Source organism: Actinopolymorpha alba DSM 45243 (assembly GCF_000373925.1).
GTDB lineage: Bacteria > Actinomycetota > Actinomycetes > Propionibacteriales > Actinopolymorphaceae > Actinopolymorpha > Actinopolymorpha alba.
Genome location: NZ_KB892792.1, coordinates 1 through 41,301, shown reverse-complemented (window position 1 = coordinate 41,301; position 41,301 = coordinate 1). Strand labels below are relative to the sequence as shown.

38 protein-coding genes and 2 pseudogenes are annotated in these 41,301 nt (G+C 67.0%); 20 read left to right on the top strand and 20 right to left on the bottom strand.

Translation table 11 applies throughout. The features are described 5' to 3' along the window. Window positions 1-203: pseudogene (locus tag B141_RS51850) on the bottom strand (hypothetical protein); the annotation flags it as partial. Window positions 204-478: 275 nt separating this feature from the next. On the opposite strand from B141_RS51850, the gene B141_RS43795 reads away from it, so the two are divergent. Next, a complete protein-coding gene (locus B141_RS43795; RefSeq protein ID WP_020579118.1) occupies window positions 479-1,387 on the top strand; it encodes an aminoglycoside phosphotransferase family protein in 909 nt (302 codons plus the stop codon). A 531-nt stretch (window positions 1,388-1,918) separates the two neighbouring features. Here B141_RS43795 and B141_RS0131170 read toward each other — a convergent pair. From B141_RS0131170 to B141_RS0131160, 3 genes are read right to left on the bottom strand one after another with little or no spacing between them, the layout of a single operon-like run. Continuing rightward, window positions 1,919-2,752 (bottom strand): phosphotransferase, encoded by an 834-nt coding sequence (locus B141_RS0131170; RefSeq protein WP_020579117.1) that lies wholly within the window; start codon window positions 2,750-2,752, stop codon window positions 1,919-1,921. Next, entirely contained in the window at window positions 2,749-3,426 is a 678-nt protein-coding gene (locus B141_RS0131165) for an HAD family hydrolase (RefSeq protein WP_020579116.1), read from the bottom strand. Before B141_RS0131165 ends, B141_RS0131170 begins: the two co-directional genes overlap by 4 nt. Continuing rightward, window positions 3,423-3,689: a hypothetical protein gene (locus B141_RS0131160; protein ID WP_020579115.1), complete on the bottom strand. Its 267-nt coding sequence runs from the start codon at window positions 3,687-3,689 to the stop codon at window positions 3,423-3,425. Before B141_RS0131160 ends, B141_RS0131165 begins: the two co-directional genes overlap by 4 nt. Before the next feature lie 44 nt (window positions 3,690-3,733). Between B141_RS0131160 and B141_RS0131155 the strand changes: the two genes are divergently transcribed. The 6 genes from B141_RS0131155 (at window position 3,734) to B141_RS0131130 (ending at window position 9,180) form a co-directional block, all read left to right on the top strand. Next, window positions 3,734-3,931 (top strand): PNPOx family protein, encoded by a 198-nt coding sequence (locus B141_RS0131155; protein ID WP_026257714.1) that lies wholly within the window; start codon window positions 3,734-3,736, stop codon window positions 3,929-3,931. Window positions 3,932-4,113: 182 nt separating this feature from the next. Then, window positions 4,114-4,653, top strand: coding sequence for a kinase (locus tag B141_RS0131150; RefSeq protein ID WP_026257713.1), 540 nt, complete (start codon window positions 4,114-4,116; stop codon window positions 4,651-4,653). Between the two features lie 98 nt (window positions 4,654-4,751). After that, complete coding sequence (locus tag B141_RS0131145; protein ID WP_020579113.1) at window positions 4,752-5,399, top strand: PadR family transcriptional regulator; 648 nt, start codon at window positions 4,752-4,754, stop codon at window positions 5,397-5,399. Further along, complete coding sequence (locus B141_RS43790; protein WP_020579112.1) at window positions 5,396-6,637, top strand: FAD-dependent oxidoreductase; 1,242 nt, start codon at window positions 5,396-5,398, stop codon at window positions 6,635-6,637. Before B141_RS0131145 ends, B141_RS43790 begins: the two co-directional genes overlap by 4 nt. Window positions 6,638-6,977: 340 nt before the next feature. Next, on the top strand, window positions 6,978-8,261 hold the full coding sequence (locus tag B141_RS46425) for an HNH endonuclease signature motif containing protein (protein WP_084678640.1): 1,284 nt from the start codon (window positions 6,978-6,980) through the stop codon (window positions 8,259-8,261). Window positions 8,262-8,556: 295 nt separating this feature from the next. Beyond that, window positions 8,557-9,180, top strand: coding sequence for a maleylpyruvate isomerase family mycothiol-dependent enzyme (locus tag B141_RS0131130; protein WP_020579110.1), 624 nt, complete (start codon window positions 8,557-8,559; stop codon window positions 9,178-9,180). A 15-nt stretch (window positions 9,181-9,195) separates the two neighbouring features. Here the strand turns inward: B141_RS0131130 and B141_RS43780 are convergent, their stop codons facing one another. Continuing rightward, entirely contained in the window at window positions 9,196-9,867 is a 672-nt protein-coding gene (locus B141_RS43780) for a winged helix-turn-helix transcriptional regulator (RefSeq protein WP_051114231.1), read from the bottom strand. A 109-nt stretch (window positions 9,868-9,976) separates the two neighbouring features. On the opposite strand from B141_RS43780, the gene B141_RS0131120 reads away from it, so the two are divergent. Next, entirely contained in the window at window positions 9,977-10,771 is a 795-nt protein-coding gene (locus B141_RS0131120; protein ID WP_020579108.1) for an alpha/beta fold hydrolase, read from the top strand. A gap of 361 nt (window positions 10,772-11,132) precedes the next feature. Here the strand turns inward: B141_RS0131120 and B141_RS0131115 are convergent, their stop codons facing one another. Further along, window positions 11,133-11,573, bottom strand: a complete 441-nt coding sequence (locus B141_RS0131115; RefSeq protein ID WP_020579107.1) for a hypothetical protein — start codon at window positions 11,571-11,573, stop codon at window positions 11,133-11,135. A 119-nt stretch (window positions 11,574-11,692) separates the two neighbouring features. On the opposite strand from B141_RS0131115, the gene B141_RS0131110 reads away from it, so the two are divergent. From B141_RS0131110 to sthA, 4 genes are all read left to right on the top strand, one after another. After that, the gene (locus B141_RS0131110) at window positions 11,693-12,394 is read left to right on the top strand and encodes a PadR family transcriptional regulator (RefSeq protein ID WP_020579106.1); all 702 of its coding nucleotides are present in this window, start codon (window positions 11,693-11,695) and stop codon (window positions 12,392-12,394) included. Between the two features lie 320 nt (window positions 12,395-12,714). Continuing rightward, window positions 12,715-13,689 carry an ATP-binding cassette domain-containing protein gene (locus B141_RS0131105; protein ID WP_020579105.1) on the top strand — a complete coding sequence of 325 codons (975 nt, stop codon included), beginning with the start codon at window positions 12,715-12,717 and terminating at the stop codon, window positions 13,687-13,689. Then, complete coding sequence (locus tag B141_RS0131100) at window positions 13,682-14,485, top strand: ABC transporter permease (RefSeq protein WP_020579104.1); 804 nt, start codon at window positions 13,682-13,684, stop codon at window positions 14,483-14,485. Before B141_RS0131105 ends, B141_RS0131100 begins: the two co-directional genes overlap by 8 nt. 82 nt (window positions 14,486-14,567) lie before the next feature. Beyond that, entirely contained in the window at window positions 14,568-16,004 is a 1,437-nt protein-coding gene (sthA, locus tag B141_RS0131090) for a Si-specific NAD(P)(+) transhydrogenase (RefSeq protein WP_020579103.1), read from the top strand. Here sthA and B141_RS0131085 read toward each other — a convergent pair. Genes B141_RS0131085 through B141_RS0131065 form a run of 5 tightly spaced genes read right to left on the bottom strand, consistent with a single transcriptional unit; the run spans window position 15,988 to window position 21,313 of the window. Continuing rightward, on the bottom strand, window positions 15,988-17,007 hold the full coding sequence (locus B141_RS0131085; protein WP_020579102.1) for a LacI family DNA-binding transcriptional regulator: 1,020 nt from the start codon (window positions 17,005-17,007) through the stop codon (window positions 15,988-15,990). The two genes, sthA and B141_RS0131085, sit on opposite strands and share 17 nt — an antisense overlap. Before the next feature lie 58 nt (window positions 17,008-17,065). After that, the gene (locus tag B141_RS43775; protein ID WP_020579101.1) at window positions 17,066-18,328 is read right to left on the bottom strand and encodes a glycoside hydrolase family 32 protein; all 1,263 of its coding nucleotides are present in this window, start codon (window positions 18,326-18,328) and stop codon (window positions 17,066-17,068) included. Next, the gene (locus B141_RS0131075) at window positions 18,325-18,978 is read right to left on the bottom strand and encodes a carbohydrate ABC transporter permease (protein ID WP_020579100.1); all 654 of its coding nucleotides are present in this window, start codon (window positions 18,976-18,978) and stop codon (window positions 18,325-18,327) included. The genes B141_RS43775 and B141_RS0131075 overlap by 4 nt, the downstream gene beginning before the upstream one ends. A gap of 8 nt (window positions 18,979-18,986) precedes the next feature. Beyond that, window positions 18,987-19,934, bottom strand: a complete 948-nt coding sequence (locus B141_RS0131070; RefSeq protein ID WP_020579099.1) for a carbohydrate ABC transporter permease — start codon at window positions 19,932-19,934, stop codon at window positions 18,987-18,989. Next, window positions 19,931-21,313 (bottom strand): extracellular solute-binding protein, encoded by a 1,383-nt coding sequence (locus B141_RS0131065; RefSeq protein ID WP_020579098.1) that lies wholly within the window; start codon window positions 21,311-21,313, stop codon window positions 19,931-19,933. Before B141_RS0131065 ends, B141_RS0131070 begins: the two co-directional genes overlap by 4 nt. Window positions 21,314-21,661: 348 nt before the next feature. Here B141_RS0131065 and B141_RS46420 point away from each other — a divergent pair, with 348 nt between their 5' ends. Together B141_RS46420 and B141_RS43765 are read left to right on the top strand one after the other, a co-directional pair. Further along, entirely contained in the window at window positions 21,662-23,038 is a 1,377-nt protein-coding gene (locus B141_RS46420) for an alpha/beta hydrolase (RefSeq protein ID WP_020579097.1), read from the top strand. 64 nt (window positions 23,039-23,102) lie between these two features. Next, a complete protein-coding gene (locus tag B141_RS43765) occupies window positions 23,103-25,427 on the top strand; it encodes a multicopper oxidase family protein (protein ID WP_020579096.1) in 2,325 nt (774 codons plus the stop codon). On the opposite strand, the gene B141_RS48125 is transcribed toward B141_RS43765, so the two are convergent. The 3 genes from B141_RS48125 to B141_RS0131040 form a co-directional block, all read right to left on the bottom strand. Beyond that, window positions 25,396-25,713 (bottom strand): hypothetical protein, encoded by a 318-nt coding sequence (locus tag B141_RS48125; protein WP_169512990.1) that lies wholly within the window; start codon window positions 25,711-25,713, stop codon window positions 25,396-25,398. The two genes, B141_RS43765 and B141_RS48125, sit on opposite strands and share 32 nt — an antisense overlap. A gap of 165 nt (window positions 25,714-25,878) precedes the next feature. Continuing rightward, complete coding sequence (locus B141_RS0131045) at window positions 25,879-26,223, bottom strand: DUF1330 domain-containing protein (RefSeq protein ID WP_020579094.1); 345 nt, start codon at window positions 26,221-26,223, stop codon at window positions 25,879-25,881. A 125-nt stretch (window positions 26,224-26,348) separates the two neighbouring features. Further along, entirely contained in the window at window positions 26,349-26,717 is a 369-nt protein-coding gene (locus B141_RS0131040; protein WP_020579093.1) for a nuclear transport factor 2 family protein, read from the bottom strand. 146 nt (window positions 26,718-26,863) lie between these two features. Here B141_RS0131040 and B141_RS0131035 point away from each other — a divergent pair, with 146 nt between their 5' ends. Beyond that, the gene (locus tag B141_RS0131035; RefSeq protein ID WP_085944494.1) at window positions 26,864-27,658 is read left to right on the top strand and encodes a helix-turn-helix domain-containing protein; all 795 of its coding nucleotides are present in this window, start codon (window positions 26,864-26,866) and stop codon (window positions 27,656-27,658) included. A 265-nt stretch (window positions 27,659-27,923) separates the two neighbouring features. Here B141_RS0131035 and B141_RS0131025 read toward each other — a convergent pair whose 3' ends face one another. After that, window positions 27,924-28,958: a Gfo/Idh/MocA family protein gene (locus tag B141_RS0131025; protein WP_020579090.1), complete on the bottom strand. Its 1,035-nt coding sequence runs from the start codon at window positions 28,956-28,958 to the stop codon at window positions 27,924-27,926. 266 nt (window positions 28,959-29,224) lie between these two features. Between B141_RS0131025 and gdhA the strand changes: the two genes are divergently transcribed. After that, window positions 29,225-30,574, top strand: coding sequence for an NADP-specific glutamate dehydrogenase (gdhA, locus tag B141_RS0131020; RefSeq protein ID WP_020579089.1), 1,350 nt, complete (start codon window positions 29,225-29,227; stop codon window positions 30,572-30,574). A 96-nt stretch (window positions 30,575-30,670) separates the two neighbouring features. Here the strand turns inward: gdhA and B141_RS0131015 are convergent, their stop codons facing one another. Next, the gene (locus tag B141_RS0131015) at window positions 30,671-31,357 is read right to left on the bottom strand and encodes a DUF899 domain-containing protein (protein ID WP_020579088.1); all 687 of its coding nucleotides are present in this window, start codon (window positions 31,355-31,357) and stop codon (window positions 30,671-30,673) included. 350 nt (window positions 31,358-31,707) lie between these two features. Here B141_RS0131015 and B141_RS43760 point away from each other — a divergent pair, with 350 nt between their 5' ends. The 3 genes and pseudogenes from B141_RS43760 (at window position 31,708) to B141_RS0131000 (ending at window position 33,543) form a co-directional block, all read left to right on the top strand. After that, a complete protein-coding gene (locus tag B141_RS43760) occupies window positions 31,708-32,505 on the top strand; it encodes a lytic polysaccharide monooxygenase auxiliary activity family 9 protein (RefSeq protein WP_020579087.1) in 798 nt (265 codons plus the stop codon). Window positions 32,506-33,120: 615 nt separating this feature from the next. Beyond that, a pseudogene (locus tag B141_RS53250) lies at window positions 33,121-33,204 on the top strand (WYL domain-containing protein); the annotation flags it as partial. Further along, window positions 33,205-33,543 (top strand): WCX domain-containing protein, encoded by a 339-nt coding sequence (locus tag B141_RS0131000; RefSeq protein WP_020579085.1) that lies wholly within the window; start codon window positions 33,205-33,207, stop codon window positions 33,541-33,543. It abuts the pseudogene before it with no gap. A gap of 140 nt (window positions 33,544-33,683) precedes the next feature. Here B141_RS0131000 and B141_RS46415 read toward each other — a convergent pair whose 3' ends face one another. The 4 genes from B141_RS46415 to B141_RS0130980 all read right to left on the bottom strand — a co-directional run bounded on the left by B141_RS46415 (window position 33,684) and on the right by B141_RS0130980 (window position 39,258). After that, the gene (locus B141_RS46415; protein ID WP_084678634.1) at window positions 33,684-34,745 is read right to left on the bottom strand and encodes a ChaN family lipoprotein; all 1,062 of its coding nucleotides are present in this window, start codon (window positions 34,743-34,745) and stop codon (window positions 33,684-33,686) included. A gap of 167 nt (window positions 34,746-34,912) precedes the next feature. Then, window positions 34,913-36,112: an acetate/propionate family kinase gene (locus B141_RS0130990; RefSeq protein ID WP_020579083.1), complete on the bottom strand. Its 1,200-nt coding sequence runs from the start codon at window positions 36,110-36,112 to the stop codon at window positions 34,913-34,915. Next, window positions 36,109-38,193, bottom strand: coding sequence for a phosphate acetyltransferase (pta, locus tag B141_RS43750; protein WP_020579082.1), 2,085 nt, complete (start codon window positions 38,191-38,193; stop codon window positions 36,109-36,111). Before pta ends, B141_RS0130990 begins: the two co-directional genes overlap by 4 nt. Window positions 38,194-38,196: 3 nt before the next feature. After that, window positions 38,197-39,258: a GNAT family N-acetyltransferase gene (locus B141_RS0130980; RefSeq protein WP_020579081.1), complete on the bottom strand. Its 1,062-nt coding sequence runs from the start codon at window positions 39,256-39,258 to the stop codon at window positions 38,197-38,199. Between the two features lie 206 nt (window positions 39,259-39,464). Between B141_RS0130980 and B141_RS0130975 the strand changes: the two genes are divergently transcribed. Further along, window positions 39,465-40,415, top strand: a complete 951-nt coding sequence (locus tag B141_RS0130975) for an endonuclease/exonuclease/phosphatase family protein (protein WP_020579080.1) — start codon at window positions 39,465-39,467, stop codon at window positions 40,413-40,415. The last annotated feature ends 886 nt before the right edge of the window (window positions 40,416-41,301 follow it).

The following is a 41,301-nucleotide window of genomic DNA, read 5'->3' as shown; positions in this document are numbered from 1 at the left end:
AGGTGCCCGAGCCGGCCGTAGCAGGCGCGCAGCCAGTGATGCTGGGACGGGTAACCCAACAGAACCTGGGCAACCGCCAAACAGACCAGCTCGGCATCAGTCAGTCTCTTCGGCCGACCCGGCGTCCGCTGGTGCGCCTCCACCACGTGATCATCGATGTACACATACAGTGCGGTCAGGAGGGTATCGAGGTTGTTCGTCACAAAACGACATCGATACCCTCCGCCGCGTCAAGATCCCAGCAGCCACACCGAACAGAGTTAGGAATCACTCGTCTAGTCGTTTCCATACTCGTCTTCGAAGTAGTCGCTGGTGTCCCCGAAAGTGGCTGGCAGTCCAGCTTCCCATGAGGGGTCAGGGGGAGAACGACACGGCGCCGTCAGCCCATCGCGAACCCCAATTGGCTGGCGCGGGTGGCTTCCTGGCTTGTAGCGTGCCGTTTCGCCGCATTGTCCACCGAGCTGGAAGGGGCATTGACGTGGCCGACGCCAAGCCAGGGGACGTGGACAGCCTCATCCCGCCGGATCTCGCGGACAGGATCCGGTCGTATTACTCCGATGGCGCAGCCTGGCTGCAGGAACTGCCCGACCTGATCGCGACCTGTGTCACCAGGTGGGACCTTACGTTGCTTCCCGCGTTCGCCTCAGGCGGTGATTCGAGCTGGACCGCTCCGGTGAAGCTGAGCTCTGGTGAGATGGCGGTACTCCAGATCACCGTGCCGATGCCCGTAACCCATGATCACGTCACTGCCCTGCGGGCCTGGGGAGGCCGGGGCGCGGTGAGGCTCTTCGCTCATGACCCGGCGATCCGGGCCACGTTGATGGAGCTGTGTATCCCGGGCACCGACGCCGCGGACCTGTCTCCGGCCGACGCGGATGACGTCGCCGCCGAGGTCCTCCCGCAGTTGTGGGCGGCCGAGGTTCCTGCTTCGGATAGCGTGGAAACCCTCGCCAGGAACTGTGTCACCCATGCGCAGCTCATGGAGGAGCGTGCCGACCAGTTTGGTGACGTTGTTGATCCCGGGCCATTTCGCGAGGCCGCCCAGCTGTACACCTCCCTACCTGCCGCATCGGGTCGCACTGTCCTGCTTCATGGCGACTTCCATCGGCGCAACGTTCTGCTGTCCCAGCGCGGTTGGCTGGCCATCGACCCCTCCTCGATGGCGGGCGACCCATCGTCCGATGCCGCGAGGTTCCTCCAACACGACTGGCACGAGGCTGAAACCACCGCGCGAGTTGATGCCCTGGCGGACCGGCTCGGACTCGAGCGACATCGGACTCGGGCCTGGCTGTTCGCCCAAGCAACCCAGGCGGGGTCCTGGTTCCTGTCAATCGGAGACAAGGCGATGCACGACGCGTTCATACGCGCCGCATCCATCCTGCTGTGATCCGGACTCTGTACGGTCGCCTTCGGCCGCCCGGTGAACCCGAGGACGGCGCCCCGGCGCCGCCCGCAAGGGCGGTAGCCGGGCGGTGCGCCGCGTCAGCGGCGCCTTGAATCTGCACAGGTCAGTTCAGCAGACACGAGTGATGGTTGACGCTGCCCTACTCCCCGCGCGACGGCGATGGCAAAGTGAACCGCTGAGGGTCGCCTGATGTCCCTGCCCAAGGTTCGTCCAATTACGACCCTCAGCGGAGACTCACCGTAGCGTGGCAGCGCTGATCAACTCAAACGTCTGTTCGATCAGGCATAGCTGCTGCTGAGCCTGTGGACAGCGCAGGCAGGCGCCAGCCAAGATCAGGCATCCTGGTCCACCTACCGGGCGAAGCCACCCTCGCCGCGGCCGGCCGCACCTACGGGAGGTGGGGCGGAACGTCGGAAGGCCCCCGGACTTCGAGCGCCCCGACCGCGATGCGGCGGGGCGCTCAAGCTTGCGGCGGGTCTCTGTCCGTGCCGACGGCCGGACCAACTGTGTGGATCAGACTCGGGCGGCGCGGGCAACGATGAGCCATGCATAGACGCGATCGAGGTCAAGGCCGGCCCGGTCGGTGAGGTGCTTGGCGACGTCGGTTGGCGGTGCAAGCCTGGCGGCTTTCAGCGCGAGGACGGCTGCGTCGTAGGCGACATCGCCGAGCATGCCTCGCGGGTCGATGAGGTAGAGCCGGCCTCCGCGAGCCTGGAGGACGTTTCCCCAGGAGGTGTCGCCGTGGCAGATGCCTGTGTCCGCTGGATTGCTAGTCAGGCTGTCGAGGATCCGCAGCGCTTCCCGCCGCGCTTCGGGCGAGACGGGCCCAAGGCTCGCTGCTGTGTCGCTGAGGTGGTCGGCATGAAGTCGTTTACGCAGCCAGGTGGAGAGCCGGGGCACGTCAGGAATCGGTACGTCACACACGATCATCGGACGGATGACTGCGGCTAGGGCATCAACCGGTGGCGCCGCGAGCTCGAGGTCGGTCAGTGCCGTACCGGGAAGCACCTGGTCCATGACCGTCCACGTGCCGGCCCTGGTGACCCTCACCTCGTGAAGCCTTGGTGCGATCCCGAGGTCGGCCAGCGTGCTCGCCACCATTGCCTGGTTCGGCCCAGCCGGGTCGGGGCTCGCGCGAATGATGAGCGCCTGCCCCGAAGCGTCTGCTGCGACTACGAAGCCGTACCTGGCAGGAAGGACGCGGATAGGTCTTGCGCGGTGCCGCCCGCACACATCGTGCAGTTCCTCCAGGACTTGCTCTGCCCAATCGTTCCCAGCATCTGGCCACTCTTCGCGGACGGCGACCGCGACGTTCGCCGGGACGGCGATGGGTTCGGCGCTCGTCACGTCTGCTCCAGAGCGGCTTCGACGGTGCCCATGTCGTCAATGACCGCTTCGGCGCCGGCCTCGGTAAGCGCCGGCCCTCGGAAGTCGCCTTTGGAGAAACCAATGGCGCGTACGCCTGCCACGCGGGATGCCTGCATGTCGGCCACGGAGTCGCCGATCAGAACGCAATCATCGGCCCGAACGTCTAGCCCCTGTACTGCCTGTTCGACTGCCCAGGGGTGCGGTTTCAGCCGCCCGGGGTCGGCATATGCCCGCCCAACGATCAGAGCTATCTCGTCTGCCAGTCCGTGCAGTGCGAGGTAGCGGCTGATGGCCGCTCCTGAGTTGTTGCTGACGATCGCGACGGGGCGTCCCGTGCGAACCGCGGCTTTGATCACCACGTCGGCGTGCGCTGTGGGCTTGGCCGATTCCACGGCTCTCGTCTCTTCAGCCGTTAGGGCGTCGTCGACGGCTCCGGCATGCTGGGGATGGTGTTCCCCAATCCAGCTCAAAAGCTTCAACGGGTCCCGGTTCGGAGCGAACTCGGCCATCGGGCCGAGGCCACGGTCAGCCAACAGGCGACGCAGCTGCGAGGCGACGGCTGAAGCCGGGCGACCCGCGAAGACCCCGCACACGGGCCCGTCGAAATCGAGGAGGATCGCCTTGCTGGCCCGAACCAACTCGGCGGCCGTCATAGCTTGTAGACCTGGGCGAGTGTCGTCCACACCGACTCGAACCATGCCCGCGCCTCCTGTACGTAGCGCGGACCGTTGGATGTGTCGTCTTCGCTGGTGGTGAAGTGGAAGAGCGATGCATCCTTTCCGAGCACGTCGTAGATGGGTACCGACTCGCCATCAAGCGTCACCGGGTGTTCGGTGATGGAGTAGAAGCCGAAGAAGGCTTCCTCGTTGTTGAGGACGTACAGCTTGAAGAGTGGCGGAAGCTGATGGGCTCGCACTTCAGCTGAGGCGGACTTGACTAGGCCGAGGTCCGCAAGGCCGCATGCACGGCTACGCGGGTTTCCGCGAACTCGACCGGCAGGAGTGCCTGCGCCTACCCGCCCTCGTCCCGATCGGGCGGCTCGTCTACACCGACCGGGCGCTGCCGGCCGTCCTCCCGGTCATTCACCCTGGACCACGACTTCGCCGTACTCGTGCGGACGTCCGCCACCTCCCGCATCGCCGTGACCGCGGCGGGTAACACCTGGGGTCTGGGCCGGATCTGGGCGCGGCTGCCCATCGTCCGCCAGCAGCGGTGGCTGATCTGACACCCGACCGAATGCGCCGGCGGCCTTGCCCGCCGGCGCATTCACGCGTTCTGACCACTCGCTGCCGCGGTGCCAGAACCGCGAGCCGTCGGCGCGGGCCGCTAGCCTGCGCGAGGTGCGGGTGGGTACTGACGAAACCAGACTGATCGTTGTCCGCGGCAACTCCGGATCGGGGAAGAGCACGATCGCCCGGGCGATCCGCTCGGCGTACGGCAGAGGCGTCGCCTGGGTGAGCCAGGACATCCTTCGCCGGGTCGTTCTCAGGGTCCATGACACGCCGGGCAACCCGGCGATCGGACTCATCGACCTCGCTGCTCGGCACGCCCTCGACCACGGCTACCACGTGGTGCTCGACGGCATCCTGAGCGCCGAGCGGTACGGCACGATGCTCGCCGGACTCCATGCCGACCACCGTGGCGTCTCGCTCTTCTACTACCTCGACGTCTCGTTCGACGAGACCGCCCGCCGCCACGCCACCCGACCGGAGGCCAGCGAATTCACCGTCACCCAGATGCGGGAGTGGTACGAACGCCGTGACCTGCTGCCGTCGGTCGCCGAGCGGGTGGTCGACGAGTCCACCTCGCTCGCTGACACGGTCGCCCTGATCCTCGCCGAGTCGGCGCTGCTGGACCTGCGAGCGGCCGCCGAACGCTGATGGTGATCCGCATGAGCATCTCCTCTGACCATAGTTGACACTGGCCAGTCGACCCTGGATAGTCAGTTCTAACTAAACGACTATCGGGGAGGTGCCGGATGGCGCGGCGGAAGGTCGGCAACCTGCTGGCGCTGGCGGTGTTGACGTACCTGAGTCAGCGTCCGATGCATCCGTACGAGCTGAGCCGGACGTTGCGCGACAACCGGGATGTACGCAGCATCAAGTTCAACCACGGCTCGCTGTACATGGTGGTGCAGCAACTCGAACGGGCGGGATTCGTCGCCGCGCAGGAGACGACCCGCGAGGGACAGCGCCCTGAGCGCACCGTCTACGCACTCACGGACGCGGGCCGGGCGGAGCTGCACGACTGGTTGCGCGAGCTCGTCGAGCAGCCGCGGTATGAGTTCCCGAGTTTTGTCGCCGCGTTGTCCGTCATCGGCGTGCTGGCACCCGATGAGGTTGTCGACCTGCTTCATCGGCGAAGCGCGCGGCTCGCGGACCAGCGCAAGGAGATCCTCGCCGAGATTGATCAGGCGCATGCCGCCGATGTCCACCCGCTGTTTGTGATCGAGGAGGACTACCGGCTTGCGATCGTCGACACGGAGATCGCGTTCGTCGAGCGGTTCGTCGACCGCATCACCAATCCTCAGGACGGTTGGGGTCCGTTGTGGGCCGAGTTCCACCGCCAGCGCAAAGCCCACACCGAGAGCACTGAGAACACCTGGACTAATGAAGGGGAGTCATGACACACGTGCGTACCGCACTGATTGTCGGCGGTGGCGTCGCCGGGCCGGTCACCGCGATCGCCCTGCAGAAGGCAGGCATCGAGCCGGTGATCTACGAGGCCCGCTCCACAGCGCCGACCACCGGAGCCTTTCTTACCCTCGGCTCCAACGGCATCGACGCGCTGCGCGTCCTCGGCGCGGACACCGCCGCCTTGGCCGCGGGGTTCCCGACGCCGCGAATCGTGCTACGTAGCGGCACTGGCAAGCGGCTGGGCGAGACCCGCACCGGGCTCACCCCGCCAGACGGAACCACAAGCCACACTCTGACCCGTGCCGACCTGTACCGCGCGCTGCACGAGCAGGCAGAGGCCCGCGGAGTGCGGGTCGAGTTCGACCGACGCATGGTCGCGGCCGAGGAGACAAGCGACGGTGTCCGAGTGAAGTTCGCCGACGGCAGCGAGGCATTTGGCGACCTCCTCGTCGGCTGCGACGGCGTACACTCCACGACCCGCAGAATCATCGACCCTGATGCCCCCGCCCCTACCTACGCCGGCCTGCTCAACGCCGGCGGCTACGTGCGTGGCGCGCGAATGGATGCCGAGCCCGGCAGCTACGAGATGATCTTCGGCAAGCGCGCCTTCTTCGGCCACGTCGTGGCGCCTGGCGGTGACGTGTGGTGGTTCGCCAACCTGCCGCGCCGCGACGAGCCCGCCCGCAGCGAGCTCGAGGCGATCAGCGAAGGCCAGCTGCGGCGGCAGTTGGCCGCGGCCTTCGCCGACGATGAGGGTCCCGCACTCCGGCTCATCGACGCCACGTCCGAAATCACCCCGCTGACCGCCGTACACACCCTCCCACGCCTACCCCGGTGGCACACCGACCGGATCGTCGTCCTCGGCGACGCCGCGCACGCCCCATCGCCAAGCTCAGGGCAGGGCGCTTCGCTGAGCATCGAGGACGCGATCGTGCTGGCCAAATGCCTGCGCGACGCACCCACCCCGCGCGAAGCGCTGGCCAGCTTCGAGGCTGTTCGCAGGCCGCGCGCCGAGGCGATCATCAAATGGGCAGCCCGAGTCAACAACGCCAAGGCAGCCGGGCCAGTCGGCCGAGTCATCCGCGACGCGATGACCCCCTTGTTCCTCAGTCTCACCGCCAACAGCAAGTCACACCAGCAGACCTACAACTTCCACATCGACTGGGACACCGTGGCTGTGGGAGCCAGTTCGCCGTCCTTGAAGTCGGCGGGCTCAGACGGACCATAGTGCGGAGAGAGGCGCGGGGAGGCAATCGATGGCATCTCGTACGTACACGTTCTAGCAGAAGCGGCGACACAACGCGTTCTGACGTGTGCTGCGAAACGGGACAGTGGAGACTTTTCCGTGTCCTGACCCGGAAAAGTCTCCACTGCCTACCTCGGTTGTTGGTTTGGGTATCAGTCAACCTGGGCGGCGGCCTATTCAATGGGACCGTGGATCGTTTAGTGAACCTTTACAAGGGGTTACGGAAAGCAATTCATGGCTACACAAAATTACATTCATGGGAGCCTTCGAATGGGCTCTTTCGGGCGGGGTTTTGTCGGTGGTCGCCGATAGCTTTCTACCTATGGATGTCACGACTGGCGCCCCACCCACGCAGCCACTGCGTGGGTTGCTGGATATGGTCCAGGACGGGCTTGCTCAGGCGTTGAACTCCCCTGTCTGGTCACGTACGGACGCCGAGTCTGCTGACGGGCTGGAGCAGGTGCACCAGATCGTCGCTATGGCTGAGGCCTTGCGGCTGCGGCTCATCCACGACGCTGACACGCGCGAACTCGCCTCCCAGGCGGGTGCCACATCGACGGCGGCGTGGCTGCGGCACAAGCTGAAGCTGCACCCCTCCGCTGTCGGCGCGGATGTGAAGCTGGCCAAAGCATTGGAGACCAACCTTCAGGCCACCGGCCAGGCCCTTGCCGCGGGCCGGATCTCGGCGCTTCACGCCAAGATCATCCGCGAGTCGATCAACCTGCTCCCCAAGGACATCAGCGACGACCAGAAACGCGAGGGCGAAGCGCGTCTACTGCAGTTGGCGACCCAGCACGACCCGAAAGAGCTACGGCAGCTGGGGATCCACCTGTACGAGACGATCGACCCCGAAGATGCCGAACGGCGGCTGGGCGAGCAACTGGAACGAGAGCGGAAGCGGGCGGAGCAGAAGCGATCGATCACGTTCTCCCACTCCGGCCCAGGTTTGCAGTCCGCCCGCGTTCAACTGCCGGTTGATGAGATGGCACGGCTCAAAGCACTGCTCGACCCACTGGCGCGGCCACGGAAGACCGACGCGAACGGACCCGACACCCGCACCGCCTCCCGCCGACTGGGCGACGCCTTCGTCGAACTCCTCGACCTCACATTGGCGGCGGGAGAGGCACCCACCCGGGGTGGGACGAAGCCACAGATCATCATCACCATGACACTGGCCCAACTCGTCACCGGGATCGGCTACGCCACCCTCGACAGCGGCGAGCAAATCTCGGCTGAAACCGCGAGACTCCTGGCCTGCGATGCCGACGTCATTCCCGCCGTTCTCGACGGCAAAGGTCAGGTGCTGGACCTGGGACGTACGACCCGCTTCTTCACCGCCGCCCAACGCCACGCCCTAGGCATCCGCGACAGCATGGAATGCAACTTCCCGGCGCGCGACCGCCCCGCCAAATGGTGCGATGCCCACCACATAACCCATTGGGCAGACGGAGGCCTCACCGATCTCAACAACGACGTCCTCCTCTGCGGAGCCCACCACAACCTCATCCACAACAGCGACTGGCAAGCCCGCACGGGACCAAACGGCAGACCCGAATACATACCCCCACCCTGGATCGACATCAACCAACACCCCATCCGCACCTAATAACTACAGCCGCAGATCGTGATACTGGTGTCGCCGGTATCGGCTCCAGCGTTCGGTGTGCCACTGGTCCCAGACCGCCACATCATGCACCTCGCGCGGCCCATCAGCGCGCCCAACATTCTCTCCCACCAACCCCCACCCACCAACCCGCCACGCCCCAGAACCCTTAGCAACAAGGGAACTCAGCCAAGGTCACGATCTACGGCTGCAGTACTATGCATGCGGACGATCGCGTGATTATGTGTAGTGCCCGTCTGGGAACAGTTGTCGCCGTTACCTGAAGGGAATCCGCAGCATGAACCCGATGGACATGGCCCGAGCCGAACGCACAGATCTGGCAACGTTCCTGAAGACGCTCACCCCGGATCAGTGGGATAGTCCGACCTTGTGCAGCCGCTGGTCGGTCCGCGATGTCGTCTCCCACATGATCAGCTACGAGGAACACAACATGGCCGACCTCATTCGCCGACTGCGGACGGCGAAGTTTCGACTCGGCCGCCTCAACGATGTGGCGATGGCCGAGTACAGGCATCTTCAGCCAGCTGAACTGATTGGCTTTCTCCATGGCCATCTGACACCCACTGGCAGCACAGCCGGGTTCAGCGGTGGCGTCGGTCTGGTAGACGCATTGATCCATCACCAGGACATTCGACGGCCACTCGGCCTGCAGCGCACGATCCCCGCCGAACGTCTCCGCTATGCACTGCCCTTCGCGACGAAGGCGCCACCACTCCGCGGGTTCTGGCACGCCCGAGGCACTCGACTCATCGCCACCGATCTCGACTGGAGCTACGGCCGGGGTCCTGAGGCTCGTGGCACCGCCGAAGCGGTCCTCATGGTGCTTGCCGGGCGCCCGACCGTAGCTCAGGAACTGACCGGACCGGGTGCCGCAGTCCTCCAACGACGACTTGATCGGTGATTCGTTCGGGCGCCGTCACGGCGACCCTTGGCACGCTGTGGCCGGTGGCCCGACGCAACCGATGAGACGTTCGACGATGTGCTGGTCACCGTCGAGGTGCACGGCGCCTGCGTGAAGGGCGTCGGCGAGGGGTAGCCGGTCGAAGATCAGTGCCGCCCAGACCTCGCGGCTGGTGCGAATCACGGCCGACGGCTGGTTCGGTGCTCCCCGGCTCAGGCCCATCCGGCCTTCATGAACATGGATGTGGAAGACGTCTGCCCCCAGCTGCAGCTCCGCGTCCAGGGCGAGGTCCCCTGCCGCGTCCGGGTCGAACAGGGACTTGAGGGCGAGGACCTGCGAGTCGACGCTCATGGGTGCGCCAATCGGCAAAACCGGTGAACGGCTACCCCAGCGGCCGAGGTGGACAAGGAGCGGCTCAAGCTGCCTGCCCCATTCGGTCAGCTCGTACACCTGGGCGCCGACCGGCGGCGGCATCGTTCGTCGCCGCAGCACCCCGGCGTTTTCGAGCTCACGCAGGCGCTGCGCCAACAGATTGCCGCTGATCCGGTGGATCCCGACTCGCAAATCCGCGAAGCGCTTCGGGCCGAGCAGCAGCTCACGCACGACCAGCAACGCCCAACGCTCGCCAACAAGATCCAACGCGTGCGCCGCAGCGCACCCTTCGCCATAACTACGCCGAGCTTCCACACAACGCAGGCTACCCCATTAGTTAGACAACATGACTTCATGGTTGTGAAACCTAACCGCGATGGTCTACGGTCAACGACTATGAGCCACACCGAGGAGGGACTGCCACATGAGCAACGTTGCGTCCGCTGATGGCACGCTCATCGACTACACCTGTCAGGGAGCCGGCCCGGCGGTCATCCTGGTCGCCGGTGGCCTGGACGACGGGTCAGAGAACGCGCCCCTGGCCGTGGAACTGTCCAAGGACTTCACCGTCTACAACTACGCCCGGCGTGGCACGGGCAAGAGCGGTGACACACCGCCGTGGTCGATGGAGCGCGAGCTGGAGGATCTCGACGCAGTCATCGCGCTGGCCGGAGGGTCCGCGCACGTGTACGGCGTGTCGGCAGGCGGAGGACTGGCATTGGAAGCGGCTGCCGCTGGAGCATCGATCACCCGGCTCGCTGTCTACGAGGTGCCGTACAACACCGCCGATGACGCGCCGCAACGCCAGAAGGCCTACTTCGACGAGCTGGACGCGCTGCTCGCGGACGGCCGTCGAGGTGACGCGCTTCGCCTGTTCATGCGTACCGCAGGCGGATCCGAGGAGGACATCGCAGGTGCCGCGGCATCGCCGATGTGGCCCGCTCTCGAAGACCTCGCGCACACGCTGTCGCGCGGCTTCGGTACCTTAGGGCCGCCGCCAGTCGCTCGACTCGCCACCATCACCCAGCCGACCCTCGTCGCCATCGGCGGAGGGTACGACCCGCACACCAGTGGGCTCGGGTCAGACTTCTTCCCCCGGGCCGCGGACGCTATCACCGCGAGCATCCCGCACGCCCACCAACTCGTCGTCGAGGGCCAGACACACATGGTAGACGCGAAAGCGATGGCACCAATCCTGACGAGCTTCTTCAGCGGTTGAACCAGCCTGGGTTGTCTGGATGCTCGACCTGGATCCAGACCAGCTCGCCGTCTGGTCCGGGCGGCGGGCGCGCTCATAGGCGTCTTCGTCGGGCCGATAGCGGGAGTCGAATTGGCGACGCAGAGCGTCAGGGTTTGGGTCGTCAGCCCACAGAGCGTCCCGGATGACCATGCGTTCGCGTCGAAGGTTTGTAGCGGCGTACACCCAGATCCGCAGATCCCAGAGACCGTCCAGTTCCGGCTCGGCGAGCAGCATGGCACCGTCGACCACTGCGACCGAGCGGTCCGGTACGGCAAGCCGCGGCCGGTCAAGCAGCGAGCGGCGAGTCCACCCATCCCAAGAGCCTGTGCGCACCAGTCGGTCACCGCCTGGGCCGAGCGGATGCAGAAGTTCCCGCCGCAACGCGGCCCGATCCCAGACCGCTCCGATCCCGCCTACACCTCAGGAGTTCCATCACCCGGTCGGCCAGATCGCAGATGACGGTCTGCCGGGCGGCCGTGGGGCTACCTTCTGACCGAGGCGGCACGGCCTCCCGATCACCCGCCGAACGAACTCCCATCGGAGTGATCCACGACCCGACCGGTAGCCCGCGGCCGAGCGCCACCGCGTCGTGGGCGACCCACTCCTCCGGCGTTGCCGGATCCGACAGCAGCCGGGTCAGCCCAGCCGCGAGTTCGGCTCGCTCGGCGGCCGACCAGCCGAGGTGATCCAGTAGTGGCTCAGCCGCGGCAATGTCTGGACCGAATGGTTGGAGGCAGGCCAGGGCCCAGATCAGATCCCAGCGCGACGCTACCAGGCTCAACGGGTGGATCGGGTTGACAAGTTATATCCACACTCGAATACTCGACGTAGAGTATTCGAGTCAAGAACGGTCGTTGAACCGGGGAACCACCCCTTCGAGCCGGAACGTGGAGCGGAAGCATGACGCGACGCAAGGTCTCCAACCCTCTGGCGCTCGCGGTGCTCTCGCTCCTCCGCGAGCGGCCGATGCATCCCTACGAGATGTCCCGGACACTGCGGCAGCGCAACAAGGAGGGCAGCATCAGGCTCAACTACGGTTCCCTCTATTCGGTCGTCGACAAGCTCATGACCCATGGCCTGATCGAGAGCCAGGAGACGGTTCGCGAAGGGCAGCGGCCTGAACGCACGATCTACCGCGCGACCCCCGCCGGCCAGGCGGAGTTCGAGGACTGGCTCGCCGAACTTCTGAGTACGCCGGTCAAGGAGTACACGCAGTTCGAGGCCGGACTCTCCCTGCTGCCGGGTCTGCCGCCAGACGAGGTGGCGAACCTTCTGGAGCGGCGCTGCGAGCACCTCGAGGAGACGCTCGCCGCCTCCGACGCGGTCCTTGGTCCCGGCGGGGCGGACCTCCCCCGGCTGTACTGGATCGAATGGGACTACGTCCGCGCCCACCTCGAGACTGACCTGGCGTGGACCCGCCGACTTGTCCGCGACATCCGGGACGGTTCGCTGGAGGGCATCGGGGAGTGGCGAAGGTTCCATACGACCGACGCCGACTCCGATGCTCGGCTTACCAGCGGCGAAAACCCTGCACCAGAAGGCGATCCAGCCTCCCAGACGCCCCGACCGCCCAGGAAGGCGAACGCAAGGAAAGCCACGTAGGCGTACGACATACAAAGAGGCCTCGGCCGGGTGCGGCAACACCCAGCCGAGGCCAGGATCCCCAGATCGGTCCGCTCCCCGCAAAAGGAACCTCGCGACCCGAAGAACGCACTGTCACTGTAGAACGCCCGGCACCCGGTTGGCATCGGCGCCACCTTCGCGGCCGGACGCTTCACCGGCGAGGCCGCCGATGCGCGGGACGGACCATCCCTACCGAAACCACGGGAAGGTTCACCCACCATGTCCAACCACCCGGGTCTCCTGGCGTCCCCGCGCGACGCGGCGCCAGGCTCCCGCCCGCCATCCACCTCCGCGACCTCGTGAAAACCTACGCCGGCAAGGTCCGGGCTCTGGCCGGCATCAGCTTCACGGTCGAGACCGGCACGATCTTCGGCCTGCTCGGCCCGAACGGCGCCGGAAAGTCCACCACCGTCAAGATCCTCACCACGCTCTCCCGCCCCGACAGCGGGTCAGCCGAGGTGGCCGGCATCGACGTACTCCAACAACCCGACCAGGTCCGCCGGCTGATCGGTTACGTTTCCCAGAAGCCGCAGTTCGACCCCGAGGCGACCGCACGGGAGAACCTCCACCTGCAAGGCCGCCTTTACGGCGTACCCCATCGCGAGCTCAGGTCCCGAAGCCAAGCCCTGCTTGACCATTTCGGGTTGGGCAAGGTCGCCAGCCGGCAGGCCCGCGGCTACTCCGGCGGGATGCAACGCAAGCTTGACGTGGCGCTCGGACTGATCCATCGGCCGAAGGTGTTGTTCCTGGACGAGCCAACCACCGGGCTGGACCCTGAGGCACGCGCAAGCATGTGGAGCGAGATCTCACGGCTGGCCGCCGACGAGGACGTCACCATCCTGCTCACCACCCACTACCTCGACGAGGCCGACCAACTCGCAAGCCAACTGGCGATCATCGACCACGGCCGGTTGGTCGCGCAGGGAAGCCCCAACGATCTCAAGAGTGAGCTCCGCGGTGACGCGATCCAGGTCGAGCTCACGCAAGCCGGGGTTGACGATCACGTTCGTACGACACTCGTGCGGCTCGGCGGGGTCCGCGAGATCGTGGTGGAGGGTACGACCGTGCGCGCCCGGGTCGACCATGGCGCGAGTGCCGTGCCCGGCGTGCTCGCCGCTCTGGAGTCCGCCGGCGTGGCAGTCACGTCGGTGACGATCTCCCGCCCCTCCCTCGATGACGTCTATCTACGGTACGCCGGACGACCGTTCGGCGACGACAGCCACCACCAGGCACAGGCCAGCGCGACAACGGAGATGGAGGTTCCCGGTGAGTGAACGCAGCATCCAACACAACGCGAGCGCGGCGCTTGTCCAGGCGGGCAACCTCACCTTGCGGGAGGTCCGCGCGCTGATGCGGCAGCCTTTCTACATCGCGGTGACGCTCGTCCAGCCCATGGTGTGGCTCCTGCTGTTCGGGCAGCTTTTCAAGCGGGTGGTGGAGATTCCGGGTTTCGGAGGAGGCTCCTACATCGGCTTCATGACACCCGGCATCGTCGTCATGACCGCGCTTTTCGCCAGCGCCTGGACCGGCATGGGCCTGATCGACGACATGGAACGCGGCGTCATGAATCGCCTGCTCGTGTCACCGACCAAGCGGGGCGCGATCCTGACAGGCAAGCTGGCCCACATCGCGGTCAGTCTCGCTGTCCAGGCGCTCATCGTCGTTCTCGTCGGCGTCGCATTGGGTGCGAGATACGACGGCGGAGTTATCGGTGTGCTCATGACGATCGTCGCCGCGGTCCTGCTCGCCATCGGGTTCGGGTCGTTCTCCTGCACGGTCGCGCTGCTGGTACGGCAACGCGAATCCCTGATCGCGGTCGCGCAGTTCTTCACCCTGCCGTTGTCCTTCCTGTCCTCGGCCCTCGTGGCAGAAAGCGTCGCACCGGGCTGGATCCGAAGCGTCGCGAGGTTCAATCCGGTCGACTGGGCGGTGTCGGTCAGCCGGGGCGCACTGTCGGCCGACCCCGACTGGGGCGACGTCCTCGCTCATTGCGGCTACCTGGTGATCATGGCGGGCGTCCTCGCCTGGCTCGCCACCCGCGCGTTCACCGCCTACCGACGATCGGTCTGAAGGGTGTGCGCGGCGGCCCTGCCGATCGCTCGCTGCTGATCGGCACCTTCCGCACCGCGAACCGCTCTGTCACCCTGGGCGGGTGAACCAGGGCTACGACTTCGACCTCGCGGTGATCGGCTCCGGGCCTGGCGGCCAGAAGGCGGCGATCATGGCCGCCAAGCTCGGCAAGCGGGTGTGCGTGATCGAGCGCACCCAGATGATCGGCGGGGTGTGCCTGCAGACCGGCACCATCCCGTCCAAGACGATGCGCGAGGCTGTGGTCTATCTCACCGGGTTGCAGATGCGCGAGCTGTACGGCGCGTCGTACCGAGTGAAGAGCGACATCGCGATCACCGACCTCACCAGCCGACTGCAGCACGTAGTCGGGCGCGAGATCGAGGTGATCCGGTCCCAACTGATGCGCAACCACATCGAGCTGATCGCCGGCACCGGACGGTTCGTCGACCCGCACACCCTCGCCGTCCAGGGCGAAGGCAGCACCGGTGATCGTACGGTCACCGCCGACATCATCGTCGTCGCGACCGGCACCACCCCGGCGCGTCCGCCCCACATCGAGTTCGACGGCGTCCGGGTGCTCGACTCCGACCAGATCCTCACCCTGGAAAGGGTTCCCGACTCGCTGGTGGTGGTCGGGGCCGGCGTGATCGGGGTGGAGTACGCCTCCATCTTCGCCGCCCTCGGCACCCGGGTGACGCTGGTGGAGAAGCGGCCGCAGATTCTCGACTTCTGCGACCCCGAGATTGTCGAATCGCTCAAGTTCCACCTGCGCGACCTGGGCATGTCGTTCCGGTTCGGCGAGGAGGTCGCGTCGGTCGCCAGCTCCGGGCGCGGCACGATCACCACCCTCGCCTCCGGCAAGCGGATCGCCGCCGAGGTGGTGATGTACTCCGCCGGCCGGCAGGGGAACACCGCCGCGCTCGGGCTGGACCAGGCCGGCCTGACCGCGGACCAGCGCGGGCGTCTGCGGGTCGACGGCGACTACCGTACGACGGTCCCGCACATCTACGCCGTCGGCGACGTCATCGGTTTCCCGGCGCTGGCAGCGACCTCGATGGACCAGGGTCGGCTCGCCGCCGCGCACGCCTTCGGTGAGCCGGCCAACGAGCTGCACCACCTGCAGCCGATCGGCATCTACACCATCCCGGAGATCTCCTACTGCGGCCGGACCGAGTTACAACTCACCGACGAAGCGGTGCCGTTCGAGGTCGGCATCTCGCGCTATCGGGAACTCGCCCGCGGGCAGATCGTCGGCGATTCGTACGGCATGCTGAAACTGATCGTGCACACCGAAACTCGGGAGATCCTCGGCGTGCACGTGTTCGGCACCGCCGCCACCGAACTTGTGCACATCGGCCAGGCGATCATGGGCTGCGGCGGCACCGTCGACTACCTGGTCGACACCGTCCTCAACTACCCGACGCTGTCCGAGGCCTACAAGGTCGCCGCCCTCGACGTGGCCAACAAACTGCGCGCCGTCGAGCGACTGACGGTCGAGGGCGTCATCGGGGCGTGCTGACCGATCCACGCTTGATCAGTCGGCACGGCAGTTCCACCACGGTGTCGACCGGGGCGGGGTCGTCTTCCTCGACGGCCCGGAGCAGCAACCGCACGGCCTGCTCGCCGATCTCCCGGTGTGGCAGGGCGAGGGTGGTGATGCCGGGGACGGATACGGGGGCGACGTTCGGGTCGTCGTCGTACCCGACGACCGACACGTCGTCGGGCACCTGCAGCCCGAGCCGGTACGCCGCCATGATCACCCCGAGCGCCACCCGGTCGTTGGCACACAGGATCCCGGTGGGCCGGTCGGGTGCGTCCAGCACCTGGGTTCCGGCCTGGTAGCCGGCGGTGATGTCCCAACCGGCGGGGATCATCCTGCACTCGACCCCGGTGGTGTCGACCACCGAGCGCAGGCCCCGGTTACGCAGGTCCACCGCGATCCCGTCGGTGCCGGTGAGCGCGGCGATCCGGCGATGGCCGTGATCGACCAGCACCTGGGCCGCGGCGCCGCCGCCGGACACCTCGTCGGCGACGACCGCGGCCACCTGGCGGCCGGTGGGCAGCGCGTTCGCCAGCAGCCCCGGCATCGTCGTGAACTGATCCGGTACCGGATAACTCGTCATGGACATCGCGGCGAAGAGCCATCCGTCGACCTGGCGGTCGGCCAGGGTGGCGTACGAGGTGCGCTCCCGGTCCGAATCGTTCTGGGTGTCGATGATCAACAGCACGTACCCGGCCGCCATCGCGGCGTCCGTGGCCCCGGCGAGCAGCGCGCCCGCGTGTGCAGAGGTCGCGATCCAGTCGGTGACCACCCCGAGGGTGTGCGTCTGCCGGTTACGCAGCGAACGCGCAACCCGGTCCGGCGCGTAGTGCAACTCGGCGGCAGCGCTTCGGATGGCGTCCTGCTTCTCCGCGGAGATCATCTTGTCCCCGTGTCCGTTGAGCACCATCGACACCGCGCTGCGGGATACTCCCGCCAGCCGCGCCACATCCCTGGCGGTCGCCTTGTGCCGCTTGGCCACCTTCTCCCCGTCCGGTCGGTGGGAGCGCCGTGCCGGCCCGCAGCGTCCCCAAGGGGTCTCAGGGCTGCCGGAGTTCGCGGATCTCGGTCGCTCCGTGGATCGCGAATTCGACGCCGTGCTCAGGGTACGCGCGGGTCGTCCAGCTCTGGGCGTCGTCCGTGAACGCCTCGACCAGACTGCCATCGACCAGCACCCGCGTGACCGAGAGGTCGGCAGGCCAACACGGCGCGCCGCCCAGCGTGAGACGCAGCGCGCTCCCAACCGCCTCGAAAGCGGCCGGGAGTGGGGCGCCGGCGGCGACTTCGGCGTGGCGCAGCGCGGCGAGCTCCCGAGCAGGGGCCAGCCGGGGGGCCTCCCCCGCCCAGGACACCTCGCGCGGGAAGGTCAGCACGCCCTGCCAGCCGGCCGCGGCCACCTGCTCGGCGGTCCGCTCGAGTTCCCACGACCAGCCCCAGCACAGCACCCGGCCGTCGACCGCGACCAGCTGCGGGGCATAGAAGGCCGGGCCTGCGTCGAGGACCCCCGCGTGCCGCGGCGTGAACGTCAGCGAATCGCCGGCGGTGATGAGGTCGCCGTGGATCCAGGCCACGTTCGCCGCCCGCAGCTGTCCTTCCCCCTCGGGCCGCAGCGGCGAGACGACGAGCAGCCAGCCGTCGTCGAGCGGGACGAGATTGGGACACTCCCAGATGACGGCCCCCGCCGCCTCGGCGACGATCGGATGGTCTGCCCGCAGCAGGCTGCCAAGCTCGGTCCAGCGGGTCAGATCGTCGCAGGCATAGAGCAGGATCTCGCCTACGCCGCCGCGGGCGCCGGCGCCTTGGACCGCGAAGCGCCGCTCGCCGACGGTGAAGACGTACGGGTCGCGCACGTCGGTGATCGCCGGATCGGCGGGCATGCCCATGACCGCGGTCGCCTCGGGCGTGATCCGCTCGAGGGCGCGGTCGCCGCGGGCCAGCACGACCTGCGCGCCGGACCGATCGGCGACGGCCGTATAGACCAGGGTCGGGGTGCCATGGTCGTCGACCAGACACCCAGACCAGCAGCCCGCCGCGTCGATGCCGCCCGGCCGGGGCGCGAGCGCCACGGGCCGGGTCGTCCACCGCACCAGGTCGGGAGAGGTCATGTGGCCCCAGTGCACGTTGGCGTGCACCGGCTCGTCTGGGTTGTATTGATAGAAGACGTGCCACGTCCCGTCGATCCGGCCGACCCCGTTGGGATCGTTGAGCCAGCCCGACGCCGGACGGCCGTGCAGCCGCGGGAAAATCCGGTCGTCATCGGGCACGGCCGATGCCGGCGCCGAGCCGGCGGTCAGATCCGTCACTTGCCACTCCCTGCTGTAAGTCCCTCGCGCAGCGGCCGGTTACCGATGATGAAGACCGCGAGGGCAGGCAGCATGGAGAGGACGACACCAGCGAGCACGGTGGCGACGCTCCCAGTACCAAGATTGCCCTGCAGGGTCACCAGACCGAGCGGAAGGGTGAAGTTCTCCTCGCTGATCTCCATGATCAGCGGCCGGAAGAACTCGTTCCAGTGATAGTTGAACGCCAAGATCCCGACGATCGCGAGACCGGGGGCGGAAAGCGGAGCGAAGATCGAGAAGAACGTCCGCACCGGCCCGGCGCCGTCGATCGCGGCCGCCTCACTGAGCTCGGTGGGCAGGCCGAGGAAATACTGCCGCATCAGGAAGGCGCCGAACGCGGTCGGCAGCGTGACGAGCGCGCTGTTCCACACCAGCAGCCACATGTTGACCTGCTTGAACACGTCGCCGTACGCGCCGACCGACAGGAAGCGGGTGTTCGTGGCCTCGTCCAGCGGGGTGATCGAGGTCCACAGGGTCCAGATCACCGGGCCGAGGGTAAGGGCGGCAGCACCGATCAGGAAGGCGTAGCGAGCGACGGTGCGGACGCCACCGGAGGTCCGGACGCGGGGCCGAGGCGGGACATGGCCGGCCCCGACGGTTGCGGTGGTCATGATGCTCCTCAGCCGTAGAAGACGAAGCGACGGGACAGCCGGAACTGCACGGCGGTGACGGCGACGATGATCAGGGTCAGCACGATGCCGATCGCCGACGCCCGGCCGAACTGCAGCTGCTGGAAGGCGGACTCGAAGATCACCATCACCGCGGTGCGGGTGGAGTCACCAGGGCCACCGCGGGTGAGCACGTACGGCTGGTCGAAGATCTGCAGCGCGGAGATCACCGCCATCACCGAGGCAACCAGGATGGTCGGGCTGAGCAACGGCAACGTGATCATGCGGAACTTTCGCCAGCCAGTCGCGCCGTCGATCGAGCACGCCTCGTACACCTCCTTCGGGACGGCCGCCAGGCCGCCGACGAAGAGCAGGAAGGTGAAACCGAAGTTCTGCCACACGTACACCACCAGCACGGTTACCGCGGCAGCCGGAAACCCCGAGGTCAGCCAGCCCACGGCCGGCAGCCCGAGGGTGGTGAGCACCTGGTTGATCAGGCCGAAGTCGCCGTTGAACAGGTAGGCCATGACGAGCGACACCGATGCGGCACTGAGGATCAGCGGGAAGAAGTACGCCGAGCGCAGGATGGTGCGCAACCAGGTCGGCATCGCCGACTGCACCCCGAGGGCGAGCACCAAGGCGATCCCGAGCTGCAGGGTGACGGTCACGATCACGAACCCGAACGTGTTGAGGAACGAGACCCGGACCATCGGGTCGGCCACCAGGTCGACGAAGTTGGCCAGGCCGACAAACTCGGGGGCAGTGATGATGTCCCACCGGAAGAATGCCAGCAGCAGCGAGCCGACGATCGGTACGAAGGTGAACAGCCCCAGACCGATCAGTGTGGGAGCCAGGAAGCCCCAGGTCATCAAGGCCGGGGCACGGGAGCCGCCGCGAGTCGCGGCCGAGGACGCCGTGGCACCGCGCGCCCGGGTGGGGGTGGTACCGGTCGCTGTCACGAATTCCTCCTCAGGGCGAGCGCGAGGTCGCGGTTCAGGATGCTCATCTGGGTCTTGACGTTGGCCGCGCTGCCCGTGACGGCGCCGACGACGTTCTTGATCAAGGCGGACTCGACGGCCGCCTGCTGTGGCGGCGCCGGGATGGGACCGGTGGTGGGGAACCGGTCGAGGGTGTCGTAGAAGACCCGCCAGTGCTTGGGGCCCTTGCCCGCATAGAAGGCGTCGGTCAGCATGGACCGGCGCACCGGGGTCGTGCTGGGCTTGGGGAACGCGAACTTCATGCCCTCCCGCGAGACGCAGAACTTCACCCACTCCCAGGCGGCGTCCTTGCGCTGCGAGGTCCTCATGATCGCGTAACCAGCGGCGCCGAACTGATGCCGTTGGGTCTTCCACTTCGGGAAGAAGGACACGTCGTACGACTCCTGCGACATGCCACCCTCGGACAGGCCCTCCACCCAGAAGCCACCGGCCGGGGTGAGACCGATCTGGCCCTGAGCGAACCGCGCGACCAGCTCGCCGCCACCGCCCTGGGCAGGGGACGACCCGATGCCCTCGGCCACCATCGCGCGGAGGAACTCGAACGTCTCCGCGACCTTGGGGTCCTCTGCGTTGGGCTCGGTCCACTCATAGCCGCCGCCGCGGCCGGTCTCGTGCGGATAGAACCGCGACCAGAACCACTCGCCACCAGAGGCCTTGCGCTCGGTGAGAAAGGAGGTGTCGTTGATGTACAGCCACGGCACCACCCCGCCCCACAGCCGGTTCGTCCAGAAGAACGGGCGGAACGCGCCGGGGTTGGACCTGCCCATCGCCCGCGCGACCGACAAGAAGTCGTCGGTCGTCCAGTCGTCAGCGGGCCGGTCCAGGTTCGCTTTCCGCAATGCACTGGCGTTGTAGTAGAGATTCGCGGCGTTGAAGTCGATCGGCAGCTGGAACAAGCTGCCCTGATACATGAACGCCTCGATCAACGAGGGGTGCACATCGTCGAAGTACTCCCGCAGCACCGCCGCATCGCGCCTGACGTAGGCGTCCAGCGGCTCGGCCAGCCGATCCGCGAACAGTTGAGCACCCTCGGTCGCCACCACGACCACGTCCGGTGGGGTGCCGGCCGCGACCAGGGTGAGGATCTTGGCGAAGAAGTTGCTCCAGTCCTGGCCCTGGACCGGCATGATCCGCACCCGGATGTCCGGGTGGACCTTGTTGAAGGCTGCGACCAGATCGGCGCGAGCAGCCGCGTCCTGGGCCGTACCCAGGATCGCGACCGTGAGCGCGTCCGACCCGCGCCCGGGGATGTCGGCCCCGACCAGTCGTCCGGCCGACAGTGCCGTTCCCACCGCGCCGGCACCGGCCAGCGCGATCAACGCCCGACGGGAAAGTTCCATGTCCACATCCTTGGGTACATGCCTGACACGTGTCAGGTAGTGTGCTCGTGCGCGGCGATTCGGTCAACAGGCTGGCGTCGACGAGCCGGCTGATTCCTGTACGAGTTCCGGGCGCGTCGCCCCAGGGGCCTACTCATTCGGCGCCCACTCCCCTCGCGCCTACTCCTCCGGTGCCTACTCCTCCGGGAGTACGCCGCGGTAGTAGCCGGGGCGGCAGGTGTCTGCGTGCGGAGGACGCTTTGCCTACCCCGAGCCGGCGAGTATCGCCGTATGTCTGGCATCCCCTCTCCGCCTCAGGTTTCCTCCGCCCGATCGGTCTCCCCCACAGCACAGGACGTGCAGCGGCCGATGCCGCGGCGAAGTCTGCTGCTGATCACCGCGCTGGTCTCCTCGATGGGTGGGGCCGCGGTCTATCTGGCTCCGTTGCCCGCGCTCTGGCGTACGTCGTGGTCGTACGGCCTGCTGTTCGCCGGGCTCGGGGCAGCGCAACTCGTCGTGGGCGGGTGCGTACTGGCCCGCCCCACCCGGCGGCGGGTCCTGCTGGCCGCCGGCTCCGCTCTCGCCGTGGTCACCCTGTGGGTGCTGACCGGGCTCACCGGGATCCTGCCCGGGCCCGACCCGTGGACTTCCGTGAACACCGCGGTCGGATTCATCGACGTCATCTGCGTTGCCCTCCAGATCGTCGCCGTTGCCGGGCTCACTCTGGCGTCGGCATTCGGGCACCGCACCAGCCGGTCACGCCTCTCGCGGGTGCTTGCCACCGCGGCGGTCATACCGCTGACACTGATCGTGCTGGGGGGCGCCCTGCTCGGGGTTACGGCGTCCAGCGACGGGTTCAGCGGGGCCGGGTTTCCGGGTGGCACCGCCCAGCCACGGAATCTGCCCGCCGGGCAGCGAAGCACCGTGGAGTACTGCCGTCCGGACGGCGTACCCCTTGCCATGGACATCTACACCCCAACCTCCTCCGCGCGAAAAGGGGATCTGGCGCCGGCAGTGGTGTACGTCCACGGCGGCGGACCAGGCGTCCTCGGTAGCCGCAAACTCACCGGATTTAGCGCGACACTCGTCAACCCCAGGGACGCCCTTTTCGTGCCACTACTGCGGCAGCTGAACGCTCGCGGATTCGTGGTCGCCTCGATCGACTTCCGACTCACCCCCGGCACGCCCTGGCCGGCACCCGTCCAGGACGCCAAATGCGCCGTGCGGTTCCTGCGTGCACACGCCGCCGACCTCGGCATCGACGCCGGACGGATCGGCGCGTGGGGCAGCAGCGGCGGTGGGCACCTCTCAGCCATGCTCGGCCTCGCCGGGCCAGAAGCCGGATTCGACCAGGGCCAGTACCTCGAACAATCCAGCGCCGTCCAAGCCGTCGTCGACATGTTCGGCCCCTACAACCTGGCTGACTTCGACGACACCTCACCCTTTGGCCACTTCATCGTCCAGGTCGGCCTCGGGAGCTCACCCGCCATACGGCGAGCGGCCAGCACCAGCAGCTACGTCAAAGCGACCAGCACGTCTTTCCTGATCCTCCACGGCGCCGAGGACACCGACGTCACTCCCCGCAACTCAATCCAATTCGCCGAAAAGCTACGGAGTGCCGGTGTCGCAACCACTTTTATCGAAGTCCAGGGCACCGGCCACACGATGGCGACCCCAGGCCAACACCCATCTGCCGAACAACTCACCGACCTGGTGGCGGACTTCTTCGCCAGGACCCTGAGCTGACGATTCAACGGCCCTACTCGCGCGTCATCCCAGTCCTCCGCCTGTCCACATCGGGAGCTAGTCCGTGTTCAACATCTTTCTCAGCCTCAGCGAAGTCATTCCGTTACTGACGTTCATCTTCGGCTCCTTCGCCGGGCACCGTGCGGGGCAGCTCGTCTACCGCCAGGGCTCGGTAAAACTACGCCGGTCGCTCGGAGTCACGCTTACGTTGCTTGCCCTCGCCGGGATCGGTGTGCTCGGCCTGATCTTTCTCACTGCTGGCTTGGCGACGTACGGCTGGGTTTTCGCCAGCAACCGTGTCGTCGTCGCATTGCCACCGCTCGTCGCGGCGACGGCCGTCGCCCTCGCCTGGTCGTTGCCGAGAATCGTGCGACTGCGCCGACGCTGCTCCGGCGAGTCCACCTCACCGTTGCGTGCCGAGTTGCGGTTCGACGCGAGCGATCCTCGCCTCGTCGTACCTGTCCAGGCGGTTGGCATTGCTGGACTGCTGTCCTCCTACAACCTGGTCGTGCAGCGACCTGTTCCGCCGTACATCTCGGATGTCCTGGCGATCAACGGGTTGCTGGCCGTTGCGTTTGGACTGCTGTGGCTCCGGCAGCTTCGCAGGCAACGCATCATGAGTGGTTCGGATGCCCGTCGTCGTCCTGGCGTTGGCGTCCGTCTCGTGCGGACGATCACGGCCCTCGGTGTGATTGCCGCGTTGGTGGCGGTCAGCGCGTACGCCGCCATGAACGCCAGCAAACTCGCCCCCTCTTACGACATGAGCGTGGGCGAGAACATGGACTACGGCGGTGGGCCAGCGATGGGCGATCACCATGCCATGCCTCACAGCCGCCCCGGCTCTCATGGCCACAGCACGCCCGACAACTCCAACCTGCCCGACAACCGCAGCGTGGCCGACCTGACCGGTGGTGACGACATCAAGGGCCAGCCGGATCGGGTATTCACGCTCACCGCGGAGAAGAAGCGCATCGTGTTCGCCTCTGGGCGTGTGGTGGACGCGTTGACCTTCAACGGGCAGGTGCCCGGCCCCGAACTCCGTGTCCGACAAGGCGATCTCGTCCAGGTCACGCTGGTCAACAAGATTCCAGGAATCGGCGTGACGCTCCATTGGCATGGACTCGATGTCCCGAACGCACAAGACGGCGTACCAGGTGTTACTCAGAACGCGGTCCAGACCGGGCAGTCCCACACCTACCGATTCCGTGCCCACCAGGTCGGCACCTTCTGGTACCACTCACACCAGGACGCCTTCAGGCAGGTGGACAGAGGGTTGTACGGCGCGCTGGTCTCGCTGCCCAGAAGCGCGAAGCCAGAGCCGTACGACTTCTCCGTGACCGTCCACGACTGGAAGATGCTGAAGGCGAACCCATACTCGCGCTCGGAGCCGAGGATCACCTTCGACACCGCTGATGTCCTGAGCAGGCGAGCCATTCCGGCAGGCAGCAAGGTGCGCCTCCGACTGATCAACACCGGGCCCGCCGCCGCCAACGACGAACGGACTCCCACGTTCATCCTCACCGGAGTCCCTTTTCGGGTGGCCGCCACCGACGGCAACGAGGTGCACCAGCCTGGAGAACTCCCATCCGGCACCCGACTGCGGATCGGCACAGGTGGACGAGCTGACCTGACATTCACCATGCCGGATCGACCGGTTCGGCTGACCGCTATGGAGGATCCGACCAACGGCCTCGCGCTCAGTCCGGACGGAAAAGGGACAGCACCAACACCTGATGAGAGCGGACTGCTCTTCGATCGGGCTCATTACGGCACCCCGACACCGACCGCGTTCAGCGCCACGAGCCAGTTCGACCGAAACTTCACGATGATCTTCGACGACGGGCCAGGCTTCTACGACGGCCGCTTCGAGGCCCGCGTCACCGTCAACGGCGAAGTCTTTCCCAAAACCCCGATGTTCATGGTGCGTCAAGGTGACCTTGTCAAGATGACCCTCGTCGGCCGCGGCCACGTCAATCACCCGTTCCATCTACACGGTCACCGCGTACTCGTCCTCAGCCACAACGGACAACCGGTCACCGGCAGCCCATGGTGGACCGACACCCTCGAAGTCAGGGTCGGCGACATCTATGAGGTCGCGTTCCGCGCCGACAACCCCGGCATCTGGATGGACCACTGTCACAACCTGCAGCACTCGAGCAAGGGCATGGTCACCCACCTCGGCTACGAAGGCGTGACCACCCCCTACCGGGCCGGCCACGCGACCGGCAACATGCCAGAAGCCAGCACGCACTTGCCAAAAGCATCGGCACCCCGGTCACCGTCATCTGGCCTAACGGCGCAAGCCGCGACTAGGGCGACATCCCTTGTGGATACCGTAAACGAGGCCGCCGTGGGGCTTAGCCCGGCGGCTTCCACAGCAGCGCGCTGACGACGAGCCATGCGGCGAGCAATGTGCCGGAGGCTGCAAGGAGCGATGTACCCAGCGCCGAGCCTGGGTTAGCCAGGTAGGTGATCGCACCGAGAATGGCGAACCCGACCGTCAAGGCCTTCATGCCACGGAGGTACGGGTTGTCATGCAACCTCTTGTTTGGCTGCTCGGGCATCATTCTTCTCCTGATCGACGTGTCGCGGCGGTCCAGCTGATCCGGGAGTGCACTGCTGACGATGTAGAGGTGTTGGAGCAGGTGTCGCCGACCGGTCCGAATCGAAGCCATGCGCTGAAGGACCACGGCGCAGCCGCTGCACGACGGGCAACGCACCAACACCTCGTCGGCGAAGCTGTAGATGGAAACGCGGAAGTCATGAAAAGCGCACCCGGCAGGGCGGCGCGTCCGCTTCTGCCGATGAGCCTCCGTCGGGCCGGGGTCTGATTCACGACGCTACAGACCATTGGCTTGACGGAGTTCGGCGGCCATCTGCGATGAGTTGTGGTTGGGCTCAACTCCTTCTACAAGGATCAGCTCGCCGGCGAGGTGCCTTGTCCGTAGGGGCTTGATCTCCTGGTAGATGCTGGAGTCGTACCAGGAGCGGGCCTTGGCCATGTCAGGAAACTCGATGATCACCACATCGCCCGGCCAGTTGCCTTCCAGTACGTCGGTGGCTCCGCCGTGGACGATGAACCGGCCACTGAAAGGGTCGAGGGTGGCCTGGATGCGCTCCATGTACTCGAGCACGTCGGCGTGGATGGGTGCTTTACGCAGGTGAGCAAACGCGTACGCGGTCATGAGTTCTCCGTTCGTTACGGTCGGTTCCCGGCGCGCGTGCCGGTGGTCCTCGTTGGGTGCGGGCTGGACAGCACCACGCTCCCAGGTCCGCTGTCGAGTGGTGAGCAGGGGCGGCCGCGGGGTCGTTACGCCGCTGGTACTCGGTCCAGGAAACCCAGAACCTGGGTCAGCCGTCCGTTGCCGTCGGTTATTGCGACGTCGAAGCCTACGATCGGTGCCTCGACGTCTTCTGGCCCGAGCTCCCAGGTGAAGCGGGCCTGGTTGTGGTGGCCGTCGACCGGTCCGGCCAACCGGAACCTCATGCCGGGGAACTGGCTCTGCGCTGCGGCGATCGTCGCGTCGATCGCATCCCGGCCCTCGGCGACGGCCAGCGGGTCGACGTAGCGGCCCTCGGGAGCCCACAGGTCGTCGATGTCCTGGCGCCGCCTCGCCGGATCGGTCTCGTTCCAGATCGCGATGTACCGCTCGGCCAGATCGTCGAACGTGGTAGCCATGGATCTCTCCTCGTTTGCTGGGAATGGGTCGGGTTGTCGCCGCCCCTGGAGGAGAGGATCTCCGGCGCCTCGGCGCGCTGTCGATTACGTCGCAGGTAATGGACGGTGCGCCGGCGCGGTAATTTAGGGTCGGTGGCGTGACGACCATGACCAGGCCGGCGCAACCAGTCGGGGAGCTGCTGCGCGACTGGCGCCGAACTCGCAGGATGAGTCAGCTCGACCTGTCGCTCGAGGCGGGGGTGTCGGCCCGGCATCTAAGCTTCGTCGAGACCGGGCGATCTCGGCCGAGCCCGGAACTGATCCTGCGGCTGGCGGAGCAGCTTGACATGCCGCTGGCTGAGCGCAACACGATGCTGCTCGCCGGCGGCTACGCGCCCGCCTACCCCAGCCACGAGCTGAGCGACCCGGACCTGGCTCCGGTACGTGCCGCTGTAGGGCAGATCCTCAACGGACACAGCCCGTACCCCGCGGTGCTCATCGACCAGCACTGGCATCTCGTCGAAGCCAACCCTGCCGTCGCCCTGCTCACCGCCGGCGCCGAGCCCCACCTCCTAACCCCACCGATCAACGTGCTGCGGCTCAGCCTGCACCCCGACGGCATGGCCCCGCGCATCCTCAACCTGCCTGAGTGGCGCGCCCACCTGCTCCACCGGCTGCGCCAGCAGGCCGTGACAACCAACGACCCGGCCCTGTACGAACTGCACGAGGAGCTTCGCGGCTATCCCGGCGGCAACGGCCATGCGGCACCGATCAACGACGCCGTTTCGCGCGTCGTCATCCCGCTCCGGTACCGCCACAACGACCAGGAGCTGTCCTTCTTCAGCACCACCACCCTCTTCGGCACGCCTCTGGACGTCACCGTCGCCGGGCTGGCCATCGAGGCCTTCTTCCCTGCCGACCCGACGACCACCGAAACGCTCCACGCCTTCGCTGGGACATGAGCCGGTATGCGTAGCTGACACCTTCGAACTAGACGCCGGGTGTCACGCGGGGGCACGATCCCGCGAGCCGACCCGTGATAATCACCCTCAGCACGTTCCCCGAATGGCTGGAGGTGCCCGGTGCCGTTGGTCCATGAGTTCGCGACGTGGGGTTCTCCGACGATCGCCGGGACGAGCCGCCGGTCGTGGCCAGGGTCAACAACGGGAGCCTGACGAGCGTTCAGACCATCCTCGAAGGCCACCTCGGCCCCGGGGCGTAGCCGACCTACCGCACGTCTTCGGGCCGCTCGGAGGCGAGCGACCGGTGCAAGGCGTCCAGGATGGCGGTGACGTGGCGCGAGCTTTCCAACGTCACAAGGGGTTCGCGGCCCTCCATGACACAGGTGATGAAGTGGCGGAGGGCGGCAGGGACCGCACCGCGTTCCTCGCCGTGGATCGTGGAGCCGATCGAGGTACGGGGATACTCGAACGCCGCGCTGTGGGCGATCTCGAGCTGTTCACTCTTGCGTTCGAGATGGATGACCCCGGACTGTCCGACGATCTCAATGAACGAGTCGGTCATCGAGGGATAGCTGTTCGGGTAGATCCAGCACGACTCGAACGTCGCCACCGCCCCGTGATCGAACCGCACCTGCGCCTGGATCGCGTCCGGCGTCTCCACACCCCGCTCCCGCAGCACTCCCGACACGGCCGTGGCGTAGACCTCGACCGCCCGCCCGCCGAGGTACCAGCACACCAGGTCGATGTCGTGGCTCGACAGGAACCACGCCGGTGTCGTCGCTGACGCCCACCCGAGCATCTCGGTCGGTACGTAGATCCGGTCGTTCTTCCGGGCGTACGCCATCACCGGCTGGCCGATCCGGCCGGCGGCGACCTCCTGCCAGGCCTGGGCGTACGACGGGATCCAGCGGTGGTTGAAGCAGACCATCGCGGTGATCCCGCTCGAACGGACGACGTCGATCAGGTCGTCCGCCTCGGCGAGGTTCGTCGTGAGCGGCTTCTCCACGAGGACGTGTTTGCCCGCCCGCGCCGCCCTCCGGCAGATCTCGGCGTGCAGGTGGTCCGGCGTGGCGACGGTGACCAGATCGATGTCGTCGCTTGCCAGCAGGGCGGCGTAGTCGTCGGACACCAGAGGCGCGGCGACCGAGGCGGCCAGCTTCCGCGCCGCCTCCAGTGAGACGTCCGCGACCCCGGCGACCTCGGCGCGCGGATCGCCCGCGACCGCTGCGGCATGCTTGGCACCCATGATGCCGGCACCGATGATGCCGACGCGAACAGGACCAGGACGAACGGCAGGCATGGCTTCCTCCTTCAGTGGTTCGGCTCTCACAGCAAGCCACGGTCGGCGTGTCGGGCGAGACGGAACCAGATCCACCGTTAGCCAGACAAATCCTGACCTGGACGGTCCCGCGCGGCGGCTTCGGTGGCTGATCGACAGCGGGATGGACGCGGCCAGGTGCGCTGACCGCTAGCCTCGTCGGACGACGTCGTCGCCGCCGTTGATCTCGACATCCTCTCTCGGCTGGTGAGTCACCGCCGAGACGACTGTGCCAGGAGTGGGCCGCAGTGACCTACCTCGACGAAAAGCTTCAGGACGTATACGCAGAGGTACTGCGTCGCAACCCCGGGGAGCAGGAGTTTCATCAGGCTGTCCTAGAGGTCCTGAGTAGCCTCGGGCCGGTGGTCGCCAAGCATCCGGAGTACGCCGACGCGGCAGTCATCCGCCGCCTGTGCGAGCCGGAACGGCAGGTCATCTTCCGGGTGCCGTGGGTCGATGACAGCGGCGACGTGCAGCTCAACCGCGGTTTCCGGGTGCAGTTCAACTCAGCGCTGGGACCGTTCAAGGGCGGCCTGCGCTTCCACCCGAGCGTCTACCTCGGAATCGTCAAGTTCCTCGGCTTCGAGCAGATTTTCAAGAACGCCCTCACCGGGATGCCGATCGGCGGCGGCAAGGGTGGCTCCGACTTCGACCCGAAGGGTCGCTCGGACGCGGAGATCATGCGCTTCTGCCAGTCGTTCATGACGGAGCTGTGCCGACACATCGGCGAGTACGTCGACGTGCCGGCCGGCGACATCGGTGTCGGCGGGCGCGAGATCGGCTACCTCTTCGGCCAGTACAAACGGCTGACCAACCGGTACGAATCCGGCGTTCTCACCGGGAAGGGCCTGGCCTGGGGTGGCTCACAGGTACGCAAGGAGGCCACCGGCTACGGGACGGTCTTCTTCGTCAACGAGATGCTCAGGGCACGCGGCGCGACGTTTGAGGGCAGGCGCGTCGTCGTCTCCGGGTCCGGCAACGTCGCGATCCACGCGATCGAGAAGGTGCACCAACTCGGCGGCATCGTCATCGCGTGCTCCGACTCCGACGGCTACGTCGTCGACGAGAAAGGCATCGACGTCGAACTCCTCAAGGAGATCAAGGAGGTGCGGCGGGGCCGCGTCGGTGACTACGCCGAGGCGCGCGGAAGCCATGTCGACTACGTTCCGGGCGGAACGATCTGGAACACTCCCTGCGACATCGCCCTGCCGTCGGCGACACAGAACGAGCTCAATGGCGCCGACGCGCTCACCCTCATCAAGAACGGCTGCCGGATTGTGGGCGAGGGTGCGAACATGCCCGCCACGCCCGACGCGATCAAACTCCTCCTCGACGCCGGTGTCGGATTTGCTCCTGGAAAGGCCGCCAATGCAGGCGGGGTCGCCACCAGCGCTCTGGAAATGCAGCAGAACGCCTCCCGCGACAGCTGGAGCTTCGAACACACCGAGCAGCGGCTCGAGGAGATCATGCGAGCCATCCACGATCGCTGCGCCGAGACCGCCGACGAGTATGGCAGTCCCGGCAACTACGTCGCCGGTGCGAACATCGCGGGGTTCATCCGGGTAGCCGACGCCATGCTCGCCCTCGGCATCATCTGATCCTGACCCCGCTCGCAGGTATCAGCGTCTGAACCGGTTCACGGGTTGCTGTTTGGCGATCGCGACCAGTCACGTCTCTCCTGACACGTGGCGCGCTCAGGAGTTCAGGCCGTAGTGCGCGGCGATGTCTTGGGACGTTGCCCATCGGCTGTAGGTGGGTGACTGCGGCCAGCCTTCGGGCGAGTCCTGCCACTCCTCCTGCCGGCCGTATGGCAGTAGATCGATCAGCGCGAAGCTGTGGCTGAGCTGCTCGGTGCCACGGCCGTTGGTGTGCCAGGTGCGATAGACGGTGTCGTCGTCGCGCAAGAACACGTTGACAGCGAATCCGCCGCCGGACGGCGCGCCGACGTCGGCGCCGAACGGACTGTTCGCTGTGGAGTACCAGGTCATCTTGTTTCCGACCCGTCGCTTGTAGGCGAGTGCGTCGTCGATCGGTCCCTGGGTGACGATGACGAACCGGGCATCGTAGTTGTCCAAGAACTCGAGCCGGGTGAACTGTGAGGTGAACCCGGTGCAGCCTCCGCACTGCCACTCCTCGCCAGGAAACCACATGTGGTTGTAGACGATCAGCTGTGACTTGCCGTCGAAGATGTCCTCCAGCCGGACCGGTCCCTCCTCGCCCTCGAGGCTGTAGTCGGGCATCTTGACCATCGGCATTCGGCGGCGCTGCGCGGCGATCGCGTCGAGCTCTCGGGTCGCGGCCTTCTCCCGGTCACGCAGCGCATCGAGCTGGCGCTGCCAGGTGTCGGCGTCGACGATCTGCGGTAGTGCGTTGGCGGTCATTGGCTCCCCAAAGATCATCGTTGTGTCCACGGCACGTGGCTTGTGGATATAGACCCTGCCCGGCCGACGAATTCATCGGTGGCCGAAGACCTTCTTTGACGGCGCAGCGGAGCCATTGACGGACCCTTGGCGGAACCCCTTGTCCGTGGTGGGCCAGCACGATCCTCGGCAGTTCGCAGCGGCGAGGTGTCCGATTACCTGGTCGACGGTTTGACATATACATCGACGCATGTGAGTCTTCCCGCGATGCGGGACGCCACGCCAGGCGCCCGAGGTAGCTAGCTTTCGTGACTCTGCGTACCTGTGGCGGTGATCCGTCGCTGCGTGGGCCGTCGACGGCAGGAGGCAATTTGTCGGTTCTGCAATCCGTACGCCGACCCCTGCTCACGCGCGCCCTGGTGGTTTCCCTCGGCGCCGCCCTACTGGCGACGGTCGGGCTGGTGGACGTCGCGTCCGCACACGGGTCGGTCGTCGCACCGGCGTCGCGCGCCTACAGCTGCCTGCAGCGGTGGGGCGACAACTTCCAGGACCCGAAGATGCGAACCGAAGACCCGATGTGTTACCAGGCGTGGCGGGCCGACCCCGCCGCCATGTGGAACTGGAACGGTCTGTACCGGGAGAACCTGGCCGATGACTTCCGGAGGGGTATCCCTGACGGCACGCTGTGCAGCGGTGGTCGGGCGGAGGGCGGTCGCTACGACGCACTCGACAAGGTCGGCCCATGGGTCACCACCCCGGTGTCGAACAACTTCCGGGTCCGGCTCTTCGACCAGGCCAGCCACGGCACCGACTTCATCCGGGTGTACGTGACGCGCCAGGGTTTCGACCCCGTGAAGCAGCCACTGCGGTGGAGCGACCTGGAGCCGATCGGCAAGATCGGCAACACTCCGGCGTCCGAATGGAAGCAGGCTGGGCGCGGTGTCTCGATCGACGTTCCCGCCAGCGCACCCGGTCGCACCGGACGGCACATGATCTACACGATCTGGCAGGCGAGTCACCAGGATCAGGCGTACTTCCTGTGCAGCGATGTGACCTTCCCGGGCGGCTCGGACAAGGCTGCTCCCAGCCAACCCGAAGCCAGCGAGGTGCATTCCACCTCAATACTGGACCGAATCGTCCAAAGAGTAAGAGCGTGGATCTTTTCCTGAACGTCAGCGGTCTTCAAACAGTCAGGCTCGGCAGCCTCCGGAACGGCGTTAGCTGAGGCGGTCCGCACTCGCCCGTCAGTTGTGTCACTGGGTCGGCTATAGCTGCTTACGGCATTTCGTCGCCTGATCCGTCGTCTACTCCGGTGTTGTTGTCGATGCAGTGGTAGTGCCAGCTTCCACTGGCGTAGTGCCAGTTGGGCCAATCCATATAGCGGCGAATGGTCGGTGAGTAACTCCCGCTGTAGACGTCCAGTTCCACGTCATTTACGTGGAACATTGCCCTCTCCGTCCGGGACCCGATGATGCCGTCGACCGATATTTTCGCGTCGTAGCAATAGTTCAGGGCACTTTGCAAGACATCTGTTCCACCGTAATAGGACCCCAAACGCAATTCGCAGAAGGTGTTGTAGGAGCCGGCATAGGTAGTCGGGTACCAGGCGTCGTACTGCCCGCCCCAGGTGCCTGACCAGTGGCTGGAGCCACCGCACATTGGGGCTGCGAACGCAGGTTGAGCTGATACCACCGATGCAGTAACTACGGCGCAGACGGTGAGCGCGAGTGCTGTGACGACACGTCGGAGTGAGTTGCCCGTGGCTCGTCTGACGTCACTGGGTCATCGCACTGGCCGCCAAGACCCGAGCGTGGTACCTGGTCGCCGCCCGGCCAAACAGAGAGGTACGCACCTACCGGCTGAGCAGAATGACATCGGCATCCCTGACCGACGAATCGCTCACGCGGCCAAGCGACTTCGACCTAACCCAGTACTGGGCGCAGGCCCAGCGGCAGTTCCGAGCGACATTGCCCTCATATCCGATCCTCTTGCGGGTGCGAGACCATGCCGTACGGCGATTCACTGCAACAGCTCCGGCGCGGCCCGACATCGAGGGCTGGTCCCTTGTCGAGGCAGATCTCGAAAACGCCGATGAAGCGTGCGCAGCCGTGCTTGCTCAGGGCGGCGACGCCGTGGTCATCGCACCGACGGAACTGTCGAACATGGTGCGCCGCGCCGCAGGCAAGATCATCGCATCACATTCCTGAGCATCGGCTGCCCAGGCTGACCAGCCACGACGCCGGCGGCTCGGCGAGTGGCACAACCATGTCTCGAAGCTCACGTCTGGCCCGCGGCGGCAGAGCGTGAAGAGCGAGTTCGAGAATCGCGCGTCGGTGTGGGTCATCCGTCAGCAAGGGCTGTCCGGTGGCGTCGGCCATGCCACTGGATGCTCTCGCCGGTACTGTCGTTCCAGGTCGATGGGGCTGCCCTTGATCGCCTTGCGGCGGTTGAGTTCGGTCCAGTACGCCGGATCGAGGTAGGTGGCGGGGTTCCACAGCGACTGGGTCTGTTCTCCCACCTGGCCCAGGTACAGCAATGCGTCGGCGACCGCCCCGAACGGCAACCCGCACTGCCCGGGCAGGTAGTTGAACTCGCTCGTGTCCGCCGATTCCAGCCACGTGCCCTTGGCGGGAATGACCGTACGCCGGGGCGACGACGCTAGACGCGGGTGACTGCCGGCCAGGATCACGTACGCGCGCTGGCCGGTCTGCTGCTCGATCTGCGCGACTCCGGTGTCCCATTCCTCATCGGGCGGTGCGTGCATCACGTGGCGGCTGCCGTAGCAGACCAGGGCCCGCCGTCCCTTGTCGAGAACCTCTCGCTTGATCACCGACACCAGATGGCCGTCCCGGTCCTCGAAAGGCAGCAGGTCGTCCCGCGTGCTCACCCGGGTCCAGTCGACCGGTGGATCACCGAGCAGCACCCGCATCCTCTTGTTTTCTGGAAGCGGCCAGTTGGCCGCCCGGACGGTGCGGAAGAACTGCTCGTACATCGACGCGTCATGGGTGGCCACCGGTGATTGCGTCGTGTTGCGCCAGACCAGGCGCAGGTCACGGTCCTCCACGGCCGGACCGGCCACGAAACGGTCCATGATCGGCTGGTAGAGCGCGTTGCCGAACTCCACCACAATGTCATCCACCATGGCCGGCAGCCGGGGATCGAGCAGCAGGGTCTGTAGGGCGTCGTGGTGCTCCTGCTGGCCGTGGATCTCGCCGATGGCGACGATGCGGTGCCGACGCAACGCGGTGAGGACGGCGGCGGCAAGGCTATTGGTGTTGTTCTCGGTGCCGGCGTTGTCGCTCGCGCTCGCAGCTGGTGTTGCCCCGAGGGCGGCAACGCCGCCAACGGTCGCGACACCAGCGCCAGCGAGGGACACCAACCTACGGCGGGTCAATCTCTGGTCAGTCATGGTGCGATTTCTACGGGCGGGGCAGTAACACGGCCCCAACGGCAGCTGTTATGCCGCTGTTAGGCCGTACCTCTCGCTTTCACGCCCTGTCACCTCGCCGGGGCCGGAAACTCATCGATCCAGGGAGGCCGCCGGCCGGGTTGTCGCCCGCGGCCTGGCGAACCAAGTCAGCCCCGGGAGTCGACCACCTCAAGAGCCTGCCGGGCGATCTCCAACTCCTCGTTGGTCGGGATCACCAGCACCCGGACCCGCGACCCCGGCGTCGCGATGTCGCGCGGTTCGCTCGACCGGACCTGGTTCGCCTCGGGGTCGAGTTCGATCCCCAGCGATTCCAGCCCGGCGAGCGCGCCGGCGCGCACCGGGGCCGAGTTCTCCCCGACTCCGGCGGTGAACACCACCGCATCCACCCGGCCGAGCACCGCGGCGTACGCGCCGAGGTACTTGCGCAACCGGTAACAGTAGACCTCCAGCGCCAGTCGGGCGGCGTCGTCCCCGCACTCGGCCGCGTCGACCAGGTCCCGCATGTCCTGCCGGCCGCTCAGCCCGAGCACGCCCGACCGCTTGTTGAACACGTCGTCGATCGCGTCGATGTCCATCCCGGCGGTGCGGGCCAGGTGGAACACCACCGCTGGGTCGATGTCGCCGGTCCGGGTGCCCATCACCAACCCCTCCAGCGGAGTCAGCCCCATCGAGGTGTCCACCGAGATCCCGCCGCGGACCGCGCACGCCGACGCCCCGTTGCCCAGGTGCAGCACGATCACGTTCGTCTGGTCCGGCTCCCGGCCGAGGAACGCGGCGGCGGCCCGGGACACGTACGCGTGTGACGTGCCGTGGAACCCGTACCGCCGGATCCGGTGCGCCGCGGCGATCTTCCGGTCCAGTGCGTACGTGTGCGCCACCGGCGGCACCGTCAGGTGGAACGCGGTGTCGAACACCGCGACGTGGGGCAGGTCCGGGAACTGCGCCATCGCCACCCGGATCCCGGCCGCGTTGGCCGGATTGTGCAGCGGCGCGAGATCGCTCAGCCCGATGACCGTGTCCAGCACCTCGGCGTCGATCCGGACCGACCGGGCGAACGCCTCTCCGCCCTGCACCACCCGGTGCCCGACCGCGACCAGCCCGGCGTCGGCCAGCTCCGGCCCGTACCCGGCGAACGCCTGCGCCATCGCCGCCATCGCCGCCGCGTGATCCGGCACGTCTACCTCGACGACGTGTCGCTGCCCGGCGGTGGTGTGGCTGAGCCGGCCGCCGGTGGCGCCGATCCGTTCCACCAGGCCGACAGCGAGCGCGGTGCCGTCGTCGGCGTCGACCACCTGGTACTTCAGCGACGACGAGCCGGAGTTGATCACCAGGACCCGGCGGGTCATGCCGCACCGCCCCGGGCGCCGGCGGCGGGCGCCTGGGCCTGGATCGCGGTGATCGCCACCGTGTTGACGATGTCCTGCACCAACGCCCCGCGGGACAGGTCGTTGACCGGCTTGTTCAGCCCCTGCAGCACCGGCCCGACCGCTACCGCTCCCGCAGACCGCTGCACCGCCTTGTAGGTGTTGTTGCCGGTGTTCAGATCGGGGAAGACCAGCACGGTCGCCCGGCCGGCGACCGCCGAGTCGGGCATCTTCGCCTGCGCGACCGACGGGTCGACCGCGGCGTCGTACTGGATCGGGCCCTCGACCACCAGCTGTGGGGCGCGGGCACGGACGATCTCGGTGGCGGTACGGACCTTGTCGACGTCGGCGCCGCTGCCGGACTCCCCGGTGGAGTACGACAGCATCGCCACCCGCGGCGCGACCCCGAACTGGGCCGCGGTCGCCGCCGACGAGATCGCGATGTCGGCCAGCTGCTCCGCGGTCGGATCCGGGTTGACCGCGCAGTCGCCGTACACCAGCACCCGGTCCTCCAGGCACATGAAGAACACCGACGACACGATCGACACCCCCGCGACGGTCTTGATGATCTCGAACGACGGCTTGATCGTGTGCGCGGTGGTGTGCTGCGCGCCGGACACCATGCCGTCGGCGAGTCCGAGGTGCACCATCAGCGTGCCGAAGTAGGACACGTCGACGACGATCTCGCGGGCCCGGTCGACGGACATCCCCTTGTGCGCGCGGAGTTCGGCGTACGTCTGCGCGAACCGCTCCCGAAGCTCCGGATCGGTCGGGGCAATGATCCGCGCCGCGTCGAGCTCGAGCCCGAGTTCGCGGCCCCGGGCCCGGATCGTGGCCTGGTCGCCGAGGATGGTCAGATCGACGACGTCCCGGGCGAGCAGGGTGCTCGCGGCCCGCAGGATCCGGTCGTCGGTGCCCTCGGGCAGCACGATCCGCCTGCGGTCGGCGCCGGCCCGCTCGATCAGGTCGTACTCGAACATCAGCGGAGTGACCACCTCCGACCGCGGCAGATCGACCGCCGCGAGCAGCGCCGCGCCTTCCACGTGCTGGGCGAAGGTCGAGCGGGCGGTGTCCAACTTGCGCTGTGATCCCGTCGACAGCAGGCCGCGCGTCTCCACCACCAGCCGGGTGGTGTCGAAGGTGTCCAGGTCGGTCGCGACGATCGGTAGCCGCTGCGGCAGTCCGCCGATCAGCCGGGTCACCTGCTCGGACGGTACGAAGCCGCCGTTGAGGATCAGCCCGGACAACGACGGGAAGCTTTCCGACGCGTGCGCGGCGACCATCGCGAGCACCACCTCGGAGCGGTCGCCGGGCACGATCACCACCGCGCCGTCGGTCAGCCGGTCGAGGATGTGGTCCATGGTCATCCCGCCGACCAGCGTGGTCTCGGCCTCCCGGCCCAGCAGGTCGGGGTCACCGGCCACGATCCGGCCGCCGATCGCGGACATCAGATCGGCCACCGTCGGGGCGGACAGCAGCGGGACGTTCGGCATCACCCAGGTCGGCACCGTGTCCTCGGCGAGCGCGGCGCGGACCGCGTCCAGCTGCCCCGGGTCGGCGCGGTTGGCCACCACCGCGACCACCTCGGCATGGCCCGCGGCCAGTTCCCCCATCGAAAGGTCGACCACCTGCCGGACGTCGTCGGCGCCCCGATGCAGCGCGGACACGACGAGCACGACGGCCGAGCCGAGGTTCGCCGCGATCCGGGCGTTGTAGGCGAGCTCGGTCGGTCCGGCGACGTCGGTGTAGTCCGATCCGACGATGACGACGACGTCGCAGCGGCCCTCGATGGCGCGGTAGCGGCGGATGATCTCGCCCAGCGCGCGGTCCGGGTCGGCGTGCACGTCGTCGTACGTGACGCCGATGCACTGGTCGTAGCCGAGGTCGACCCCGTCGTGCTCCAGCAGCAGTTCGAGCACCGAGTCGGTGTCCTGGTCCGCCCGGGCGATCGGCCGGAACACGCCGACCCGGACCTGGGCGGCGAAGAGTTCGACCAGCCCGAGGGCGACCGAGGACTTGCCGGTGTGCCCCTCGGGTGCGGCGACGTACACGCTGCGAGCCATGGATCAGCTCAGTGTCTCGTCGACGCGGCGGACCATCGTCACGTCGTCGCGGTAGTCGGATTCGGAGAGCTTGAGGCCACGCGGCACTCGACCCACCTCGGTCCATCCCGCGCGCCCGTAGAACTCGCCGAGGCCCAGCCCGTCGCGGTAGTCGAGCCGGAGCAGCTCGACCTCGGGTAGCTCGCGCCGGGCGATGCCGACCATCCCGCCGAGCAGGATGCGTCCGAGGTTGCGGCCCTGGGCGGCCGGGTCGACCATGAGCCGCTTGAGCCCGGCGAGGTGGGTGTACGGGAAGCCGCGCGAGTGCTCCCAGAAGCCGAGGCCACGCAAGGTCCCGTCGGGGTCGCGTAGGACGCAGAGCATGGTCACGCTCGCCTGCAGGTCGGCGACGTGGGGGTCGAGCGCGGCACGCACCGCGTCCCGGCTCGCGCCCGGCAGGAACCCGACGGACCCGCCCGCGTCGTTGACCCTCACCCAGAGGTCGAGGACGTCGCTGGCGAGTGCCTCATCGAAGGCATCGGCCGCGACGCCGGACACGGTCGGCGCCTCGAAGAGGATCATCGGCTTTGCATCCGGCGGGTCGTCGCGATGGACGCGGGTGCCCGCCTCGACGAGGCCGGACGACCTTGCCGTGGCCAACGACGCGGCGTTGACGTCGTCGACCAGTGCCGTGACGGGCACCTCGGGCCGGTACTCGACGCCCCAGGCGACGACGGCCCGCGAGATCTCGCGGCCGAGGCCCTGGCCGAGGCGGTCGTGCGTCAGCCGGTAGTAGAGGTTGAAGAAGTGGTCGTCGGAATTCTTGTACCGCAAGCCTGCCCACCCGATGAGCTCGCCCGACTCGCGGTCGACGACGGCGGCATACCCGATGCCGAAGGCGTCCCAGTCATCGAGGTCGGCTGCGAGCCTGTCGCGGCAACCGTCGGGTGTCGGCATCGCGTGCGGCGCGTGGGCGTACGTGCGCGGGTCGGTGTGGATGCGGACGTAGTCGTCGAGGTCGTCGGCGCGCGGACGCCGCAGGACGAGCCGCGGCGTCGTGATCCAGACCGCTTTGGGCTCCGTCACCACTCCATCCTCCCCGATGCCCGTGACACACGGTCACGCGACCTGCGACCCGGTCCGCAGGTCAAGGCATGTCGAGGCCAGTGCCACAACCTGATCACGCCAGCGGATCTTCACCATGCCGCCATCTGATGGACCGGCCGCCGCGGCACGGCGCTCCTAGCGTTCCCGGTTGTCCGCACCGCGGGCCCGACCGACCGGGAGGTCTCATGCTTCGCCTCATCCCCCGCCGCCAGCTGTTGACGGTGCTGGGCGCACTGGCAGCGGTCACCGGCATCCTGACGCCATCCGCAGTCGCCGCCTCCACCGTGACATCCACCTCCACGACCGACAAGGTGACCACCACCGCTGACATCGGCCCGGTGAGCCCGTCGGAGTTGCACGTGATGACGTTCAACCTCCGGTACGCGAGCACCAGCACGCCGAACTCGTGGCAGCAGCGTCGACCCGTCATGCGGGAGTTGCTCCGTGCTGAGCGGCCGGCCCTCATCGGTACGCAGGAAGGGCTCTACCAGCAGCTCCGGGACATCCAGGCCGACCTGCCGCCGTACTACGACAGCATCGGTCTGGGCCGCCAGGGCGGCTCCCGCGACGAGGCGATGCAGATCTTCTTCGACACCCGGCGGCTCGACCCGCTGGAGTACGACCACTACTGGCTCTCCGACACCCCGAACGTCATTGGCTCGCAGACCTGGGGCGGCTGCTGCCCGCGCATGGTCACCTGGATCCGCTTCCTCGACAAGCGCACCGGCGCCGAGTTCTACGCCGTCAACACCCACTTCGAGGCGTTCAGCGCCGATGCTCGGGCCAAGTCGGCCGCGCTGGTCCTGTCGCGGCTGCCCAACTTCGACCCGGACCTTCCCGTCGTCATGACCGGTGACTTCAACGAGGCCGCCGCCACTGGGCAGACCGTCTACGACCGGCTCGTGACGAACGGCCCGCTCCTCGACACCTGGACCGAAGCGCAAACGCGCGGACCGCTGTACGCCACCTTCCACGGCTACCAGCCGCTTGTCCCCAACGGTCCGCGGATCGACTGGATCCTCACCTCCTCGCAGGTACAGACCCGCGCTGCGATCGTCAACACGTTCAACCAGGACGGACAGTTCCCCAGCGACCACCTGCCCGTGCAGGCCATCCTGCGGATCCCGGCCATCTGACGGCCCCTGACCACGCGGCCGGCCGGACGGCACACTGACCGGATCGCGCTACCCGGGCAGCGGGTCGGGATCGACTCGGGCTCCACGGATTGATCTGTCGCCACGGCCAACCGTCACCACACAGCCGCGGCTGACAAGAAGCGCTGACGCCTCACCAGCTACGGCCGCCCTCGACAAAGGGCGGCCGTAGCCGTTTGTGATCATCCGCCTGCGACGTGTTCGCGTTCCCCTCGTGGGTCACTCTGATCCAGTTGCTGTCCTCGGCGAATGTGAATTCACCGAAGGATTGCTTGGATGGAACTCATCAAGCATCCGCCGCATCGGCCAGACCAAGTACAGCCACCGCCTCGATCTCGAATCTCTCCAGATCATCGATCCAGTCCGGAAATTACCTCGTCGGGTAAAGAAGGCGGGGGTCGTTCCGTGCGTCAGGAAATCCTCGCCAACTCCCGCGCTCACGACCGCAACCAAGCTCTCCGAGCCCGGAAGGCGCCTGGCGCAGCCCAAAGCGTGACGGGCAAACGAGAGGCCTCGTGCGACTACACGGGAAAGATAGCGATCCGCGTCGTCTCCTAAGTCGAGGTCCCACACATAGACGTCATTTATCGCGTACTCGTGATTAGTACTACAGCCGTAGATCGTGATCTTGGTTTCGTCGGTGGTAGTGGCAGAGTTTGGCTCGGTGTTGGTGGAGTCGGCGGTATCGGCTCCATCGTTCGGTGTGCCATGGGTGGTGGCGAGGTCGGGTGTAGGTGGCGCGTTTGTGTCGGATTTCGTTGCAGGTAAGCGGGATCATGGCCTGGTCGGTGTGGGGCTGGTCGGCCGATGTCAGGGATGGCCGCGTCGACTGGGCGGTCTGGGATCGTGCGGCGGTGACGGCGAGGAA

What these genes read in the sequence shown, in the direction of transcription:
- B141_RS0131165 (WP_020579116.1), bottom strand. Translation starts at nt 3,426, where the DNA reads ATGACGGCCGCCGAGTTGGTTCGGGCCAGCAAGGCGATCCTCCTCGAT.
- B141_RS0131155 (WP_026257714.1), top strand. Translation starts at nt 3,734, where the DNA reads ATGCACGGCTACGCGGGTTTCCGCGAACTCGACCGGCAGGAGTGCCTG.
- B141_RS0131145 (WP_020579113.1), top strand. Translation starts at nt 4,752, where the DNA reads ATGGCGCGGCGGAAGGTCGGCAACCTGCTGGCGCTGGCGGTGTTGACG.
- B141_RS43790 (WP_020579112.1), top strand. Translation starts at nt 5,396, where the DNA reads ATGACACACGTGCGTACCGCACTGATTGTCGGCGGTGGCGTCGCCGGG.
- B141_RS46425 (WP_084678640.1), top strand. Translation starts at nt 6,978, where the DNA reads ATGGATGTCACGACTGGCGCCCCACCCACGCAGCCACTGCGTGGGTTG.
- B141_RS0131130 (WP_020579110.1), top strand. Translation starts at nt 8,557, where the DNA reads ATGAACCCGATGGACATGGCCCGAGCCGAACGCACAGATCTGGCAACG.
- B141_RS0131120 (WP_020579108.1), top strand. Translation starts at nt 9,977, where the DNA reads ATGAGCAACGTTGCGTCCGCTGATGGCACGCTCATCGACTACACCTGT.
- B141_RS0131110 (WP_020579106.1), top strand. Translation starts at nt 11,693, where the DNA reads ATGACGCGACGCAAGGTCTCCAACCCTCTGGCGCTCGCGGTGCTCTCG.
- B141_RS0131075 (WP_020579100.1), bottom strand. Translation starts at nt 18,978, where the DNA reads ATGACCACCGCAACCGTCGGGGCCGGCCATGTCCCGCCTCGGCCCCGC.
- B141_RS0131065 (WP_020579098.1), bottom strand. Translation starts at nt 21,313, where the DNA reads ATGGAACTTTCCCGTCGGGCGTTGATCGCGCTGGCCGGTGCCGGCGCG.
- B141_RS46420 (WP_020579097.1), top strand. Translation starts at nt 21,662, where the DNA reads ATGCCGCGGCGAAGTCTGCTGCTGATCACCGCGCTGGTCTCCTCGATG.
- B141_RS48125 (WP_169512990.1), bottom strand. Translation starts at nt 25,713, where the DNA reads ATGGCTTCGATTCGGACCGGTCGGCGACACCTGCTCCAACACCTCTAC.
- B141_RS0131045 (WP_020579094.1), bottom strand. Translation starts at nt 26,223, where the DNA reads ATGACCGCGTACGCGTTTGCTCACCTGCGTAAAGCACCCATCCACGCC.
- B141_RS0131040 (WP_020579093.1), bottom strand. Translation starts at nt 26,717, where the DNA reads ATGGCTACCACGTTCGACGATCTGGCCGAGCGGTACATCGCGATCTGG.
- B141_RS0131035 (WP_085944494.1), top strand. Translation starts at nt 26,864, where the DNA reads ATGACCAGGCCGGCGCAACCAGTCGGGGAGCTGCTGCGCGACTGGCGC.
- B141_RS0131025 (WP_020579090.1), bottom strand. Translation starts at nt 28,958, where the DNA reads ATGCCTGCCGTTCGTCCTGGTCCTGTTCGCGTCGGCATCATCGGTGCC.
- B141_RS0131015 (WP_020579088.1), bottom strand. Translation starts at nt 31,357, where the DNA reads ATGACCGCCAACGCACTACCGCAGATCGTCGACGCCGACACCTGGCAG.
- B141_RS0131000 (WP_020579085.1), top strand. Translation starts at nt 33,205, where the DNA reads ATGACATCGGCATCCCTGACCGACGAATCGCTCACGCGGCCAAGCGAC.
- B141_RS46415 (WP_084678634.1), bottom strand. Translation starts at nt 34,745, where the DNA reads ATGACTGACCAGAGATTGACCCGCCGTAGGTTGGTGTCCCTCGCTGGC.
- B141_RS0130990 (WP_020579083.1), bottom strand. Translation starts at nt 36,112, where the DNA reads ATGACCCGCCGGGTCCTGGTGATCAACTCCGGCTCGTCGTCGCTGAAG.
- pta (WP_020579082.1), bottom strand. Translation starts at nt 38,193, where the DNA reads ATGGCTCGCAGCGTGTACGTCGCCGCACCCGAGGGGCACACCGGCAAG.
- B141_RS0130975 (WP_020579080.1), top strand. Translation starts at nt 39,465, where the DNA reads ATGCTTCGCCTCATCCCCCGCCGCCAGCTGTTGACGGTGCTGGGCGCA.